A 57,671-nucleotide genomic window follows, 5' to 3' on the forward strand; every position below is an offset into this window, starting at 1 on the left:
TTCTTCCAAATCATATGATCGCTGGATTCTCCCCAGTAATCTTTCAATACATAGCTAGGTTTTCCAAACTTTTTCGTCCATATACTTTGCGCATTTTTATATCCACTATCTAAACAATATTCTGTTATCCCTCTGCTAAGTAATGTAAGAAACATTGTATGTAGTAATAAACTCCCTATTCCCTTTCTCTGATACTCCGGAAGTATGAATACAGTTCCTATTTCATACAAATTTTTAAGTACACCACCTGTACAACTATTAATCAATGTACTTGCTGGACCGATTTCGATTGTTCCAATGATTTTATCGTTACTTGTATCAATTGCTAATAAAAAGTAACGACCTTCTCCGTTACTATCAAAATCACTTTTCAAATACTGCTTTTTTGAGTTAATTTCATTTTCTATGTCATCCAATGATTGTGACAATCCTTCATTTTTGTATGTATTCGTAATAACGATACGGAAAAATAAATATAGTTCATCTACATCATTCAAATTCGGTCTTCTAACTGCAACGTTAGTCATGAATTCAATCTCCAATCCTCATTATGCCATTGTCAATACAACACTTTATATAATCTATTCATCATTATTCTGCAAAAACCTGCATAAATCCAGCAATATAGAAAGCTCAGTATAAATATTAATAAAATAATTTTCATGTCCATAGTTGTATGAACAGTAGGACCAAGTACCGGAAAACGGAAAACATCGAGAACGATCATAATACCTATAAGTAGACACGTTGCTGAAAAAGAAACTATCCAAATTCTCCTCTTAAATTTTAAAAAGGATACTCCTAAGGCTAGACCTAATAAGCCTGTAGTAAAAGGAAAGATAATTAGTTCACTTGGCTCAATAATAAATAATAGAAAAATAGTAAGAATATAAGAAAGTATTCCCTCACGAATAGAATAGAAAATAGCAAAAAAAATCGGTAATGTCGAAAATGGACTAATGAGCAAACCTATACCAGGAACTAGGTTTCCTGCTGCTTGAAACATGGTGGCTAATGTACTCATCAAAGCTGTAAGTACTAACTTATTCGCAAGGGACAATTTTCTTTTATGAACAAAGCTCGTATCATGTTCTATCATCAGTTGATACCAATAACGTACAAACCGATTCATTAAAATCCCCCCTAAAGACACCTCATTCATTACTTTCTATATTATTCGTACACATACGGTTTATGAGTTACTTTCTGCAAGTTAATAGATGCTCATACATTGAAGATTTTTAGGGGGATAAGTTAAGTCGTGCGTTTTGGGAACAGAATGAATTCCTTATATTATATTTTTAGACTGATAATTTGTATCGTATTAAGGGATAATTTCAAAAATGGTACCTTTGTTAAAATCAGTTACTTTCATAGAACCGTAAACTCCTAAATATAATTTAGTTTGATTCAAATTTGTTCCTAAACTCATATAATAAGCTGCTTGCGTACCAAAATCATAATTGGTTTCAATAGCATGAAAGTCAGTATGTTTACCGTCTGTACCTGCTCTAGTATAGGCTAAAACACCTTTAACTGGCGGTCGAGAATCTTCTTTCTTAGCAAGGTCAGTAAACACTACGCTACCTGTTAAATTTGGAATTGCATTTCCCATATATGGCTGAACTCCTGTAAGGGAAGTTCCTCCAAACTTATCGGGTCTGGAATCTTGATGAAAATAACTAAGTAGAGGCAGAATACGCCTCGCTGAAGTTTGTATTGTTTCATCATAATAAGTCATTGTTCTTTCATCCAAAGTCTGATTTTCGGAACAATGCCGTATAAAAGAAGTAGGTAAATCCCCTTCCCATCCTCTCCAACCAAAATTGATAAACCCATCTTGATTGGGAGTGAGCCTCATAAAATGCATTTGAACAAGTTCTGTAACCGGTATAGGTTTATATTGAACAAATGAAAAAATAGACTCTACAATATCTTGTCCGACATTTCCGGCGTATTTGATATATTGATTATAAAACCTTTGAAATGAAATGCCGGTTATATTACGTACTCCTTTTGCAATTACTGTAAGTGTTTCTTGTATAGATAAAGGGAGTTCATTAAAGCGTGTAACTACAGGAGGGTTATTTATAAATGTATTTTTACTTATATCGATTTCAATTATTTTACCTGCTATTTCTAAATCATCTTGGCTTAAATTAAATGGATCATAACCTGATCCGCCATCTCCATTTGTAAAAACAAGTTTTCCAGTCTCAGGTGAAAAGTTTAAACTATTGACTCCGTTATGATTAAAAAATGGTCTTCTTACATTCAGTAATGTTCGTCGGTTTTGAGCTTGACCATTAGATTGTAAAGTCCATTCTTCTACTGTATCAATGTGATCATATTGCGTATTTCTATTAACCCACTTTAAATTTAGCGTTTTAGGGTCACAAGGATTCGGTTTAAATTGCTCAGAAAATGCACCTGGCCCTTGAGTTCCAGCTACTGAATAATGAAGATAAAATAACCCATTTTGATAAAATTGTGGATGGAACGCAAGTCCAAGCAATCCGCGTTCATCATAACCGCTACTAGAAACACCTTCTTCAAATGTACCTAATTTAATAATTAGGTGACGAATATCTAAAAATGTCTTTATAACTCCGTCCCCTATGTAAAAAACCTCTCCTAATTGGGTTGCGATAAATAGTCTTTCGATCGATTCACCTGGAAGTATCGTTGTTTTCAATACGGTTGGTAAATTTACGTTTTGAACAATGGGTCGTAAACTAACTTTAACTTTTGTCAATTAACTGTACACCCCTTTTTCTTCTTTTTTATAGAAGAATATGATTAGAGTAGTTTTGTTAGTATTAAATAAGTCGTATTCCTTTTTATTACAATTTTGTATATAATATAAGAATCAATATATTAGGGGAATCAATTATGCCACTCTTATTACAAATCATCGTACCACTTATATGTGCCATATACTTATTTACTCTCTATCATAACGGGACGTATGGATCAGCTTCATTCCTTTTAGCAGTCATGATAGGAATTTTCGGTTTAGAGAATATCTTTCAATATGCTAGTCTAACAAATCATGCTATTTATCCATATTGGGGCAGTTTGAAGGCTGTTGTTATCGTTTTATCAGTCGTATTTCTATTTAAAAAAGGTGGTTTAACAGGGAAATATTGATTTTTAATGCGTTACATATTTTCTTGTTAAATTGCTTTTATTTTATAAAAGCAGAAATATTTATGTAAAAACACGAAGGGATGTGTTACATATGTCTATAAATATTATTTCAATAGTATCTATCATAATATGGATTTTGTTAATTACAGAACTTATAAAACCTTCAAAAGAACAGAATGGACGAAAAATAGTAACTTTAGTAACTGCTGGTTCCGTATCAACACTTATTTTAACGGTTTCATTTATTCAAAATATCCCGTTTTGGAATTGATAGTGATATAACTAACAAAAATATGTATAAATAAAAAGATTAGGATTCACTCCTAATCTTTTTATATTTTGAGGTAGCACCATATGCCCAGCAAGCTAAGGTCTTGAAGTAGCCCCTAAACAAAATTTTAAATTTTTCTAAAGTTATTTATGCGAATTCAAATCGTTTTCAGGAACATATGTGGTCCTTTTACAATTTGAATTTCTTTTTAAGTTTCTTATATTTTCTGTACGAACGTCTAACAATGTTTAACATAAAATACGGTATTTTAACCGGAAAAGGCAATTTATATATGAAAGGAAAATAAAAGGTGAAATATGCCTTTTCTAGGTCTCTCCACTTACTATCTTCTTTTGTTTTTAAGAAATCAGATACATCGACTACATATCCTCTTCCTTTTTCCATCATCACATTTTTCCCGTGAACATCACAAGGAGTTAACCCTTGTTCCCTCGCATACTCTAAAGCCTCATTAATATCAAGTATTACTTGCTTAGGAATTTTAATCCCCTTATGAATAGCATCGTATAAGGTAATTTCTTTTAAACGTTTCAATACTATGAAATTTTCTCCTTTATATATAAGCTTTGAATAAGAAGGATGATCTCCAATTCTTCGGTATACTTCTGACTCTTTTTCAATTCCTTCTCCTTCTCGCACGTAAACTTTCACTACCCAATCTTTGTATTCTTTGTGCATGAATACTGCGGCATAATTACCTGTTCCTAAACACTTCCAAAGTCTGGGAATATCTTTAACTACTACAGGCTCGAATTCATCCTCACTTCTGATACTTACCTCTTTTAATAATTCGTCATTTATCAATCCCACAAAACTATTTATACTCATCATTCCCACTCCGCTTTTGCTAAAAGGGGGCCCACCCACATTTTAACGAAAATATACACTAAGCGAATTTTAGCATAAAACGAGTCATTTTTCTTCTTAAAATAAAAAGCTAACTCGTTTTATTTAAACTGTTGAATACTTAATATTTATTCCGTTATTTATAGCCAAAAACCGTACGATATAAAAATATTTCTAATTATTTTCATTTTTTCAGAGTCAACTGTATAGGGCTTTTCTTAGTACAAGTTCTCTTCGTTCATTACCCATGCCAAATCTATAAAACATTGTTTAGAAGTGTAGCAAAGGTTTGTTAATGGTTCAATTCTTCTTCCACAACTATTTTTGTTAGCAAAAACTTTTATTGTTTTAATAGTCTTTTGTTTAATTCCCACAATGCTGTTTTGTTGCTATCCCATTTCAAAAGCGTTACTGCTTCCTCAAAGCATAACCATTTATAATTGAAGTGTTCTTTAGATAATGATATGTTTTTTGTAGGGACTTTAACTCCAAAAGAAAATTCTTTTATTACATAAACCTCTTCTCCCCAAAGGAATCCTCCAACTACATCCTCTACTGGTAGCGAAGACACAGAATCTAATTGTATATATGGACATTCTCTTGTAATACCAGCCTCTTCAAACGCTTCCCGTTTTGCTGATTCAATAGGAATCTCACCGTCTTCTCCGCCACCAGCTATTCCTTGCCAATAACCATAATCACTTCGGTTAAAAATGGCATATTGAATAGAATCGGCAGTTTTTATATAAGGAAATATCAATACTTGATATGGCGCTCTCATTACTTAACCTCCTCTCGAAAATAAGTTTTAAATCAATATGAATAAAGAGCCGCCATCACAATTCTACATTATTAATGCAGGTTTATAATGTCGGCCCTCTATTTTTAAATAATTTTATTTTTCATAAACAGGCTTACTCTTAACAGAGGAAAAACTACTTATTCTCTGTCGAATTTGTTTAGCATGGTTTTTCATAAATGTTAGCAGTACTCCATATTATTCAATTGCGCCAGCAACGTCATAATCATTTAAATCTAATTCAATCGGTTGTCCGAGCGCTAGTTTAGCAAGTTCCGCTCCTAAGTATGGACCAGCTGTTAAACCCGAAGCCCCTAATCCATTCGCAACGAGAATTCCTTCAAATTTAGGTAGTGGTCCGATAACAGGTAAGAATCCTGGTGTGAATGGTCTGAATCCAACTCTCGTTTCAAGCATTGTAGCATTTTCTAAGCCAGGTGCAACTGTTAATGCCTTATGAAATACTTCATGTAAACCACCTGCTGTTACACGATGATCGAAACCAGTATCATTCTCATGTGTTGCACCAATTACGACATGCCCATTGTCAAACGTTAAAATATATTGATCGTTCGGTGGCATAACAACTGGCATATTTTCTGTTGCTGTATTCTCGATTTGCAGATGAACAATTTGTCCTTTTTGGAATGTAACTAAGAAATTAATTCCTAATGGTTTCAAGATTTCATTCGCCCATGCGCCTGCAGTTACAATAACCTTTTCCGCTAAAATTGTTTCATCGTTTACTGTAACTCCCGTAATATGATTTCCTTCACGGACTAATATAGCATCGCCTTTTATGAAAGTTGCACCATGTTTTTTCGCAGCACTTATTAATGCATTGCGTAATAATCTTCCATTTACTCGTGCAGCACCACTAATATGAACAGAACTATATTCGTCTGATAATGCTGGGAATAATTTTTTTGTTTCTTCAGCTGATAAGCGAGTTATTTCACCAATCTCCGGGGCATCTTCACGTCGTTTATAAGCTCGCTCTTCCATTTGATCTAACTTTTTCTCGTCAGTATGTAAACTAATTGCACCTACACGATTATATCCTGTGTCAGTTTCACCGTCTTCTTCTAATTGCTGAATTAACGAAGAATAGTAACGTGCACCGCCTTTAACGATTTTATACCATGCTTTATTACGGCGTTGTGATAGCCATGGACATACAATACCTGCTCCTGCATCGGTTGCTTGCCCTAATTGTTGGCGATCCACGATAGTAACATTCGCACCTGCCTTAGCAAGATGATAAGCAGTAGACGCTCCTAAAATTCCTGATCCAACTACAATATACGATTTCATTTCAAACACCTTTTCTCTTTTGCTAATTATATAAATATAAGAACATTCCTTAGTATAATGGAAGGAATGCTTTTTTCAATGTACTCATCACAATTAATTGTTGCAGCATTGTGACTTCCTTAATCATTATTTTTTCTTCTTACGGAATAATTCAATTGTTTTATAGCCTTGTGAAAGGATTTCTATCATTTTCTCTAGACGTTTTTCACGTGTTTTTTCTTGTTTCACAGAAAAAAGATTACGTGCCCAATCTTTTTGGTATCCAGGCGTTAAACTTTGATAAAACTTAAGTTCATTCGGATGATTAGCTAATAATGCTTCAACATCTTTAATTCGATCTACATAATCGGCAACACATTGACTCATAGCAGATGTTTTTGTTGTTTTTTTCTTTTCACGTTTTAAACCAACAACAGTAAAGACTTCATCCATACTTACCATTCGTGCAAATTTAATATCGCTTTCTCCCACATAACCATCTTCTCCAACGTTTAATGCCGGAAACATTTCATCACGGTGAATAAACGTACTATAACGCGCATTACCTTTTTTCGGATATGCGAAGAATACGTAACCTTTTTCAATTAGTAATTCTTCATTACTAATAATAAAATTCGTTTGTTTCACCATTTCATCAAGCGTTTCTACAAATATAAAGATAGCATCGTGTTCTTTTGAGAATGCAGTTTCTTTACCTGTAAAAATGTCATAATCACTTGGTTCGTTAATAATGACCATATTTGTATACTTATTAAGTTTCAATTTATCAATAACTGACATAATAATCTTCCTTTACATTCAAAATTCATTGTACATACTTTTTCGTACTGTTCTAGTGTATTATATGTATTAAGAAAATCAAACTTTAAATCGTATTATTCTGCTGCAAAAGAACATAATTCTTTACTAGATGGGGTGGTTTTATGCCATATGTAATCCGAGATGAAGGGCTAGTTTTACAAGGGGATGATGGAAAAGGACCAATTTTTCATACATATGAAGAAGCTGAGGAAACATTAAAAACATTAACTATACCGCAGTTTCCGAAACATATTAGAAGAAAACCATTTACACCAAAAATAATAAAGATAGCCGCTTCTGAATAAGAACCGGCTATCTTTATTATTCATAACTTAATAGCAAATAAAGTATATAAAAACTCTTTATATTGATCTTCTGTAATTTCACGCTTAGTTTTTTCCCCATGAATAATTTCGGTTAAACTTGTATTCGTTAATGAAATATGGCCAGAGTTCGTCAACTTTACTGCAATTGGTCCTTTATTAAAAATAGACTTCTCATCTTCTATCACTCTTCTTTGAACATCATTTACTACTATCTCATCAATAATATGTTTATAAAAAGCATGACAAACTTTCCATTCTCCAGCAGCATCTATTCTTTCTAAAACATAATTTCCTTTATTCGTATCTTTCCGTCTCACCCGGTACGAACCATTTTTTGAAGAAACCGACTCGCCAGTAAAAGGTACAGGAACAAGAGGTACTAACGAAGCTATACCTACATCAATTAAATACTGTACATTATCATAAGTTAAAATAATTGTTATATGGCCATCCTCAAGTGCCCATGTATTTATATCGTTTTTATACACCGTACCTAATGCCAGTTGTACATCATAGCCACAGTCTCTTAAGAAATAGTAAAAAAGAGTATTTAATTCGTAGCAAAGTCCACCACGGGAACTAGTTAAAATTTTCTCTCGTAAGTTTTCCAGAGAGATTTGATTCGTATTTCGTGCTATAACATCTAAATTCTCAAATGGTATAGTATGCGCAAACGAAAAGAGTATGGTAGGTAATTCTTCAAACGTTACATCATTACGTTTTTTAAGATTTAATCTTGTGAAAAGCTGATCTTGTAAACTTGTCATATTTAGCACCCCTTAAAAATTTATAAGTTTAAATAATATATGCTGATTGTAAATTTTAAGGGGCACTGTAACAATGTACATTTCATTTAACTGTACCGGTACAAAAATTACGATTCACATAGGAGGTGTCATTACACATGTTTTTTGTAATCACTTCTTTTTGGGGCAAATCAAAAGCTACGAATATAAATTTAATAGTTTATCTATAGGAAAATTATTACTATCACTTAAATCAACAAAATATTGAAGTTGCCACGTTTGGCTCTTTTTAGCTTGATTACTAACAGTGGTATCCCAAACAGGATAAATTCTCATTGCCATTTTCCCTGTTTGACTTTGTGTTCTCAATATTTTTTCTTTAAGAAGAATCTCTTTAGGAAAAATAAATTGCCCTAGTTTATTATCAGCAATACAAGTGATTACTAATAAATCAGGAGCAGCTTCATAAGAGAAAGCTCTATTTCGCATATTTTCATCTTTCTCCCAAAAAGAAACAAATTGACCAATTTTATTAGGTGTAACTTTTGATTTTCTAAAACGAATGGTTTTGTTATTTAAGTGGAATAAACATCCGGCATATTCTGCGTTTTGCTTTTCTTCTTTTAGATTCGTAATCATTAAGTTGTTAGGTTTGTAAACTATATTATTTAAATTTTGGATTATATTATTAAAATTGTTCAAAAAAACTCCCCCTTTATTCATCTCTTAGTTTACCACAAACATCAGTTCTTCTATATCGTATATAATTATGAACTAAGTGAAATGGGGGGATTTAGCAGGATATAATTATTACTTTAATGTACTTAGTTTTTCAATTGCTTGTTGTTCAGTTGCTAAGTAAAAAATGTCATTCCCTTTATTACATTCATAAATAAAATCTTTTAAGCTTTTACTAGTATACATAGAGAAATCTCCAACAATAGCAATCTTTACCTTGTAGTTTATAAACTTTTGAAGGATATCGCCCGCAAGCCGTGTTTTTAGGTCAAAGAAATCTTCACTTATTAAAGATTTATGGATAATAATATGTTTCGCATCTACCTCATATTGAACTGTTGCCATAGTATCTAATGCAGACTGAACATCCGATATTAATACCTTATCGTTCCCAATGACCGCAATATTGATTCCATCGATTACTACTTTCTTTATTTCCATAGTCCTCCCCCTTTATAATTTACACAGTATGAGTAAAATTGTTTTACAAAACTTCGTATTAATCATAGATTAAATTAGCCACAGCTATTAAAATGGCCTCTATTTTTTGTTGTAAATATCTATTTTTTCTTACTAATACGGTCAATGAAATTAATGATAGTTTCTCTTTTTTTGTATTTTTGAATATATATATGGAATTACTTTTACTTGTTATAAAAATATTGTGGTGTAACATAACTTAACAAACTATCCAAAGTGTTAATCTCGGCATATGGTTGTATTTTAGTAGTATTCTTGATTTTCTGAGGGTTAAACCACACACCTTTTATATTTGCATTTTGAGGACCAGCAATATCCTTTTCTAAGTCATCCCCAACAAATAAAGTATTTTCCGGTTGTAAATTTAACTTATTTAATGCTAGTTCGAATATACGTTTATTAGGTTTACTAAATCCCACTTCTTCAGAAATAATGATTGTTTCAAAATACTTATTTAAATTCGTGTTAAATATTTTAGCTTTTTGCCTCTGAGTTGAGCCATTTGTTATAATTCCAACTTTAAAGTGCTTCTTTATTTGATTTAAGAAATGAATAGTATTTTTGTCTATTGAAAAACATCTAGGGAAATTATTATTCCAAAAATCTTGAATGTAATTGCGTGGCAATCTATACTTCGGCGTGAATTCATCAAACAATGATTCTAAAACTGTCGTTTTATTACTTATGCCATATTCTCTTTTATCGTATTTTTTAAATTTCTGTAACATGTTGCTTTTAGCCGCACCATCTACATTTTCATAACACTTTTCTAAAACAATTAAAAATAATGCCTCTACTGCTTTATCCCTATCAAGTAATGTATCATCTAAATCAAACAGCATCGCTTTATAACCCATCAAATAATTTCACAACCTTTCTAGCATTATATAAATCTTTCCAAGTTTGTACCTTTAAACTTTTGGTTCAGCAAGAACATTGTTATGTAGTTATTAACGATTAAATAGAAACTAGATGAAAGAAATCCAAAGTTCTCGGCGCACACTCTAGTATTACAGTAGCTTCTTCTATATTGAAATTCCCTTTCCTCTTTTGGTAAAGAAGCAAAAGTATATTTTCACAAATTTTAAGAAGCTACATACAATTCACATTAGTATACATTAGTTTTTCGTAAATATTAATCGTACATCAATTCATACGATAAGTTTTTTAAAGCAATTATTTCTCCATAAAAAAGTAATATAGCTAATAATATTTTTTAGTAGTAAACGTCCTATGAAGTTTACTACTGTATCTCCACATAAACTCCAGATAGTACGGCTATAATGACTACCAGAGGTGATATTATGAAAAACTATCATATTCTCGTGGTAGAGGACGATCAAGAAATTCAGGAATTAATTAAACAATTTTTAATGACACAGCATTATACAGTGGTAGTCGCTTCAGATGGACTAGAGGGTATGACACAATTTAATAAGCAATCATTTGATTTAATTCTTCTAGATGTCATGATGCCCAATCTTAATGGGTTTGAAGTTTCTAAAATGATTCGAAGTCAGTCAAACGTACCAATTATTATGCTAACTGCGTTGGAAGAAGAGGAAGATCAAATGAAAGGATTCGACCTTGGGATCGATGATTATATAACAAAGCCCTTTTCATTTCATGTTTTGATTAGACGAGTCGAAGCTGTACTTAGAAGAAGTTATGATAAAAATGTAAATAATCATTTGATATTTAAAGAAGTGCGTATCGATGTGGATGCATATAGAGTATATGTAAATGACGTTGAAATTATATTAACGACAAAAGAGTTTGAAATTCTACAACTACTATTTCAAAATGAGAGAAAAGTACTTACAAGAGAAAATATCGTAGAGAAGGTTTGGGGGTACGATTATTTTGGAGAAACACGAATAATTGATACACATATTAAAAATCTACGTAAAAAATTAGCTATCCCTTATATTAAAACAATAAAGGGTATTGGTTATAAAATTGATGAATAGTATTGTGAAACTCATGAAGATGAAGCAAATTACTTACAAACTCTTTATGACTACATCTCTCATTTTGTTATCCTTTGCAGTATTGATTTATTTAACTTTATACTTCTTTCTCCCTACGTTTTATGAGCAATATAAAACAGATCAACTTCAAACAGGGATAAACGAAATCATTGATAAATCTAAAAATCTTACGTTTCAAGATGCGATACCACTTTTTGATGAATACGCAAAAAAAAATAATGCGATGCTTTATCTTCAAAATAAAGAAGGAGTAATTATTTACTCTCCTTCATTTTCTTTTATTCAAAGTGGTACGCAAAAAACAGTAGTTACTAAAGCAACACGATTCGAGAATGCAAGTACCCTTAGCAATTCATATAACGCTACGAAACCAATTCAATTTCAAGATGGTAGTTTAACGCTTGTAGTGTTTGCTACATTTCAACCGATTGATGAAGCTTCACAGGTTTTAGTACGCTTTCTCCCCTATATTAGTATCATTGTGCTCGTTATTGGTATAGGGAGTGCTTATTTTTATTCCAGGTTTATTACAAAGCCACTTATTTATATTAATGAAGGTGCACAAAAGATGGCAAATTTAGATTTCTCCGAAAAAATTGAGGTTCGCTCTACAGATGAGTTAGGAGAATTATCTAATAGTTTGAATGACATGTCTATTAACTTGCAAGAAGCTATGTTTGATTTAAAAAAAGCAAATGAACAATTAAAAAATGATATTGAAAAAGAAAGAGAAATAGAAACAAAACGCAGAGAGTTTTTTGCGATTGTAGCACATGAATTAAAGTCCCCTCTTACTGTAATGAAAGGATACTTAGAAGGAATGATATACAATATTGGCCCTTATCAAAATCGCGATCAATATTTAAAGAAGAATCATCAAATTATTGAAAGTATGGAACAATTAGTTCGTGAAATTTTAAGCGTATCGAAATTAGAACAACACACCTTCAAACTAAAAGTAGAGAAAGTTAATCTTTCAAAATTAATAGGGACAATTACAAAAGATCTCGAATTTTTTGCTTCTCAAAAAAACATCGAAATAATAAAAGAAATTGATTTTGGCCTTGCTATTTATACAGATTGTGCCCTTTTAGAAAAAGCATGTAAAAATATTGTCCATAATGCGGTTATGTATTCACCACATAATGAAAAAGTCTATATAAAGTTAAGTGAGGATTCTAAACAAAGTCAAATCGAAATGCAAATTATAAATACAGGTGTCAATATTAAAGATGAAGAGATACAACAAATTTTCAAACCATTTTATCGAATTGAAAAATCAAGGAATCGAAATACTGGAGGAAATGGTTTGGGGCTATATATTGTTAAACAAATTCTTGAAACGCTAGATATAAAGTATTCAATAAAAAATATGGAACATAGTGTACAATTTTGCATGAGTATTCCATTATCTAAACACAAAAACAAACAAACTCTCCTTTAAATAGGACGAGTTTGTTTGTTTTTGTGGTAAGTATAAACTTATTAACAGGTTTTTCGTTTAATGATATATATTGCTTCTTAAATGGTAATTATCATAAGTGGTGACAAACTGTATTCAATTTACATATTTATCTTTTACTATAACAGCAAAAACGAAATTCCGCTTAGCAGCAAATTAGATTCTCTTATTTGAGATGCATTTCATCTATGAAACTGAAAAGGAAGATGAAAAATGCATATTTCCCTCCATTTTTCAGATTAATTTAAAATTCTTTTATGGTAAGCTATATGTAAAGATTAAACATAAAACATAAAGGATGATTCGTATGCAAATAAGGCCACAAGTAAGTGAATATAACTCCTATTATGCAACGTATACCAACTTGGTATCAGACGGAAATATCATACATATTCTAGAACAACAAATGAAGGAAACGAATCTCTTATTAAAGGAAATTTCTGATAGTGAGGGACTTTTCCGGTATGCTCCTACTAAATGGAGTATAAAAGAAGTAATGGGTCATATAGCAGATACAGAACGGATTATGGCGTATCGATTGCTATCTATCGCTCGAGGCGAGACAGCAGAACTTCCAGGCTATAATGATGATATGTATGTTCTTAGAGCTGCTTTTGATAAGCAATCTATGCAAGATCTTCTTGAGAATTTAATAGTTGTTCGCCAATCTACCCTGTATTTACTTAGAAGCTTAGATAAAGAAGCTTGGTCACAAAGAGGAAATGCGAATAATTCTGAAGTTACAGTTCGTGCATTAGCATACATCATTGCTGGTCATGAGCTTCATCATCTTCAAATTATAAAAGAACGTTACCTTGGTTCTGATGTATATCCAGCAACTTAATATTTGAAGAAAAAGAGTCCTATTTATGTAGGGCTCTTTTTCAGAATTTATAACGGATTAGCGCTTAGAACCATGGCAATTAAATGTCTTTATTTATAAAATTCACCACATAATATATATGTTATCCCCTCTTATTCTGTACATAATTTTATTTAGGCTGATATACTATAAACACAATAGTTCTGGAAAGGTGATGATATTATGTATGAACAACAAAATAATAGAGATAGAGATCAAAAAATGATGTTTTCTATGCAAGGAGTTCCCACAAATAAAATTAACATGAATCAATTACCTAAATGGATTAGTATTTTTGGCTATTGTGCCTTTGGTTGGATGATAGTATTTAGTTTAATTATGATTGTAGGTTTGATTCTACAATAACTATACAGATACACAGGTAAATGGGACAGCATTTAGATTATATATCTAGGTATTGTCCCGTTTTTTATGTGTAATTATCCCATGATAGGTAACCAATTATAATAAAAAGAACTTGTAGAATATCCTACAAGTTCTTTTAAAAATATTATTAAAACGGGAACGACAAACTATTTTAACATTCAGTACAGGGAGACCATTTTGATTATGGCTTGATTTTATTATAAATCAAATATAAGCTTTTGAAAGGTCTAGTTTTTGAAAAATATGTGAATTAAACAGCTACGATGTTTATATTAGATTTCATTTATGACTAACTTCTTCTTACTTAAATACACTGCACGATCTGATTTTTTAGCAACCTCCTGTGAGTGAGTCACAACAATAATGCATTTATTCTCTTTATGTGCAAGTTCTTGAAACAGTTCTATTATATCCATTGCGGTTTCCTCGTCGAGGTTTCCTGTCGGCTCATCTGCAATCAGTAAATCAACATTACAAGATAGTGCTCGAGCAATTGCTACACGCTGTTGTTGTCCACCGCTTAGTTGCAATACGTTTCGTTTCGCTTCAAGTTCTGTGAGTCCTACCCTCTTTAATAATTCTAATGCTCTTGCTGTTTTATTTTGCACTTTAACACCTGTAATTTCCATTGCTGTTAAGACATTTTGAAGAGCGGTCATATAGGTAATTAAGTTATAAGATTGGAAAATTACAGATACATTTTGATTACGGTATCGATCCAAACCAATTTTTCTAATATCTTTGCCATTATACAGTACATAACCATTTTTAGGGACATCCAGTCCACAACCTAAGCTCAGAGTTGTGGTTTTACCAGATCCAGATGGTCCTAAAATCGTGTAGAAATGTCCTTTTTGAAAAGAAAAGTTAACATTATCTAGTATCGCTACATTTTTCCCATTACTTTCATAATAATAATCCAAATTTTTAAACTGTAAAATCGTCTCCATATCGAGCCTCCTCATTCATCTTTTAAAAGAATTTGTTTTGGGTTTAAACGTAGAATAGATAATGCTGGAAGAAGCGTTGCTATTATAGCAATACCTAGTCCAATCCCCCCCATTTTCCCTACATCTTCTCCTGTTACACTTACATCAATTTTATCAATTGGATCTTCTTTTTGATTTTGTAGAGTACCACCAGGTCCAGCCATCATTACAGTACCATGTTGCGAGGTATCTGTTTCTTCGCTCGCAGTAGCAATTTCATTCGAAAGTAAATTATCCCCGATATATTGAGAAACTTTAGCTCCTGTTGTTATGGATAATCCAAATGCTAAAATAGCGACACACACTACTTCTACTACGAATTGCGCCATCAGTTTCCACTTTTTCTCTCCAATAGACAATAGAATTCCCATTTCTTTACGACGCCCTTTAATTGATAGCATAATGATTAATCCTAAAATGATCGCACCTGCAATCGATACAATATAAATGATCATTTGAGAAGTCGAAGAGATATTTTCAATAGGACCAATCATTTGCTTGTACAATGAATCATGCGCATCTAATTTATAATAATTAAAATCAATATTAGATTTTTTTGCTTCTTTTTTAAATGCATCAATATATTGTGGATCATTCAAGAAATACACGACTTGAACACTACTTATACCTTGGTCTACTTCTAATTTTTTCATAGTTGAATGCGGCATATATAGTTTATTAGCCGGATCCATAATAGGAGGAGCCTGTTGACCCATTGCTTGCTCATTTGTTTCGTAAATACCAATAATTTCAACCTCAAGGGTTTCCTTCTTATCCCCTGATTGCACTTTAACTTTGTCTCCTACTTTCAAATTGTTTAATTCCGCTAATCGTTTTTCCATTAAAGCTACATTCTGATTCTTCATTTGCTCTGTAATTGGTTTTCCATCAATGATTTTACTTTTTCCGTTTTTAAAGCTTTCTTGTAATGCAGTCTTGCGGACTCCTTCAATCATAAAAGAAGCATTCATATCTATTTCTGTACCAGAGCTTGAACCGCCTCGCACAGCCGCTATTCCCGCTTTACCTTTACCTTCTTCTCCTTCTGAAGCTCCTACTAGTTTAAGTCCATCAGAAATACCGAAAGTGTTAGCTATGTAATTATAGTCTTTTACATACTTGGACTTCGCTAATTGTTCTGTTTCTTTTGTATCGAGCTGCGGCGGACTTGGCATTTCTCCAGTTTCCTTAGCTTTTTGACCTAATTTGTCGAAATCAAGACCTAAAGTAACATCTGCACCAAGTTTTTTTCTCGCAGCATCCGCTGCTTTTTTTGACGCATTTTGGATTGTAAAACCTGAAAGAACCAAATTTGTAACAATCAGAAAAACTGCCATCAAAATTAATGATGTTCCTATCCTTTTTTTCATACTGAGAATTGCTCGTTTCATAAAATTCATTTTTCTTACCTCCTTGATAACTTGTATTCTATATAGGTTATCTAGAGTTTATATGGAGCTAATCGGTAGTTTAACTAGAGATATAAGGAGTTTATGTGTAGTTATTTACCTGTTCCAGAAAAGCTAGAACACAAATTCAAAAACACAGTCGTTTTTAAATTTCGGTAAGGAGTTAGTCAATCTAAGAGACTTATAGAAAAGAGAGGTTAAGCTTGATTTAATGTATGTAACATAAAAAATATATTTATTGTATAATTTCTATACAATAAATATAGAGAACCAATTTGTGAATATCTATATGGGAATTGTAAGTTGTTCTTCATAGAAATTACAGCTTTTAATAAGAAAAGAAGCAAGTTAATATTCTTTTATATGGATAAGAATATTAACTTGCTTCTTAAATTTTAGTATAAATTTTTTATTGTAAGCTTTATAATATAATATACAAATTTATCCTCTATTTTTATAATTCAAGCACCTACTATTTTTTAAACAATATGTATTTTGGAGGAAGTTAATTTGATTTTTTCAAAACTCATTGATCGGTATGCCTTATATGATTTACACAAAAAAAGAAGTGTAGAGTTTCAGTATACTTCCCTTTCTAACACTTCATTAAATATAAAGAATATAGAATCTTTTTATAAAGTAAAACCATCCTATATTCATTTTGACATTAAGCATTCAAAGCAAGAAAATGAATACATAGCTAGGCAATTCAACTATAAAAGTTCGGTTCAATCCGGTGATTCACGCAACGACTCTGTAACTGGGGAATTATTCTTACATAAAAATGAAAATGCACCTCATATTATCTTTGTTCACGGTTGGAGAATGGATTCTAACGAACGTGTAAAAAAAATATTCCACGACCATATGACCAACCTGAAGTGGAATATGTATTATTTCACTCTACCCTATCATTTTGAAAGAAAACCCGATCAATCCTTATTCAGTGGAGAGTATATGGTAAGTGCAAATATTGAACGAACAGTACAAGCAACTAGACAAGCGATAGCTGATTTACGAGCTTTGATTAAATGGATTAAAGCAAATAAAAATGGTCCCCTGATTCTAATAGGGATTAGTTTAGGCGGATTTATTACTAACTTAACCTCTCTTGTTGAAGAAGAAATTGATGTGTTAGCATCCATTTTCTATGCAAATCGACTCTCTTATTCAATTTGGAATACAACTCCAGGTAAATTTATTAGAGAAGACTTGGAACATCATGGTGTAACGTATGATGATTTAATAGATTATTGGAAAATCACTGAACCGAGTCAAGCATTACCAAAAGTAAAAAAAGAAAATATTTTATTAATTTCAGGTAAGCACGATCTATATGTGCATTCTGAGGATACAGACTACTTGTGGAAATCTTGGGAAAGGCCTACACGATATATTTATACATGTGGGCATGCCGGGATAGTTCTTAAACGTAAAAAAATTGCAACTGATACTATTAATTTTATTCAGAATCGATTGAACTCCCCACATTTATCCAATGACAGGTCTTAAATTGTGAGATTACTAAGTAAGGGGTAGTACCAACATTCGTACACTAAGATTCTTTCAACATAAAGATTGTTGATAACTTGTACGTGTCAGTATGCTGGTGTTACTTTAAATACAAAGAGCATGTTTTAAACAAATGATAATAACATGCTCTAAACTTATCTATTTATTTTTATTTCTTACAGATATCTATAGATAATATTGAAACATCCCATGTATTAAAAAGTGTTCCCTGCAGTGCTTTTATGTATCGATCTGCTGACTTCTGAACAGCAAGGTCCACATGCTTTGACACGACTCGACGAAAAGCATTATAAATACGGTTGAATGGTAGCCCTTATACTATATCCGTCAGCTATTTTACTTTACTAGCAGTGGATGTAGATAACTGTACATGAAACTCACTCACTGACAGTTGGCAATCACTTGAAAAATATCACCTGTTAGCAAAATGTCTTAATATAATTTCCACCTTTCTAGTGTAAAACAGTTCTTCCTTTAAAATGACCTCCAAGACGATTTAATGTAATGACATTTGTTAATTCAAAAGACTCACATACTTGTATACTCAAAATCCCTTTGATTTGTTTTTTGATGGTAAAACATGTTTCTCTACTCTTTCATATAGAGTAAGCAACTTCTTGATAGAAGAAAATTTCGGTACTAACCAATACGAAAATAACGCTGAAACACATCCTATTAAAGCCCCTATTGCAACATCAAAAGGATAATGAACTCCTACCCAAATACGAGAGATCGCTACACAAAATGCAAGTATAAGCCATAACCACCCAATCTTTTTACGAACAAGCCAAAATGAAAAACAAATCGAAAAAAAGAGAATCGTATGGTCACTAGGAAATGAATTATCTATAGCATGATTGACAAGTTTATTAACATCAGGCAATACTGCAAACGGTTGATAATTCAAATGAAATTTCCCTGCTATTTTCCCGATTACCTCAGCAATTACAAAAGCAACCAGCGCTTGAATAACCATCATTCTACTTTTTCTGGACCCAGTAAACCAATAAGCTAAAATAATTAAAGCAAAAATATATACCATATATTCTGCCAAAAATACCACAGCTGAGTTTAGGAATGAATATTGTTTACCTAAATCATTAATTGCTCGAAATATATCAATATTAAATTGAGAAAAAGACATTTCAAATCCCTCCTTTTTAGTAAGGTGTTTTACTGATTTCCATATACTTTCATTACATAAATAGTTTTGGTTATTGTATCTATCTAAAAATATCAACCTCTTATGACATCACTTTCTTCTTTTTCACTTTAATAAAAAAAGAAAAAGGAAAACATCGAACTTTCTTACAAACATTCATGCATTCTTACAGTTTTGTCATTTTCTTGTCATTTTGTAAATAGGTTCATCGTCTTGCCTTTTGCTACTTTCAAGAACTCTTATATCTACAATTATGGAAACCCTAATTTCACATGAAAAAGAGAAGAACCTTGGTGAGTTCTTCTCTTTTTGTTTATTGAATTGTAATATAATTACAGTATGTGAAATTATATTATTTTAACTTTAAAACAAATGAACTTAATGCAGGAACTTTAATTTTATTGTCATGGACAACATAAAGTGGTTTACTTCCCGCCTGCTTCCCGTCTACTAGTACTTTCCAAGGCCCTTTCGATGGAAGTGTTATTTCAACCGATTCTCTATTTGCATTGTGAGCCACCGTAAAGTATTCATTTTTATTCCCCTCTATTGTATAAGCTACCGTATTTTTCGGGGCACCTATAAATGAAACTTGTGTTTTTATTTGCGCTGCAGATGTCATTCGAAAAGCTGCGTATTTTTTGCGTAAATCTATTAATCCCTTCATATAATCTACTTCATTATTAAACGTTGCACGGCGCAGCCAATCCATCTGGTTAATTGAATCTGGAGATTTGTAACTATTATGATCACCATATTTCGTACGCATAAACTCTTGCCCTGCATGTAAGAATGGAATACCTTGTGATGTTAATAAAATCGAAGAAGACAATTTGTGCATTTGTTTTCGCACTTCATCGCTGTCACCTGGATTAGTTAACTCAAGTTTATCCCATAATGTATGATTGTCATGTGCTTCCACATAAGTTAGCACCTGCTCTGGATCTTGATAGGTAGACGAATTTGTATCGTAGTCAATACCTGCCGTAATACCTTTTTTAATACGATCTTCCATGTTTTCCTTTCCATTTATAAAACCATTTTCTTTTTCCTCAAATACACTACCTTTTAACCCATCACGTATATTATCGTTAAAATGAGCAATCCCTTTCATTTTCTCTGCATTTTTTTGATTTGCTTTTAGCTCAGCTGCAAGAGGTGTATTTAAATCCCATCCTTCTCCGTGTAGTATAATAGAAGGGTCAATTTGATTAACAGCTTTACGTATTTCATTCATCGTTTCATAATCATGAATACCCATTAAATCAAAACGGAATCCATCTAAATTGTATTCTTTTGCCCAATATGTGACGGAATCTATCATAAATTTCCTCATCATTTTTCTTTCTGAAGCAGTATCATTTCCTACTCCAGTTCCATTTGCAAATGTTCCATCTTCATTGTAACGATAATAATAACCTGGAACTAACTTATGGAAATTAGATTCAGCAGCGTTATACATATGGTTATATACTACATCCATCACCACTCGAAGATTATTATCATGTAGTGTTTGAACCATTTGCTTTAATTCAGTTATTCGCACAGTCGGCTCATAAGGATTTGTAGAATAGGAGCCTTCTGGAACATTGAAATTTTTAGGATCATATCCCCAGTTATATTGCGGTTCATTTAAAGTCTCTTCATTTACAGAAGCATAATCAAATATCGGTAAAAACTGAACGTGAGTAACACCAAGATCCTTTATATGATCAAGTCCTGTTTTTACACCTTCTGGCCCTTTTGTTCCTTTTTCTGTTACACCTAAATACTTCCCTTTCTGTTTAATACCACTTTCAGGTTGAATGGAAAGATCGCGTACATGTAACTCATAAATAATAGCATCTTCCGGATTTTTAAATTTTGGCTTTTTGTTTGCTTTCCATTTTTTCGGATTTGTTTCTTCTAAATTAACGACTGCACCTTTATCCCCATTTACAGAAGCAGCACGCACATATGGATCAACCGCTTCAGTCCACTTATCACCAATTTTGACCTTATACGTATAAAAGAGCCCTTTTTGGTTCCCCTTTAGTTCTGCTGTCCAAGTTCCCTTTTCACCTTGTTGCATGTTTATTTCAGCACCTATTTTATCGTTCCAGTTTTTATATGTAACTAACTTTGCTTCGCTTGCAGTAGGAGCCCATAAACGAAACTTTGTATGTTGCGGAGTATATGTATTTCCTAAATCGTTACCACCATAATAAAATAAATTATCAAATTCTTCGCTACGAATGACTTTACCAATTTCAGTATTCGTATCAGCTAAGTTTTCTATTTTAACTTTGTATGTTTGTTTTAAATCAATTTTCTGTTCCGTAATTATTTTGACCTTATTAGTAATATCTCCACTGTTTATATCATAAGGAGTAATATTCTTAATTTTAATGCCTTCAATTTCAATTTTCTTTTCCTTAATATGAAACGGGACATTAGTCGTTACAGTAATTTCATGGAAACTATCAATAGTTGCTTTTTGAATTGAGAGATCCGATGATGGCTTAGAATTATATACTTTTTCATCACCCGAAAGAATCCATACTTCAGCACGACCGTCCTTTATATTTTCAATCCAACGATCCCCACCATCTTTTTCCCATTCATTTGTTCGAACTATAAATCCTACACGATTATAGTCACCGTCTATTTTTATCTTAGCGTATTTTCCAAATTCATCTTCACCAGTAAATTCATAAGATGTACCATTTGCATTTTCTCCCCATAACCAAAGATTCCAGTCTTTTGTATTTCCAAGCTTTTCTTTGTAATGAATGATAATTTCAGTTGTTTTCGAATTTGAAACTGCCTTCACACTCTGAAAGGAGAAAACAGATGATAACATAACGATTAAAGTAAGTAATAAAACTGTTTTGTTAATTAATCTTTTTATAATTTGCATCACATACACCCTTTTTTCAAATATTACTAACGATTTATTATGCTTACACTGAATAACACTGCTTAAATTAATCTAGAAATCTCTTTTACTTCACCTCCATATCGGCTATTTTCACGTATGTATTTCAATGACCTTTTAATACGAAAACGTTTGCATTAGTACTTAAAAAAATAGATTTGTTTATGCCTTCATATATTTGTAAATACTAAAAGATCAGGGAAAACATTTTAAAGCAATCGTTTGTTATCGCTTTCATTTTATAGACTTTCTATCAAGAGGTCAATATATTATTAATTTTCTGTTTTTATATATTTTAAACCTTATTTATTTGTCACAACTTCTTACAGGTAAAGTGCCTCATTATTGCTTAGTCAGTTTATTTTCAATAATACATTGCTACGTAAAAAACAGCTAATATCCTTAAAATGACATTAGCTGTTTTTCATAATGTATTAATATATGAATGATAACTATATTTCTAAATTACTTAATTTTTGCTGCATCAAATGCTTTTTGAACTGCTTGAACTTCAGCTGTATTCGCACCATATTTATTAGTTGCCACTCGAATACATGCTGATCTCAATTCTTTGAAATTAGAAGTCATGTTTAACTCATCTGTATTTGCATAATAGAAAATATCAAACATTTTATCTTCACCAATTCCTTTAACTGTTACTCCGTTATGAGTTCCGCCTTTTGCAATCAGATACGCAACTTTATTAATAATACTTGAATTAAAATGAACACCGCCTTGATCCCATCCATTAAAATCGTTAAATTCACTGTAATCATCTGGATAAGGCACTCCAAGTGAAGATGGCACAGAAGCTGGGTTTTCCATATCACGGAAAACAGATCCCGTTTGTTCTCCCATTGTCCAGTTAAAGTTTCCATTATTTACGTATTTCTCAATAGATGTTCCCATAATATCAGATAGCGCCTCATTAATCGCACCGGATTCCCCGTAATATTCAAGATTAGATTCGCTAGAAGTAACAGCATGTGTAAATTCATGTCCAGCTACGTCATATGCTTTAACAATAGGATCGCCATATACAAGCATACTTCCATTATTAGCACTTAATGCATTCTGCCAATTTTTCGGATCATTCGTCTCTTCAGAATCCCAAGCGTGTACAACTGAAACTACCTTTTGTCCCTTATTATCAAAGCTATTACGCTTGTATTTATCTTTATAAAAATCAAATACTTTTGTTGCTAAGTAATGAGCACTTACTGCTTTTGGATCGTTAAATGTTGCCGAAGTACTTGTCGCTAATGTACCAGGATAATAGCTTTCTTCTTTAGTAATATCTCTGTAATTCACATCATATGTTTCAATGCCTTGCCCTCTTGTATAATCAGCAAGAGCATATTTGCCATTACTTTGTTTAGAGATACCAAATGAACGATTAATACCTAAATCATCTTTTCCTGTTCCCGTTAATGATGTAAGGCTGCTTTGTTTACTTTTCTTTAAGGCTCCAACTAGTTTTTCACTTGCTTTTAAGTTAGATTCTTTTACCATATTTTTTAACATATCACCATTTTGTGCATTTACTAAATAAGTACCAGAAACATAGTTTGGTGTTGCAGCTTCGAAGGTAACTTGGTATGCATTGCTAGCTTGTCCATTATTTTCATCAACAAAAATAACCTCTTTAACTTCTGGCTCAGAAATAAACTTGATATCGTTCCCGTATTTCGTATAAATATATTGTTTTGCTTCATCTTTTGATAGATTAATAGTTTTTTTCAATTCTTCTTGTTTTAAATTTTGCGCGCTATCGCCTGAAACACTTTTAATAACACCCTTATTATCTACGTGTGCAGTTAATTGATGTCCATATACTTCTTTTCCTTCGTATGTTTGCTGCATACGCACAAGTGTAGTTCCATCATACGAACCACGTTTTTGAAGGACTTTATAATCTACTCCTGCTTCTCCATTGACTTGTTTTTGGGACAGAGCTTGTTCTGTTTTCTCCTTAAGTGCATCCTTTACTACATTTTCTGGTGCCTTTTGTGACGGCTGTGTAAGTTCACCCGAACGGAACGATTCCTCCTGAATTTGAACTTGTAGTTGATCTGTTTCCTCTGCATGACCTACCCCATATGGTGCCACAGCTGTTAAAGCTAATCCTGTTGTTAATGCTACCTTAGTTAATGTCTTTTTGTTTTTCATTATTTCACCTCGTATAATTTTTGAAATAGAAAGCTTGTACAAAGTATACTGTCTATTAATGTCTAAAAAAAGAGAAAATACACAATTTATGTAACATTATGCAAAATTACATAAATTAAGGATGATGCTACAATTAAAGAACAACTCATATAAATGCATTAATTTCAATAAAAAAGAGCTCCCTAAGACGCTCATCCAATTGGTTAGTTATTAATTATCTATATTCATTCTAATAAAAGTATACTTATATCTAAATAACAACATAAAAACCCACTCTTAACTATTTTAAGAGTGGGTTTCATGCTATTAAAATAACAATTACTATAAGAAATTTTATAATTTATATTTTTTCAGTAATCCTACTAAGTTTTTTGTAAAATTCACCTTTTGTCTTTACATGATTAAACTGATTTGGATTAATATTTGCTTTTTGTGAGAGTAATATAATCTCTTCTTTTGAAATTGAGTCTTTCGTATTTATAGATGCTATATTTGTGTATTTTCCGTCTTCTGTTTTTGGAATTTCTAAAATCCCTTTATTCACAAGATCAACTACCGCCTTATGCTCTGAAGAATGTAAATCTACACCAGTAATTTTCCAATTACGCATAACTTTTGGCGTGTATACACCGTTCTTTACCTCTTTTAAATATGTAATAGCAAGGTTACGAATGGTCCCACCTGTTTCTCCAAATGCATTCTCTTGTTTAGATGACCAAATTTGTTCAAACTTACGCCCCTCTAAAGCTCCTCCTTTTGCCTGAAGAGCCTCCATTCTATATGCATTCATTCCCAGCGTCATAGCATCGCTCATTTTGATTGGTTTGTTTGTACGAATAGAGCGTAAATTTGTAATTCTACTTCCATATGGTTTTGTTAAGTCAATTTCGTATTTTACGCCTCCAAAGAAATCGTTCGTACTGTATTTAGAGGCACGGCGGGTTTTATCAAAGCTAACGGTTACATCTCCGGCACGAGATGAGTTAAAATATCCTGCTGCCCATTCCATATAGTCTTTTAAATCTTTTCCAGAAATCTTATATACTGTAATTTCTCCCAAGGCATATTGGTAATTGTACGCAATATCTTTTTTCTTAATAGGACCTATATCTAAACGGGCATAATCATTATCAATTTGATGGGCTACTACATCTGCTTTACTGTAGTAGAGCATGACTTCATGAAAGAAATCTGATAAAGGTGTTTCTTGAATCTGAACACTTGGAATACCCTTTATTTCATTTTCAGGAACAAGATTTCTACCCTTTAATTGAGCGACTACAACATTTGCATCTCCTCTCGCATATTCGTGAAAAGGTGTTAATGTTTCTTCAAGTGTAGGATCAGATAATATCGTTGTTCCATCAGCATTTTTTACAGGTATAGCGGTAGCAGTTTTATTTTTTAAAGCCAACTTCCCATCTTGCTTTGTAAAAGTAAGGTCAATACGTGAAATATGTGTTCCATATTTATCTGGTTCTGTAATAATTACGCCATTTACAACTTCTTTTTTTACAAGTTTATGCATGTGAGCCGCAAAAATAGCGCTTAGTTCCGGACAAGCATTTGCAATATCTTGAACACCAGTACCAGGGATACCATTCTCATTTTCTAATCCCATATGCATAACTCCTACCATTACATCTACTTTACCTTCTAATTCCTTAATTGCCTTTTTCGTCTCTTCTACTGGATTTTTCACCACTAAACCATTTAAGTGATCTGTCCCTTTTTCAAAATCACTAATCATTGGTGTATTCATACCAATAATCCCAACTTTAATTCCACCTTTTTCTACAATTGTATATGCAGGAAGAAAGCGCTCTCCATTTTCCTTATAAATATTTCCTGCTAACGTTTTCCCCTTATATTGCTCACTAACTTTTTTCAATGTATCTAATCCAAAGTTGAATTCATGATTTCCAAATGCCCAGGCGTCATATCCCATTGTATTCATCGCTACCATCATTGGCGATTGTGGCTTATCGTTGAATAATTCTACTGAGTTTCCTTGAATTGTATCCCCGGCATCTACTAATATGGTATTTGGATTTTCTTGACGGACCTTCTTTATAACCGTATAAAGCTGCGTCAAACTTCCACTCATATTTGCTCCATCAAGCGCATAATCCCAAGGCATAAATCTACCATGAATATCTGCAGTACCTAACAATGTGATATTAACTTCAGATTCCTCAGCCTTAGAGATAGATGGTTTGACTATTACTGCCGTTCCAAGCAGTAATAGAATTACAAAGTAACATACATAGTTCTTCCATTTCATTTTTTGCATAATAATAATATTTCTCCCCTTTTTGTACTTTCATAAAGTTGCTTGAACTTTAAAAATGTAACTTATTATTCAGGAAACTTCAACTACAAAAGATAATTTTGAAGGTGGTTCTGTTGCAAAAATAAAGAGAATAAATTGCATACATCCTCTGACAGAATTGTATTTTATCATTTCCTGACAGAATACCCCTTCCTTAAGAGTGTGAAGTGTACTTTCAAAATAAGGACATATCATTTATCATCATAAAAATCATCATTTCAATTTATTAAAACGGGCATATACAATATGTTATGATGATTAATTTTTTGAGTTTCGTTGCTGATTTATCTCCTTCTAAATAAAAACATTTTCAAAAAAATAACCCCGCTCTTCATTTAAGACGGGGTTACACTTATACAGAAAATCGGATAGTTTCATATTTTCTTAAGCTTATTGGTCACTTTCAACTAATTTCATTCTATTTTTGTTTTCTTCTGAATCAATATGAATCAACCGTTTCCCCTGTTTATAATACGTATCAATAAATAGGGAATAATTTTTACTTTTCAATTTCACAAAGCAATTTTATCTCTTTTATTTGTGAAATATGACGCTGTTCATGTAAATAGATCAATTCTATCCACTGATCAAGGGATAATTCTCCAAGAGCTGGATGCATCACTGATTTTTTCGCTAATATAGACTCATCTTCTATTGTACTCAGGAAACGCATCAATTCTTTTCTTGATTCGTTTAGCATATTGAGCATTTGCTCCACTTCAAATGGTTCTATACTTGGTTCAATCATTTCTGGAGCTATAAACTTTTTCGTTCTATCTAATAAAATAGTGTGAATTTCTTTACGCTCATTTTGGGTACTATCTAACTTTTTTAACCCTGAGGAAATAACTGTTATCACTCTCTCATCTAATAAAACTAAATGATGACAAACTTGTGCAATACTCCATTTATCCTTATCTGGTTTCCTATTAAATTGAGCATCACTCAACAAAGTAATTTCCTCAAATAATTGATCTCTCGTTTCATAAAACTTGTCATTTACAAATGTATCCATGTGGATTCTCCTTTCATTGCAACCTACATACTTAAATTTCTACGCTAGAGATATTATCTTCAAAAAAAGTTTTTCTTTCACTACTATTCCAATTTTATTTTAAAGCCACAAATGAACTTATTTGTTTTTTTTATCTTTTTAATTGGCACAAATAAATCAACCTTTAACTTTCCGTCTAGATCTTCAGCAACATTATTTAAGCAAAACTCTAAATTATCTCTATCATAATCTGCATCATACTCACTATTTGGTAGCCACTCTACATACATGTATTGATACGCTTCACTTAATTTATGAGGTTCATCATAGAACTGGTATAGACCATATGTACCTCCATCTAATTTTTTAAATTGCACATCATGATACTTTTCTTTATCGAAGTTTTCAGGAATCGTAACACATGCATCATGCCGGCACTTATGACTTGCAACAAGTTCAGGATTATCCAATGATATTCCGATAAATGATTGCTCTGGTGGATACAGTTTATTTTCAATTGACCAATTCAGTAACTTTCCCCAGTGATCTTGCGGTTCAAAGTAGCTACCAGTTCGTCTTATATACGCTACTTCTAATGGTGGTAATTTTTTTATAACAACTTTCATTTATATCTTCTCCCCTATAAATATGTACACTGTTTAATTAGCTTTCTTTAACATTTATTCCTTCTTAAATAAAAAGAATTCTCTAATCATATAAAGTGAAACTTTAATCAGCGGGAGATGAATTTGAATTGAAATATAATTGATTACTATTACTACTAAAGTAGTATGTACTTTCATACTTTTATTTGATTTTACATTCTTTTTAAATCGATATATTAATTGTAAGAAAATAAAAAGGTGGAGGATTTTAATTGATTAAAGGAATATACGAAGCGCATTTACCAGTGAGTAATTTACAACAATCTATCGAATTTTATGAAAAACTAGGGTTGAAGTTAGCCTGGAGCGATGAATCAACAGCATTCTTTTGGATTGAGGAAGGGAAAAGTTGGCTAGGATTATGGGCGGGCTCTGAATACGAAACAAAATATCATCCTTCTTTACGTCATATTGCATTTAGAGTTTCCTATGAGGATTTAAAAGAATCATTACATTGGTTACACTCACTTCAAATTAAAGCTGTTCCGTTTGGGAGTAATGAATCTATTGAACCCTTTGTCCGTCCACATCAAGGTAATGCATCTGTTTATTTTATTGATCCAGATGGTAATAGCTTAGAACTTATTTGTCATATTGTTATACCTAACGCACTAAAACATATAACTGATAAATTATCCTTTAAAGATTGGGAGACGCTATTAGCTGACACATTTGAATGAATATTAGTTATAAATCATAATGGCTCGCTTTTATTTTTATAACATGTATAACAATCTTGAATAATAATGTCCTATCAATTTATCATTAAATAAATGTAAAAAATGACCCTATTTATTCATTTTTAATGCGTATGTATGTACATTTGTTAATTTATTCGATATATTATGGGTATTGAATGATTACGTAAAGTGTATAGGTCGCTTATATAACACCTTATATTTTTATATCCGTGAAAACTACAAAGTGTATGAAAATCCATTTGTCAAATGAATTTAGTGCGGAAGGAGGTTTGTGGTTACTTCATAGGGTATAATAATCAGTTTTTTACTGATAAAAATATAGGAGGCGACATAATGTTTCGTACGATTTCAAATTTCATGAGAGTAGCTGAGATAAGAAGGAAAATCCTTTTTACACTAGCGATGTTAATCGTTTTTCGAATTGGCACGTTTATTCCAGTTCCTCATACTAACGCAGAGGTATTAAAAGTACAAGATCAAGCTAACGTTCTAGGTATGTTAAACGTATTTGGTGGAGGAGCATTGCAACATTTCTCAATCTTTGCTGTAGGTATTACACCATATATTACAGCTTCCATCATAGTACAATTACTACAAATGGATGTTATACCTAAGTTTTCGGAATGGGCAAAGCAAGGAGAAATGGGCCGTAAGAAATCAGCTCAATTTACTCGATACTTTACAATCATTCTCGCATTCATACAGGCCATCGGAATGTCTTATGGCTTTAATAATATAGCAGGTGGACAATTAATAATAGATCAAAGCTGGACTACATACTTATTTATTGCGACAGTTTTAACTGCAGGTACTGCATTTTTACTTTGGTTAGGCGAACAAATTACCGCTAACGGAGTTGGTAATGGTATTTCGATGATTATCTTCGCAGGTCTCGTTGCCGCGATTCCAAATGTTGCAAATCAAATTTATTTACAACAATTCCAAAATGCTGGCGATCAGCTATTTATGCACATAATAAAAATTGTTTTAATTGGACTCGTAATTTTAGCGATAGTTGTTGGTGTTATTTACATTCAACAAGCTGTACGTAAAATACCGATCCAATATGCAAAAGCTGTTTCAGGAAACAATCAATATCAAGGAGCAAAAAACACTCATTTACCGCTTAAAGTAAATAGTGCTGGTGTTATACCAGTTATCTTTGCTTCTGCATTTTTAATGACGCCGCGTACAATTGCGCAGCTCTTCCCTGATTCAAGCGTATCAAAATGGTTAGTTGCAAATCTTGATTTCGCACATCCAATTGGAATGACACTTTATGTCGGTCTTATCGTTGCTTTCACATACTTCTACGCATTTATTCAAGTAAATCCTGAACAAATGGCTGAGAATTTGAAAAAGCAAAATGGATATGTTCCTGGTATTCGTCCTGGTAAAGCAACTGAACAATATGTAACTAAAATTTTATACCGTTTAACATTTATCGGTGCAATTTTCTTAGGTGCAATTTCTATATTACCGCTCGTATTCACGAAAATTGCTACGTTACCACCTTCTGCTCAAATTGGTGGTACAAGCTTACTTATCATTGTCGGTGTAGCACTAGAAACTATGAAGACGTTAGAAAGCCAGCTTGTAAAACGTCATTATAAAGGCTTTATTAAAAAAGTGAATTAATTATCAAAAACACAGTTGGTTATTTTTCCAACTGTGTTTTTGATTTTATCAGTCCTGTAATATACAGGGCTGTTGCTTTATTAAACTACATCTCCTTCTCTAATAACCGCCCTTTTTTGAAATAAGTCCGTAGTGTTGAACGATTGGCCAAAAATACACCAATCAATATAAGACAAGCCCCCATTCCCATTGTAGGATTTAAAGGTTCTCCTAAAATGATATATCCCACAATTATTGCAATTAATGGTGATACATATAACCACGTCGATGGAAATACTGGATTTGTTTTTGATAAGAGCCAGTAATATAATCCGTGTCCACCAATCGATCCGATAAATATGAGATATAAAATAGGCCATTGCACACTCCATGAAGTTAATACGGTTACATTTGGTTGTTCTACAATAATAGATGCGATGAGTAGTAAAATCCCTCCATAAAACATTTGAATACCGTTAATAAGAAATGGTGATACATTTGATAAATCTGACAGTATTTCTTTCGAACGAATAGAGCCTATTCCGTAAAATAGCTCCCCTATAACTAAAACAATACAAGCAATACTCCATATGAAACTTACTTGTTGATGCATTCCTGGTAAAGAAACAAATATAACACCTATTAGTGCAATAACTAAAGCAACGAGTTGTTCCTTTTGTAATTTCTCCCTATTCCTCTTTGCTTGTATTAATAAAATCATCATTGGTCCCGTAGCAGAAAGAACAGCAGCTAATCCCGAAGAAATATATTGTTCTGACCAATATAAACTTGCGAATGTCATAAATGTTAAACAAAATCCAGCATACATAATACGTTTTGAAAATATATGTGGCATAATTTCTTTTCGCTTTAATTTAAAAAGAATCATAAGGATTATACCCGCTAAAAAGAAACGAATTCCTGCTGAAAACAACGGTGGCGCTCCTGCTTCAATTCCAATTTTAATCGTTAAAAATGTTGTCCCGAAAATAATACATACTAAAATGTAATTAAAAATGACCATTTTACTTCCTCCTTTTTACTCTTAAAATGAGTATAGAGGCTATGGTGTATAACAGTGTATCGGTACATATAACAGTTACTTCAAGTTGTAGTTGATTCCCTATATATTTTTCGTTTTAATTAAATTAAAAAGAAAAATAGGTGAACCTATGAAGATTGTATTGCGTAAAGAATCAAACATACCGTATTACAAGCAAATATATATGCAAATTGTTGAAAGAGTACAAAGTGGTATGCTTTCACATGGTGAATCCCTTCCTTCTTTACGTTGTATGGCCACAGATTTACAAATCAATGTATTAACTGTTCGTAAAGCTTATAAACAGTTAGAAACGAAAGGGTATATACGCATCGAACAAGGAAAAGGTGCTTACATATATAAACGTGTAAAGAAAGATTTCAAACCGATACCGTATAAATGGCAACAATCAAGATCTATTAATGTTATGCGTTCTCAATATGCAATGAATAAACACCGTAAATATTATGATTTTTCACAAGCAATTCTGTATCCCCGTCTGTTACCGAATCCATTTTTGGCAGACGAAATGCATAAATTGCTGGATAAAAATCCGATGTTGTTAGCAACTTATGGGCCAGTTCAAGGCGATTATGAATTGCGAGTTGAAATAGCAAATTACTTAAATGAACACCAGAAATTAGTGACGGACCCATCTCAATTATTAATTACAAGCGGAGCACAACAAGGAATTGATTTAATTGCTCAAACATTATTAAAACCTGGAGATACTGTATTAGTAGAAAGTCCGTGTTACAGTGCCGCGCTTGATGTTTTCATCAATAAAGGTGTTCAAATCATTCCTGTTTTTCTTGATAATCATGGAGTTCGCTCCGACTTAATTGATGATATTTGTCAAAGTAAAAATCCCGTTTTATTGTATACGAATCCGACCTTCCAAAACCCGACAGGTACAGTAATGAGTAAAGAACGAAGAATGGAACTTATAGAACTAGCGGGGCTATATCAATTTTTTATCATTGAAGATGATTCTTTCGGAGAAATATATTTTGAAGATGCTATAATCCCGCCCCCAATCAAAAGTTTTGATAAAGATGGCCACGTAATATATATAAAAGGATTTAGTAAAACGTTAGCACCAGGACTGCGTATCGCGGCACTTATTGCCGATGGTCCTATTTTTGAATGGCTATATGCAGTAAAAGGTTCAATGGATATCGGTAGTCCTTTATTAACACAAAAGGCACTTCTACCGTTTTTACGTGCAGAACGTATGAAAAACCATTTAGAAAAATTACGTACAGCTTTACAAATGAGACGTGATTTAACAATTGATATATTATCGCCATTAAAAGAACTACACTTTGAAATACCAAATGGAGGTTTTAATTTATGGGTGACACTACCTGATTCGATAGATCCCTTTACCTTATTACAAAAAGCAAATGAAGTAGATGTCTCTTTTTTACCAGGAACAGCTTGTCTATTAAACTACGAAACAAATGATAACCAATTAAGAATTAGCTATTCAATGTTAAACGAGAAAGATATGGAAATTGGATTAGAGAAATTACATGATACAATACGAAAAAGTATTTGTTAGAAGCAATATCACATTAGCCAACAATAAATAATACCCGCAAATGAAAATGTATAGTATGGGATATTATCTATTGTTGAGCTTTTTCGTTATTCAAATCTAGTTACTCTATAAGCTGTAATCTTTATTATCATTCCACTTTAACTACAATCTTTCCTCTAACATGTTGTCCTTCACTCAAAATATGAGCTTCTCGAACTCCTGCTTCATTAAATGGCACCACTTTACTTATGATTGGTTTGATTTTTCCGTTTACAATTAAAGCTGATAATTCTTCTAATTGTTTTCCATTTGGTTTTAGCCATAAAAATCCTGATTTTATTCCTTCTACTTTTTGTAGTGGTTCATGAACAATGGAAACTAGAACACCACCAGGTTTAATAATTCGAAAACTTTTTTCTTGCACTTCGCCACCTATTGTATCTAACACAATATCAAAATCTGATACTAGTTCTTCAAATTTATCTTTTTTATAATCAATAACGAGATCCGCTCCTAAAGACTGTAAAAATTCTTTATTTTTACTACTAGCAGTCGTGGCAACAAAAGCTCCAAATGATTTTGCGATTTGGATTGCCAAACTTCCAACGCCACCAGCTCCAGCATGAATGAATACACGGTCATTTTCTTTTATTTTTGCGTAATCTACAAGACTTTGCCACGCTGTAAGTCCTGCAAGAGGAATAGAAGCTGCTTCTTCGTAACTAATATTATTAGGCATATGTGATACTAAATCTAATTGTACTGCAATGAATTCAGCATAAGATCCGCTTCCTATATTTTCAGGTTTCGTAAACACTTTATCTCCTATATTGAAACACTCTACATCTTCTCCAACTTCTTCAATAACTCCAGCTACATCTAATCCTAAAGTGATTGGAAATGAAAAGCGTAACTGTTCTTGTAAGTCCCCTTTTCTTATTTTCCAATCAACTGGATTAACAGATGTTGCATAAATACGTATTAATACCTCATTCTTCTTAACAACCGGTTTTAAAACTTGTCTTTCTTTTAATTCTTCAACACTGCCATATCGATCAATAACGATTGCTTTCATTTCCTCTCCTCCTTGCTGTTTATTTTAATAACATACAATTATTTCTCAAAATTTTTTGCCTTGAATTACCATATACTTATTTTTGGGGGTAATTATGCAAAAAGCATTATAAAGTGAAACTTTAATCATTCCTCACCAATCGGGCTCTTACTGCCCGGCAAATAGCGGGATGAATTTCAAAAAGAATCTTACACACATCTTAGAATTATTCAAAACTGTATTATTAATTAAATTCAAAAGAAATGGGGCTAACTTTATGAGTGAAAAGATATTTAAAATAAACGGTATTGATATATGTACAGAAAGCTTCGGTAACTCTAATGATCCCGCTATTTTATTAATTATGGGAGCTACTTGTTCAATGATATATTGGGATGAAGAATTTTGTGAACAGTTGGCGAACACAGGAAAATTTGTTATTCGCTTTGATAATCGCGATGTTGGACGCTCTGTTACATATGAACCTGGCACTTCAAATTATTCAGTAACAGATATGGCTGAAGATGCAATCGGAGTATTAGACGCTTATCATATTGATAAAGCCCATCTTTTTGGTATGTCATTAGGTGGTATGATTGCTCAAATTGCCGCTGTAAAACATCCCGAAAGAATTTTGACGCTAACTTTACTAGCGACTAGTGTAATAGGATCTGATAATAATACTCGCGATTTACCCCCAATGGATGAAAGGATTTTAACACATCATGTAAAGAGCGCAAGTATAGATTGGACAAATAAAAATGATGTGGCAGAATATTTAGTTTCAGGATCTCGTCTATTATGTGGATCAGAACGAATATTTGATGAAAATAGAGTTTATACACAAGTAAAACAAGAAATAGAACGCGCAAACAATTTATTAAGTATGTTTAATCACGCTTTACTTCAAGGTGATGATGCATATGAAGGTGTACTTCACTCCATACAAGCACCAACATTGGTTATTCACGGAACAGACGATACAGCACTCCCATTTGAACATGGCCTCGCACTAATTGATGAAATTCCAAACTCAGTACTATTAACTCTTAAAGGGGCAGGCCATGAAAACCATCCAGATGACTGGGAAAGCATAATTAACGCTGTTTCTAAACATACATCTAAAATTTAGATAAATAACTAATGGAAGGGGGCACAAATTGTGCCCCCTTCTAGTTACAAACAAAAACCCATCACTGTATTCGTATGTATAGTGATGGGGACTTTTTATATTTTTCTATGTTTAAAAAAATGGACAATCTAATTGATCAACAGATTCCCATAATTTTTTTTTTGCATTTTCGGTGGATGTATTTGTGTCTAGTGTCATGTTTTTAAAAGGGTTTACTTCGACTTTTAATAAGGATGAAGGCTCCACATATAATGAGAAAACATGGCTGCTTGGTAAAGCTTTTGAAACGTCAATATCTCCAACTTGTTTAAATAGTTGCTGCGCAGCAAAAAAGAAGAAATTAGTTGGATTTGATTGTTTATTCAGCCACGCAAGCATTTCAGGTGATACCGATTTATGAATATTGATTTTTACTCGATCACCACGTTTATATCGCCTAGATCGCATACTTCCACCAACTAACTTATCGTTAAGTTTGTAAATCCTAACTCTTTTTGCTTATGCTCTCTATATTTTGGCGAACAAGTATAAACTAATAATCCTCGTGCATTTGTAAATAACGGATTATCTACAAAGATTACATTTTTGAGTCGTCCTTTTTGCTTTAAAATCATTTTTAAACTGTTTTTAATAATTACTGCACCCCCGCCATAAATAAACACGTATGGATCGTCTTTCATATCATCAATTTTATTTATAATATCTGTTGCAACACGTGCTGCTAAACCTAATAGCGCTGGCTGTGATTCCTCAACTAATAAGGTATTTCTCGGATGCTTATCATTTAAATAAATTTGATTGAATTCTGTAATACTATCAATCGTTTTAGTTGGATACTTCCGGTTCCATCTCGTAATGATTTGTAGTAACGTCTCTTTTACACCATAAGATAAACCTTTACTTAGTTGCGGACGGAAATTCACCCCTAATGAAACGACTTCTTCTGTCGTCCCTGCACCAATATCAAAAGAGAGTAGAGTTTTATCTACAAAATCAATTTCAGAAACTTGATTTTGCTCACATTCTATTTTATGTTTCACAACATTTCCTTCTTCATCGTATACAATGCCCCACGTACCAGAAGCGCCCTCAGGCAGGCATTTACAATACTCAATTGAAACATTAATTGTCACATCGCGTCCGTTCGGATAATGGAAAATAACCTTATGATTTCCCATATAACGTTTTGCATTTTCAGCAGCTATTTCTTGTGTAATAAGCTGCATAGGAAGAGCGACAGATAAATCATAACGAATATTAATATGGCTAGAAGTTGGACTTTGACGCATAGCGCTTACCGCCAAACCTGATAGTATTGTAATAACCATTAACTCATCCGTTGACTTATTCGATTTCTTCTCTACCTCAGTACCTTTTAATTGATCTTGAATAACTTTTTCTCCAACGATGTATCGTACATTATTTAGCATTAACGATGGCGAACTTATAGTCACATCAATGTGGTTTTCTAATTCAGATAATGAAACATCTACCTCATCTAAGAGTCCTGTAGGCTCACCTATATATAAAGAATAAATACTCGGAATAAAAATAGGGTCTTGCCCTTTCACCATTAACTTCAAACCGTTGTTTCCTGCATCTGCACCAGCTTTTAAAAGTATAGACATAACTACCCCCTAAATTAATCTGACATCCCTTCCAAATATATGCGAGCCCATTCTTTTACATTCAAATGTATTGTAATTTTTTATTTATCATAAAAACAAAATATTGCATACTTACATATTGTGTGTAAAAAGTATTTGACATGATACTTTTCCAATTTTATACTTATATTTGTAAAGAGTTTTTTACAATCGAGGGGGCAATTATTTATTGAATACTAAAAAAACTATTTTTATAATCATTGTTTTAGCATTAATTGCAATACTAGTACATGGCACATATAAATACATAACTGAAGGTTCTATTTTAGGTGGTACGATTTTTGCTATTTCGTTAATACTTAGTAATTTAATTAATCACATTACTTGGGGAGATCCCCACGGTGTGTCAGAAGAAAGTCAAGATGAGATGGGACAACAAATTACATATAAAAGCTTTAAAATTGCGTATTTTGTGCTTGTAGTTGTAATGTTCCTTTTATTAATCTTCTCCGAAGGATTTTCTATGGGGGCTAATTTAGATGGAGTAAAAAACCTCCCCCTGTTCATCGCAATTTGCTCTTCATTCTTTATTTATCCTATTGTCGAACTCATAGTTGCAAAACAATATAAGTAAAAAGATGAGGTTTTCTACATGTAGAAAACCTCATCTTTTTATATTTACATACTCTCTACAATTGCTTTTAATTTATTCACAGTCCGCCAATTCCTAACTGTAGCTGGTGTATGTAACTTCTGAAACTGGTTCATTAATTTAGAATTTCGAATGCTATTTTTGAAAAATAAATAAACGACCTTCTCATCTATATAGCAATCTTCAAGTTCACTTTTAAATGTAAGCAATTGACTACTCTCTTCTTCAGAAAGTACATTAGCTAAAAAAGCAATATGAACACTTTCTCCTTCTAACAATGAATGAACTTCATATGGACATTGTTTAATAATATTTATAAATTCATCATGTGTTCTTAGCATGACTGGAACATCGAAATCAAATTCTTTTTTTATTTCAGATTGTATTTGGTCCTTTAGAAAGTTTATACCTTCCTCAGATTCGAACACAATATTACCACTTTGTATATATGTTTTCACTTGTTTTAACCCTATTGATTCAAACACTCGTTTTAAATCAGCCATTTTGATTACTTTATGGCCACCGACATTGATTCCTCTTAGTAATGCAATATAAAATGTCATATTATCCCCCCCACAGTAAAATGAACTTATCAATTGAATCGGTTTTCCCACTCATATTTCTCGGATATTTGTTTTAATTCTTCTAACATATCATGAATAGATAATACCTCAAATAAAATAATAGATTCACTTGAAAAATGGTGATGATAATGATTTGGTTTATAATCTTTTAAATCATTTTTATAACTCCAAAATTGCTTGTCTAATTCAGCAATAAGTTTGAAATGTTCCTCATCAATTTCATTACAACGGTTTCTCAATATAGCAATCATAGAATGAATTGTTCGTTGTAATATTTCTCTTTCACTTTGTGACCAGTCACAAGTCTCAATTGATACCCGAGCTAAATTATCTATATGGTAAATGATTTGCTGTAATATATGAAGTTGCTTCTGCATCGTTAAAAAGCTTCTCATTTCCTTCTTTGTATGTTGATGATATTTCCAATCTTTCTGCTCATATTGAACAAATTGTATCGCCTTATGCAATAATAAAGTCAATTTAGATAAATCCTGAGCAGTCTCCTTTTTCACACCTTTTCCTGCAACTAATGCAGTAATCCATTCTTCCATAATATTTGCTGTTTTAGCAAATAGATCCTCTGTACATCCAAAAATCATTTTCGTGTAGTGGGGTGGAAAAATGAAAAAATTCACTAAAGTAGATACTATAATACCAGTAGATGTAGTAGCTAAACGAATTAAAAATGCAGTAAAATAATGATTTGCCGTAATTGGAATCATTGCTACGGCAGTTAAAGTTGCAACTAAAGTTCCCGCATGTAACCTTAGTTTTTGACATGTAACGATCGTAAACATTGCAGCTAATGCATAAGAAATTGCTTGGTGGCCTAGGAAAAATGTGAAAGTCATGGCATATGCCGATCCAATTGTTGAGGCCGGAAAGCGAATAAGTCCTTTTTTTATTGAGTCTGTTGCAGTTGGTTCAATTGTAACAATTGCTGTTATTACAGCAAAAATAGTTGGGATGTTAAAAAAATCACAAACTAACACTGTAAGAAAAACTGCAATCCCAGTTTTAATCACTCTTCCTCCAACGATATTCCATTTTCTATCTTGATTCATTTTTTATATCCTTCATTCCTGTTTCATTTTATATACATATATTATATATTGTTAAAATAAAAAAACCTACTACTTGAATATTCAAGAGTAAGTTTTCTATCTCATTATTTCATTATAGGTAAATGCATTATTATTTGTTGGCCAATTGGTCCCATTCTTCTAAAACCTTTATCTTGGAAACCAACTTTTGCATATAAATTTTGTGCAGGAATATTTCTTTCATTCACAGCAAGTACAACTTCATTTTTTATTGGAAAATAACGTTTTACAAACTCTTCTAATAATAACAATGACTTTTTAGCGAATCCTTTTCTTTGTCTATTGTGATTAATAGAAAATGATGTTAAAAGTAAAGCATCCTCATTATCTGTGAACTCCTTTACTCTATCTCCCGTTTCCAATGCGAAAAGACCCACCGGTACCCCATTGTGATCTAAAATAACAATCACATTTTTTGTATAATCACTTTTTGCTTTCTCCAGTAATGCGCTTGGATCTGATGTAAACTGAACTTGTTCACTTGGTAAAGTAAATGTTTGTATAACTTCTTTATATTTCTCCTTATACGGAGCTAATTGAATTTCCCCTGTGTGTATGTTCATGCTAAACTCTCCCATTTTTCAGCTTATTAACTTATACCTTGCTGTGCTTTTGAATGCACTCTTCCATCTAAAAAGGTAATTTCAACAAATGAATTTGGATCGTTCCCTTTCCAAGCAAAAATTTGTTTAATTTGTGTAGAATGCTCTACCCCTTCTTCTATAAGTAAATCTCCTTCAAAACCAATTAAATCTTTCACTTCTGTATAAGTCATTCCTTCATTTATACTCGAGAAATGATTTATATTGATAGACTCTTTCTGTTGCCTTTCCATCACAGTAGAAGAAGTTGCTGTTTGGTTTTTCACTTCTTTTCTCTGTTCACACGCTGTCATACTGAAACCTAAGCATAAACTAAACAATATACATGCGCTTTTTTTCATCATAACAGTTGTCCCTCCCATGATAATTAAACCATATATTCCCTTAAAAATAAACTGAATATTTAATATTATATTTAAAAACCTCGTACAATTAAGTACGAGGCTAATTTCATTTATTCAAATGATTATTTGATTGATCATCCTGTTCTTTTCTTAACTCTTGTTCTTCATCTTTTGGTAATTGTTTATCACTATCTTTAATTGGATTCGTTTCTCTATTTTCTATCATATCATTTGGAACTTGTGGCATTACTCGGCCCACAATAGCGGCTAATTCATCTAGTATACCTTCACCTGTTTTTCCTTTTTTAATTTGCTTTCCGATTTGTTTGAGGCGTTCATACGTATCAACATCTGCTACAACGACTGCATTAGCACCGTCAGGGTCATTTTTTAAACTTTCTGCAACAGAGTATTTAATTGATTCAACTCGAGTTCGATCAAGTTTTGCTTTTACATCAATACCTACAATAGCATATTTTCCAACAACGACCGCTGTTGCATCATTCACACCTGGCACACTTGCTGCTAAAGATGCTAAATGATCTGCTGCTTTTTCATTTGGCTTATTTGATTTATTCGTATAATTAACATTTTTCATTGAAACATTTTTTTGTTCCGGCTTTTCGTTTGGATTGTCTTTTTTTCCAATACTGCATCCAGTTATAACGAAGCAAAGCATCAATATATATATTAGAGTTTTCATTATTTTCACCACTTCACTATTAAGGTTTAATCATAAATTTTTTCAACAGCTTGCATTTTCTTTACCTTTTCCTCGGCCCCGCTATTAGCATTAATGAATATTTGGTACGTATCTTTTCCTAAAGTGCCTACAAATTCATAGCAAAGCACTTCATTATGCAAATCATTGACTACTAAAGCTTTACGTTCTTCCATGACTTTTACATCCGGATTGATTTTCTTTCTTGCTTCTGCTGCAGTTAGCTTTGCCGATGGAACTGTTCGCTTTTGATGTGACGCTAAATATTCTTTTGCGGAGAACCCAACGATAGAACCATCATCTAAAGCAATTTTCATTTGGATTGCTTCTGGATAAATTCGTACTCCATTTTCATTTACTACATACGTAAATACACCAACATTATCATATTGAGAGCTATCATAAAGCTCCATATTATTAAACTTATGGTCCTTTAAAAATTTCAAACCTTTACTACCTGCATCGTTTAAACTAACTTTCTGTTCTTTAATTTCGCGGTTATTCATAACCCAAATTGGATATCCGCCTTTTCCGGTAATATCCATATAGAACTCATTGTTCGTTGCTTCATCTTTAATTTTCACACTATAGAAGGATTCTTTCGCACCTTTTCCGCTTTTCTCAACATCTACTTTTTCATTTCCTTTTAAATTCAAAAACGATTTGGCAATTTTCGCCGCTTCATCTCTAGAAATTGCCTTTCCTTCCGCTTCAAATCCACCTTTTTTATTTTTTTGCGCACTTGTAAAGGTCGGTCCGAAGTTTGTAGAAGAATATGATGTTACGTTTTTCTCTACAGTTTTCAATCCATCAATAATTGTGTTATCTGCTGGATCGCGATTTGATGCAAGTGCCATTTCTACATCCATCCAGCGTAAATTATTTTTCAAAACAAGATGTTGTACTTTTCTTAGTTCATCTTGTATATTTCCTGCATTTGAATATAAAGTTTGTAGCGTTTTATATTCTTGCTCATTTAACGGCTCTTTTTCTAAATCACGAATGGCTGCACGGTAACTGAAATCACCGATATTCGCTAAAAATTCTTCCGTTTTATTAAATGGCATTAATGTTAAAGGTAGTTGTCCTACATCTGAGCGAGCTTCAGATGTTAAACGCCATACATCCGCTAATGCAGGTGATAAAGATGATCGTGAATTCATCGCAAGTGTTGTGCCAATTTTATCGTGTAATAAATCGACTTCGTATGCTAAATCATGGAATGCACGTTGATAGCTATTTTCCGCTCGAATTAAAACCGCATTTTTCTCTTGGTGCTCTTTATAGCCCCAATAGCCTGTTCCTACTACACCGACTGTTAATAATACAATGATAATACCTCGTAACATTGTCCCACCTCCGCTCTATTTACAGAAAATATGTTTACCGATTTTTTTAATTTGTGGACGAGTCCAAATCCATTTACTAGTCGCAGTATCTGGATTGAAATAATATAAAGCATTTCCTGTTGGATCCCATCCGTTAATCGCATCTAAAACTGCTTTTTTTGCTGTTTCATTTGGTGTTAAATATATTTGTCCATCGGCTACCGCTGTAAATGCTCTAGGTTCAAAGATTACACCTGAAACAGTATTTGGGAATGACGCACTTGTAACACGGTTCAAAATAACAGCAGCTACTGCAACTTGTCCTAAATATGGTTCACCGCGTGATTCTCCGTATACTGCGTTTGCCATAAGCTGAATATCATTTTGAGAATAACCATTCGGAACATTTGTCCCTTTATTTTGAGGTGGTTTATTCTCTTGTGCAGTGCCACCACTATTTCCTTTATTCGTTGTCGTCCCTTTATTAGCAGTTGACTTGTCATACTTCGTTGCTTTCACGAGCATTTGCTTCGTTTTAGCTCCAGCTAAACCATCAACGGGTAATCCAAATTTCTCTTGAAAATTCCGAAGTGCCCAATATGTACCCCATCCGAAAACACCATCTACTTTTCCCGTATAAAATCCGTTATATTTTAAACGAGATTGCAGTTCAATGACATCTTCGCCCGATGCTCCTCTTTGAATGACTTGATTAGAAAATGCTTCTACATTCTTTAGTTGTATACTACTGACCATTAAAGACAGTCCTATGAACGCAAGTAAAACCGCTATTTTAAAAATAGCTTTTTGGCGCATAATTTTCCCTCCTTAATTATGTAAATGATTTCTTGGTTATGTTTTGTAAAAGCCTCGCTTTTATGTAAAGAAGACAAAAAAATCCAAACTAATATCGTAGAAAGAAAATGTAAACAATATAAAAAAAGGATAAAAGGAGTTCATCATGAAGAATTTGTTAAAGCGTGTCGCACTCGTCCTTCTGTTCCTAACAACATGTTCAAATGTATATACAGGCTCATCAATTGTTCATGCGCAGCCGCCGTATGCAAAATGGGGTAAGCTTGCTGTAGAGAAAACGAAAGAAAAGTACCCAAAAGCAGAGATTATTGATTACCTTCATATAGGTAGAAAACCAAAAACCGTTCAAATAACAGTTGAAAAATTCAAATTGTGGCTACGTGAAGACGGAAAAGAATATGGTGTTTTTGTTGATGTGGAATTTGAAACGAAGACGGAGAAATTTATTAAAATGTCGTTTCAGAAGACGAGTAGATAAAATGAAAGAAACCCGGCTATTTAGATTCATAACAGCCGGGTTTCTTTCATTTCTAAAATTCTTTTCTAAAATATCGATTCCCTAAAAATCTTACCAATATACAAATAGTGCCAATTACAACTGCTATCCCTATACTGTATAAAAGTACTCTACCATATCCACCTATTCTCGGATCTAAAAATGGATAAGGATACCAATTCACGATTGGACCACGAATTAAGCTATATACAACGTAAAAAAACGGGAATAAGAGCCAACTTGAAGCTTGTTTCCAAGTGATTTTCTTATTTGGTGGATTTAATATCCAATCTAAAAGCATAGCAATTGGCATGATATAATGTAACACCGTATTTACCCATGGTATTGCCGTTTGAAGTGATTCTTCTAACCCTCTTAATAATAAAAAATAAATGAGTCCAGTCGTAAGTATGTATACCGTTGCTGCACCACGAAGTATACCAAACTGTTCTGATCGACCAAATGTAGCTGTTCCGATACTACTTAAAAGGAGAATACATGCAACTAAAATGTTACTTTCGATCGTGAAGAAACTAAAAAAGTTAACTGGATTGAACGGTTTCACTTGTGCCCGTATTATAAATTGCGTAATGATTGCACTAAATGCTAGAAGGCTTAAACATAGTCTAAATAAAGATAAAATTTTTTCATCTTTCATACATTCCCTCCTTTTCTTATATATAATTAGAATTTCCCTGTACATGCTCAATAAATAAATTTAACGGAACGAGCCCACGTTTTGGCATATGACTACTTATAATAGATACTACTTCTAATTGAGGAATGATAACGATGTATTGTCCGCCGTATCCCATAGCGAAATATATACAATACGGTATGTGAAATCTTTCGTTATGTAATACCCACCAGTGATATCCATATGCGCCGACATGTTCATATGTTTCAAATTGCGCCCTACTTGACTCTTCTAACCATTTCGCTGATACAATTTCTTTTTCATTCCAATATCCATTTTGCAAACATAATTTTCCTAACTTTAATAAATCGGTAGATTTCATTTTCATACCGAAGCCACCTACATATATACCCTGCGGATCTTGTTGCCACTCGTATTCGTTAATTTTTAATGGATCAAATAAATATTTCTTTGCAAACCGCTCTGTCGACATTCCAGTAGCTTCTTGAATAATATAGCTCAGTAAATGAGAAGAACCTGAATTATAATTCATTTTTGTAGCAGGTTCTTCAATTATTGGCTTTTCTAATATGTACTGTACCCAGTTCTCTGATTCTACAAAGTCATTTGGGAATACTACTCCATTCCCAAACTCTTTCCAGTCCTCACCAGTAGTCATTGTTAATAAGTGATATAGCGTTAAATCATGTTTTTCCCCAGGTACATTTTCAATCCACTCTGTAATTGATGTATGTATATCATTTATATAGCCCTTATCAATTGCAATACCAATTAATAAAGATACGATACTTTTTGTAATCGAATTTATTTTATATAAGTTATTTGCACATTCGGGTGTTTTATAATACTCAGTTGTTAATTCCCCTTTTTGATAAACAAGAAATGTATTCACTTTTTTCTTTTCGAATTTATTTTCTAGTTGCTTGAAATCCAAAAACTTTACCTCCATTTAAATAGTTACTCCATTTATTATATCTTGTTTCTTCATTTTAAACATAATTGTGCTCAAATAAAAATAAACCTGTCAGCCATAATGAACTGACAGGTTTATTTTTATAATTTCGTACGAACATTCCAAAGCTCTGGGAAGAATTGTTGATCAAGTACTCGCTTTAAATAAGAAACACCGGAGGATCCACCTGTACCCATTTTATGTCCAATAATTCTTTCTACTGTTTTCATATGACGGAAACGCCATTGTTGTAGCCAGTCTTCAATATCAATCAATTTTTCAGCAAGCTGATATAAATTCCAATATTTTTTCACATCCGCATACACTTCCAACCATGCTGCTTCTACTGTTGCATCTTCTTCATAAGGCTGCGTAATATCACGGTTTAATACATCTTTATGAATAGGGAATCCTTCTTTTACTAATGCTTGAATCGCGACATCATATAGACTTGGTGCATGTAGCGCTTTATGAAGTCGTGCATGTAATTCTGGATCCTTTTCATAAATTTTTAATGCGTGTGGCGTTTTATAGCCAAGTGCATACTCAATCATACGATATTGATACGATTGAAAACCTGAAGCTTGACCGAGTGAATCACGAAACTCAATATATTCTGATGGTGTTAATGTCGCAAGAATATCCCAAGATTGAATAATTTGAGACTGAATTTTTGATACACGTGCTAACATTTTAAAAGCTGGTTGTAATTTATCTTGTTTAATAGATTCAATCGCCGCATTTAGCTCATGTAAAATGAGCTTCATCCAAAGCTCACTTGCTTGGTGAATAACGATAAATAACATTTCATCATGATGGTCCGATAATCTTTTTTGAGAAGATAGTAAACTATCTAATTGTAAATACTCCCCATACGTCATATTCTCTTTAAAATCCGTATGAATCCCTTTTTCCATAATTACTTTTTCATTTTCTTTCATATTAGCCAAACGCCCCTTTTATATGATTCTACTTATATTGGTCTAATAACGGCTCGAACTGGACTTCCATCTGCATCAGTTAATGCAAGTGGTAATGCAATAAGTTCATAATCACCGTCTGCTACATGATCTAGTACGACATTTTCTAAAATATGAATTCCATGTTTAAATAATTGATGATGCGCTGCTAATTCTTTATCATCTAGCGGATCAACTGATGGTACATCTACTCCGATTAAACGAATACCTTTCTCTGAAAGAAACGACGCTATGTTTGCACGTAAATGAGGGATCACCTCTGGAAATTCTTCAGCTTTTCCATGTGAAGATGTACGTAATAATAATCGTTCTACACCTTCTAAATGAAAGCTTTCTAATTCCTTTTTCCCGATGCTTTCAAGATTAGAAACGTCAATAATCCGTGCTGGGCCAACATAAACTTGAACATCTAAATCCAATACTTTCTTTCCATCATTATCAAAATGAAATGGTGCATCAATATGAGTGCCTGTATGAATACTCATCGTTAACTTTCCGACATTTACTGAGCCACTTTCTTCTTTTGACCATGAAACTTCATACGAGAACGGTGTGTCTCCTGGCCACGTTGCAATATTATTATTTAGCGGTTGTGAAATATCAATCCACTCTGATGTTTTCATATTTATGCCACAACCTCTCGCTTATTTTCAAACTGCTTATACTCTTCATTTTTCATAATTTTCTTTAATATTTGTACAGATTTCCACACTTCTTCGTATGTGTTATATAAAGCGACCGGCGCAAGTCTCACCCCATTTGGCGCTCTAAAATCTGGAATTACTCCATTTGCTTTTAGTGCTTTACATATACGTGCTGCTTCTGCATGCTCTAAATAAATGTGCCCGCCTCGTTTTTCATCCTCTAATGGATTTCCAATTGTAAATTCGAAATCTTTTAATTCATGTCCAATTAAATTCAGCATGTATCTCGTAATATGTAAAGATTTCTCACGTAAACGTTCAATACCAGCATCTTTGAAAATTTCAAGTGAACCAATTAATGGTGCTGTACTTAAAACGTGCGGCGTACCAATTTGATAAGCACCTGCATGATCAGCAGCTGTTAATGTATGCTCCATATCAAACTGCTTATCTTTTCTAGAACTAAACCATCCAGACAACCCTGGTAGTCTATTAAAATGTTTATTATTCACATAAATTCCTGCAACGCCACCCGGTCCTGCATTTAAATATTTATAATTGCACCAAACAGCAAAATCGACATCCCAATCTTTGAAATGATGCGGAATAGATCCTATTGAATGGCATAAATCAAATCCGATATGAATGCCGCGTTTATGAGCTTCCGTTGTTAAACGTTTCATATCCAGAATTTGACCACTTCTATATAAAACAGAAGGTAATAAAATTAAAGCGATATCATCTTCCATCGCATAAATAATATCTTCTTCAGAAAGTGTTCTACCATCTCGGCTTTTCACTCTTACTAAATGCTCCTCTGGATCTAATCCTTTTAAACGAATTTGACTTTGAAGTGCATAAATATCTGATGGGAAAGTTAATTCATCCGCAAGTATTTTTGTACGTATTCCTTTTGGTTCGTAAAACGTCGCAATAACTTGATGTATATTTGTAGTTGTAGAACCGGTTACAATAGTTTCTTCCGGTAAAGCACCAATAAGAGGGGCTGTAAGTTTACCTAATTTCTCTGAAAGGAAAAACCACGGGTGCTCACCTTCTGTCCAGCCGTCAATGCCATACTCTTTCCACGAATCTAGCAACGTAAGTAACGATTTCTCTGCTCTTTTTGAAAGTAGCCCTAATGAGTTTCCATCTAAATATATAGTACCTTCGTTTTTATAGAATTCAGTTTGAAAATCTTTCAGTTCATCATGTTTATCACATTCAAGCGCATACTCATAAGTTGGTTGAAATGGCTCTTTATACATGGTGTCACCTTCTCTTAATTTTCTTTTTATTCTAACTAATTGAAATATATCACCTTAATTGATACAACGTCAATGATATTATGTCAGTTGACTTTATATATGAACTTCTTTTACAATACAGTTATATTTTCAGATATTTCAGTATAAAGAGGTGATTCTTTGAAAAATTCTACTCTTTCATCAAGAAAACACCGCTCCTTAGAAACGAAGAAGAAACTATTACACTCTGGTTACACTATTTTTATAAATAATGGATTTCAAAAAACGACAATTACACAAATTATTAAACATGCAGAAACTGGTTATGGAACAGCATATGTATACTTCAAAAACAAAGATGATCTCCTAATTAGTTTAATGGAAGATGTTATGAATCATTTTTATAATATTGCTGAGCGCTCTTTTTCTCCACAAACAAAAGAGGAAGCACGTATAATGATCCAAAATCAAGTTAGAGCATTCCTGCAATTAGCAGATGAAGAACGCGCTATTTTGCAAGTTGTAGAGGAAGCGATAGGATTATCAAGAGAAATACGGCAAAAATGGGATGAGATTCGGAAACGTTTTATAACAAGCATTAAACAGGATATTACTTACTCTCAAGAAAGTGGATTAGCACAACCTAATTTAAATAAAGAGATTGTAGCACGCGGTTGGTTCGCGATGAATGAATCGTTTCTTTGGACTATTACGCAAAATGACAAAAAGATTAACTTAGAGGAAATTGTGTATACGTTAACGGAGATGTATACGACGGGGTTATATAAATAGCACACCTTCAATAAGTAAGGTGTGTTATTTTACATCTATAAAAATATATTATCTGGGTATGGTAGTGCTAAAGTAGGCTTTTCAGAAAATGAGAAATATTGTAGTTTTAAAGATTCACCATCTATCGATTTCAGTTTTCCACTAGTAATTTCACATTCAAACACAACAACAATATATTCTACTTGATCGCCATTCGGATATATATGACGGAACCTTTCCCCTCCAAATACCCCTTTTTGTTTTTTTACTTGCACTTTCAAACCCGTTTCTTCCCACACTTCACGAACTACCGCTTCTTCTGGAGTTTCCCCAGGTTCAATTGCTCCAGCCGGCAAACTCCAATATTCTCCGCCAGGATATTGAAATAAGATTTCTCCCTGCTCGTTTTTAATAACTGCAGCTACACTTGGCATGAATATTAGTTCATGGCCTAATTGCTCCCGGATTTTTTTATAATATAGCGACATCGACATATAATTCTCTCCCACTCCATTAATAAGTAACTGTATTTTCTGACATATATTCTATAATAATACCAATAACAATTTCTATATAGAAAGGATAAGAAAATGACCCAAGTACAACTAGTAAATAGCTTTCTATCATTTTTAGGTACGACAAAACAGCCTACTAGCTTAAAGTTTTTAAATGAGCTTATTAAAGCTCATCAAGAAAAAATAAAATGGGAAACCCTTACTAAAATAATTGACTGGGAAAAGGGTAATGAAACAGGTAATTATTTTCCTTCCATTGAGACATACATAAACCGTATTACAACAAAAGGTCTCGGGGGTACTTGTTGGACGCACTCAATTGGATTCCATTGGTTATTATCAAATCTTGGTTTTAATATTCATTATATGTATATGGATCCCGGACATTTATGCTTACGGGTTAACTTAGACCAACCTTATTATGTTGATGTTGGTTATTGTGCACCTTTATTCCAAGCTTACCCACTTTATGAATCATTTCAAGTAAGTAATGTAAGAGAAACTTTCACTTATGAAGTCTCAAATAATAGGATTAAAATTGCTAGAAATCCAGGTCCAGCAAAAATCTTACATACAGATCCAATACATTTATCAAGTATGAAAGAACTCGTTAAAAAGTCTAACGATTGGCATACATCTCCTGTATTAAAGAAAATTCAGATTTTCGGTTATATCGATGGTATTCCAACTTCTATTAATGATAATGTTTTAAAACGATATTTCCAAGGTAAGAAAAGAGAACAAATCATTACATCTTCTGAACTTAATTATTGGATAACAGAAAGATTTTGTGTTGATAAAGAAATATATGAAAGAGCTATTGAGATTTTCAATGAAAAATCTTCAAACAGTAAAAGCGTTACTCATGAGATTGAGTAACGCTTTTACCTTAATATATTTTAATATTAATCTTCTTTATGATAAGCAGCTTCTACACATTCTGCTAGACGTTCCATTTGTTCCATAGTTAAACCTCGTGAAATCCAACCTGTTAACTTATACATCATTTTATAATAAAAATTACTAGGTTCATATTCTGAAATTAATGTTAGTGCTGTACCTTCCTCATCTTCTTCTAACATATAAGTCATTGCTGAATATCCTTGCTTCATTTCACTACCAAGTGAAATAATATGCGGTGTATCGTATTCAAGAATTTCTACTTCTGCCTCGAATATTTTCTTACCGACTTTTTGAACAGTAATATATTTATCTCCTACACGTGGATTCTCTTTATCCATATTTGAAGGATAGCGATTTTCTATTATAAACGTATTCCATTCTTTTATTTTTTCATCTTCTATTATATAGTCACATACAATATCCATTGGTGCTTTTATTACTATTTCAATTGCAAAACTCATTATACTGCCCCTCTCAAATACCCTATCCATTTCTATTTAACTAAATCATTATGCCATATTTTATATAGTGAAATACAAGTGGAATTTTAACTTTTATTGCGAGAATGTTTTTCGTAATAAGAAAATCATGAATAAATAATTTAAATACTTATTCATGCAAAATGTTTTACTAACAATACAACAATTCAATATAATGCAACGAGTAGTCAAGCGATGTCCATACTTTTATTTTCTTTTTTTTAAAAATTTTGCACTCCTAAACTAACTAACATAATCCCTATAAGCGTTTGTAAAATTAGCATACTCTGTTCCGAAACAGCATTCCAACTATAAATGGAATACCCCATTACAATAATTGTAAGTACAATCGTTAAGATCCTATTCATATGAAAATCCTTCCTATAAAAAAAGAAGCCACTAAGTTTCCTTAGTGGTTTTATTAACAATTTATATTTAGTAAAATTACTTTTTATGAGTTTGATATAAGTCAATAGAATTTCCTGGCCAATATAACTATGTATGTTAGCACACTTTTTCTTTATTCAGTCTACTTACAATTCCAACTATAAATTTATATTCAATCCTCTTCTTCTTAATCTTTTTAAATCCTTCTTTCGTATCAAAAATTAAACACGTTTTCCGAAACCACATTCGTACATATAGTGACTCAAAATAAATAGGTTTTATAATTCCTCGTTCTTCAAATTCAGTTCCATCTTTATTTTCGGTTTCTGTTCGAACGAACCACCTATTCCCGATTCCAATTTCAATGTACTTCACACACTAACCCCCATTAGGAAATTTTCCTTCTAACAATTCTATTATTTCCCCGGTAAGCGCACATTCCGACAGAACATGAGCCCACAAAGAAAAAGTAGATTACAAAAATCTACTTTATAACTTATATTTTTGCATTCGTTTATAAAATGTACTACGGGGTACATCTAATAGTTTTGCAGCTAATGAAACATTTCCGTTTGTCTTTTGTAATGCTTCAATCATGCTATCACGCTGTATTTTTTCGCGAAAATTCAATGTATGTTCGGTTTTATTTTCAACTTGTAACTCAAGTTGTTGTTGATTTCCCATCATTGTTTGTATCAAAAAAGCGACTTGTTTTTCGCATATTTCCCGTCCTTGCGACAAAATGTAAATGCGTTCTAATGCATTTACTAGTTCTCGAATATTTCCGGGCCATGTATGTTGTAAAAATTGATTGCAAATACTCTTCGGAAATACAATATTCCAATTCTTCTGTTCGCAAAAGTGTTGTATAAAATATGGGATATCCTCTTTTCTTTCTATTAACGATGGAACATATAACGGATAAACGTGCAAACGATAATATAAATCTTGACGGAATTTCCCTTCTTCTACTAACCGTAGTAAATCTTTATGTGTGGCAGTAATAATACGAATATTTACTGGTACCTCTTTTGAACTTCCTATTGGAGTTATTGTGCGTTCTTGTAAAACACGCAATAAGGCTACTTGCATCTCTGGTGGTACTTCGCCAATTTCATCTAAAAACAGTGTTCCTCCATTCGCTTGTTCAAATTTCCCTTTATATCCTTGACGTCGCGCACCTGTAAACGCACCTTCAGCATAACCGAACAATTCACTTTCCATTAATTCTTTAGGCAAAGAACCGCAGTTAACAGCTATAAAGGGCCCGTCTTTTCTTGGACTATTTTCATGAATCGCTCTCGCGACATATTCCTTCCCTACTCCTGTCTCACCACATACATACACACTAGCATCAGTCGGTGAAACAAGCTTAATTTCTTCTAGTGTGTGTTGAAATGCTTTGCTTGTCCCGGTAACTCCTGGAAAAGTAATTCCTTTTATAAATGTGAAAGCAGAATATGTATTCATTTGTTTGTTTTCCTTTAAATACATACATTTCCCGATCATTCTTTCATTACTATATACCGGTATCTCTAATTTAGTTTCCAATCCATGGTGCACTAAATCTTCAAGTTTCATTCTTGACCAATTAGTTACTCGTTCCCGAACGCTCTTACTCGCAGAAACGATAACATCACGATGATTACAAATAACTACTTGTTCATCACTATCAATGACATCTAAAAAACGATGGATTAAGTGTAATTCATTTTGATGAACTCTTATGCTACATTCACGTTCAATCGCATGTGCAATTGAAGTTAGCATACCGAGCATATATGGATGCGAAAATTCAATTGGACAGGAGAAATCTAGAACACCAATTAATTTCCCATCATCATTATGAATGGGAGCAGCCGCACAACTCCAGCTATGAGATGCCACGGAGTAATGTTCAGTACCACTTATCATAATAGCTTCTTCAATTTCTAGCGCTGTTCCTATTGCGTTTGTCCCCACAGCTGCTTCTGTCCATTTTACACCTTCAATAAAATTAATATGTTTCGCTCGCTTTAACGTTTGTTTATTTCCACTTAAGGATAGAACATAACCATCTGGATCGATTAATAATGCCATCATTTGTAGTTCATCAATGGTTTTTCTCATATTTTGTATTTGGGGTAATGCTATATCAAGGAAAATTTCACTCTTTTTCTTTTGTTCTTGAAAAATATTAGAAGACAAAACTTTCTGACCTTTATTCATGTGAGGATTAACATTAGCCTGTTTACATCGATGCCATGACTCTGAAATTCTTTCATTTATACGGTTCGAATCAAGGACTCCTTCATCAATAAACTTTTTCCATGTATGTAAGTAAAACGGTGAAGCTAACATTGTATCATCTCCCTTTTAATTGTTTTGGAGATTTATAAAACATACTTTTATTATAAAACTGAATAAAAGCGTTTTCAATACAACTAGCAATACGACACAAATATGTTAATAATTTGAATATCCTAATACACTTCTTTATTCTTTTTTAGTAGCACTATATTTTGTATAATGGACGCAAAGAAAATACATAACCAAAACCACTTTTGTGGATTACCATTTATAAAGAAAACAATCACGGCTATTGCAAATAAAATAGCGGATGCTAAACTAAAATATAATTTTGTTTTCATTCCTATTATCCCTCACCCCTCTGTTACTTTACAGTACATACTAACTCTTCATTTTTCATCTCTACTATGTACTCCTGTAAAACATATTCTTTCCCGCCATGGTTTTCATACCATTCATGTATTCCTTTAATATGCCTCTCGTCACTTCTAATTTTCGATTCTATTTCTTTATACTGTTCATAACTATCATATTCCCATATGGCAAATACTTCAGACGTACCATTCTTATTATCTTTCATCCAGCGTCCTATTAGCTTAGAACCATGCTTTAATTGATTAGGTAAGTTCGTGTTATTGAAATGATCATTAAATACTTCTATGAATTCATTTTTCACTACATAGTACTTCCTTCTGTAAAACATACTTCTTCACCTCTTTTATGAAAAGTATTAGTAAATCTTCCCATCAATACCGTATTATAATACTTTCCATCCGATAGTCTTTTGTCATTTTTCAAAATGCCTTCTACTTCAAAACCTAATTTTTTATAAAGATGAATAGCTTTCTCGTTTGTCTCTAATACTTGTAAAGATATTTTATTTACTGCATTTTCGTCAGCCCATTTAATAGATTGTTGTAATAGGCTCTTACCCATTTTATATCCCCAAAACTCTTTTAAAATGCAAACGCCAAACTCCACTTTATGAGATAATCTCTTAAAATTTGATCCTTCACACCTTGAAAATCCAACGATTCGATTGTGCACTTCTGCAACTAAAAAGAGATTCTTCGTCTCTTCACTATCTGTTTTTATTATTTTTTGAAATCCTAGATTATCTATAAATCCCTCTCCAGCATCTCTATCCATATTTTCAGTTTCCCCATCAATCTGAACTCTAATTTTCGATAACTGGTCAGCATCTTTCTCAGCTGCAGAACGAATTGTATAAGTTAATCCATTTATATGAAACTCTTGCTCTTTTACAATCATGTCAAACTCCTTTCAAATGAATATAATGGCGCTATTACAACTTGTTTACCTTGTTTCTCAAAGTCCTGAACAGTTTCTTTACTAGCCTCTTCGTCAGTTATAATAATGTCAATTTTTTTTAGAGACTCTCCTCTTATAAAACAATCTATTCCAAGTTTATTATGCGGAACTAAACAAATATTTCTTCTAGCAATTTCACTTACTCTTTTACTAAAATAAGCAACTTCAGGTGTTGCGGTACTAATACCTTGTAATGAAATGCCTCCACCTGTAGAGAAATACAGATCAATAGAAAATCTACTTATCAATTCAGAGGCAAGTGTATCAGTAATATTCCCTGAAGGTTTTACTTTTCCGCCAATTAAATACGTATCAATATTCTTATATTCTCGTAGATAACCAGCTATTTCTATAGAATTCGTAATAACCGTAAATGATACTTCCGGTAAATATTTCAGCATCGCATTATGAACGGGAGCCCCACCAATAAAAATTGAATCACCTTCTTGTATATAAGATACCGCAACTCTTGCAATTGTGTCCTCATATATTGAGCTATCACTATAACGTTTAGTTGGTTCCGCAGCTAAGTTTCTCACTCGCGTAAGTTCAATTGCACCTCCGTGCGTTCTTTTTAATAAACCATCCTTTTCCATAATAGACAAATCTCTTCTTATAGAATCAATAGACATATCAAATCTTTCCGCAAGATCCTTTGCTATTACTCTTCCATCTGTATTAAGTAGTTCTAAAATTTTCTCTCGACGTTCTTCAGTAAACATGTTATCACCACCGTTATTGAAGGTTCAGAAACTTAAACTTTATTTTAATTATATGCATGCCTCTTCCGTTTTACAATATTTTCAATTCTTATTTATTCCGTTTTATACAGTCTTCTCCCTCTTTCTATCCTGTTAACTTGACAACCAAATAAATGTATATCTGTATATTACGCAAAAATACTTCCATTTACCTTCCTATTGATGTGAAATTATTCCTATGTTTTACTTTTTAATACAGAAAGGGATTACTATGAAATCATTAATCAAAACGACATGTACAGCATTATTATTTACTGGAATATTAACAGGATGTAATAGCAATACTACATCAAAACAAGAAAAGAGCGCTCTCGAAAAGAATGCAATGCACTATGGAGAAATAGTTAAAAATGAATACTATAGAGCGACAGTTGAGAATGCAAAGTTTGAAAAAATAGATAAAGAGCGGCGCCTTACTACTCGTGTTATGATTAATAATGTTCGAGACGATGGACAAACTATTGATCTTTCGGAAATAAAATATTTCATACAAGATGAAAAAACTGGTGAGAAATATGAAGGTGAAGCTCATCCGATAGATGACGAGCACTATAAAAATGTTCCACACGAATTCTCTTTAACTACTGACGTTGTATTTGAACTGAAAACTTCACCAAAAGATTTAAATAATATGTATTTATACATAGATAGCAAAGCTGCGCCGTTAACAAATACATATTGGAAGCTTGATAATTTAGTATCTAAATAGAAAGACGAGTCTTATACGACTGGTCTTTTTACATTCATACATTTAACACTTTCATTAACACTTATATTAATTTTCTAATAACAACTTGAATAACATCAGCTAAACCAGTGTGCCCTTTCCCTTCAATTCGCTCTTGTTCGCCATTAAAGAAATGAATAACCTTATGTTCTTCACACCAAGTAAGGATATCAATTGGATCATACAGCATATCAACATCTTTTGGTCCACCAGTACCATAGTTTATTTGTTTTTTTGAGTAAACTTCAAACATAATTAAACCACCAGGCTTTATCGTTTGTATCATTTTACCTAATATCATTTTTTTATAATCATCATGAAAATGTCCAAATACCATAATTGCTGCATCATATTCATTTTCTGGCAAACTATCAGCTAATAAATCTACTTTTTTTGTATGCACGTTTACGTTATGCTTCTCTGCCAATTTTTTTGTCTTCTCTAATCCATCTTCCGAATAATCAATAGCTGTTACTTCGTTCCCTTGTCTTGCTAGAAATACAGCATTTCTACCTTCTCCCTCCGCGAAAGCTATTACTTTATTGTGATTTGCTAAACGAAATGCTTGTTCTTTAATAAATGTATTAGGTTCTTCCCCGTAAAAATATTCATCTGATTTATATCGATCATTCCAAAATTTAGTCATCATCTTCTCTCCTTCTTCATATCATTTTCTAACTACAATTAAAGATATCAAAGAGTCTTTTTATCCTTAATTAATTTAAAAATAAAAGCAGATTAAAAATCCACTTTTATTTTTTTCGCAAGATCTACGATTTTTTGATTTCGTAACTCTTCTTCCATTTTCTCTTCTGCTGCAAGCATTACTTCATTAATTAAACATCCCGGTTTGTCATGTAAACAACATTCAAACAATGATGTTTTACCTTCAATTGCATGTATAATATCTAAAAATGAAATATCTTCCCAATTCTTACTAAGCGAGTAACCGCCCTTTGGACCAGATGATGAATGTATCATCCCTTCCTTCGTCAACTTAGTTAGTATTTTAGACAAGTACGTTGGTGAAACATTTTGCATTTCTGCTAATTGGTGAACACTAACTAACTTATTTGGTGTAGCCTTTGCCAGAAAAAGTATTGTATGAAGAGCATAATTTGTAGCTTTAGAATATTTCATAGTACAGCCCCTATTGTAGACTTCATGTATCTACAATAACTTTATTTTTTTATTATGTCAAACGTTTGTAATGCTCCATAAAAAATTATTTATTCACAAGTAATACATCTGTCGCACAAATCGTCACTTCTCTAAATGGACAGTCAAATAAAACACCTAGTTCAAAACCATCTTCAGTAA

Annotated in this window: 62 protein-coding genes and 1 pseudogene (2 of these 63 cut by a window edge); 17 read left to right on the plus strand and 46 right to left on the minus strand. The window is 32.6% G+C overall.

Translation table 11 applies throughout. The annotated features are described in order from the left end of the window. The 3 genes from ACTFN4_RS21415 to ACTFN4_RS21425 all read right to left on the minus strand — a co-directional run. Positions 1-527, minus strand: partial view of a GNAT family N-acetyltransferase gene (locus tag ACTFN4_RS21415; protein ID WP_000185966.1) — the 5' portion only. The gene continues 37 nt to the left of window position 1, outside the view; 527 of the gene's 564 nt are visible here — the first part of the coding sequence; it begins with the start codon at positions 525-527; its stop codon lies off the left edge, out of view. 32 nt (positions 528-559) lie between these two features. Continuing rightward, on the minus strand, positions 560-1,132 hold the full coding sequence (locus ACTFN4_RS21420; protein ID WP_439962762.1) for a hypothetical protein: 573 nt from the start codon (positions 1,130-1,132) through the stop codon (positions 560-562). A 192-nt stretch (positions 1,133-1,324) separates the two neighbouring features. Further along, positions 1,325-2,755, minus strand: a complete 1,431-nt coding sequence (locus ACTFN4_RS21425; RefSeq protein WP_439962763.1) for a PQQ-dependent sugar dehydrogenase — start codon at positions 2,753-2,755, stop codon at positions 1,325-1,327. A gap of 137 nt (positions 2,756-2,892) precedes the next feature. Here ACTFN4_RS21425 and ACTFN4_RS21430 point away from each other — a divergent pair, with 137 nt between their 5' ends. Both ACTFN4_RS21430 and ACTFN4_RS21435 read left to right on the plus strand, forming a co-directional pair. Continuing rightward, positions 2,893-3,150, plus strand: a complete 258-nt coding sequence (locus ACTFN4_RS21430) for a hypothetical protein (RefSeq protein WP_439962764.1) — start codon at positions 2,893-2,895, stop codon at positions 3,148-3,150. Positions 3,151-3,241: 91 nt separating this feature from the next. Then, entirely contained in the window at positions 3,242-3,421 is a 180-nt protein-coding gene (locus ACTFN4_RS21435) for a hypothetical protein (RefSeq protein ID WP_000026315.1), read from the plus strand. A 189-nt stretch (positions 3,422-3,610) separates the two neighbouring features. On the opposite strand, the gene ACTFN4_RS21440 is transcribed toward ACTFN4_RS21435, so the two are convergent. From ACTFN4_RS21440 to ACTFN4_RS21455, 4 genes are all read right to left on the minus strand, one after another. Beyond that, complete coding sequence (locus ACTFN4_RS21440; RefSeq protein ID WP_074047543.1) at positions 3,611-4,270, minus strand: serine/threonine protein kinase; 660 nt, start codon at positions 4,268-4,270, stop codon at positions 3,611-3,613. Positions 4,271-4,628: 358 nt separating this feature from the next. Further along, positions 4,629-5,069 carry an NUDIX hydrolase gene (locus ACTFN4_RS21445; RefSeq protein WP_001202586.1) on the minus strand — a complete coding sequence of 147 codons (441 nt, stop codon included), beginning with the start codon at positions 5,067-5,069 and terminating at the stop codon, positions 4,629-4,631. Between the two features lie 216 nt (positions 5,070-5,285). Then, positions 5,286-6,401, minus strand: a complete 1,116-nt coding sequence (locus tag ACTFN4_RS21450) for an NAD(P)/FAD-dependent oxidoreductase (protein ID WP_074555115.1) — start codon at positions 6,399-6,401, stop codon at positions 5,286-5,288. Positions 6,402-6,527: 126 nt separating this feature from the next. Continuing rightward, positions 6,528-7,181, minus strand: coding sequence for a YdeI/OmpD-associated family protein (locus ACTFN4_RS21455; protein ID WP_439962766.1), 654 nt, complete (start codon positions 7,179-7,181; stop codon positions 6,528-6,530). Positions 7,182-7,324: 143 nt separating this feature from the next. On the opposite strand from ACTFN4_RS21455, the gene ACTFN4_RS21460 reads away from it, so the two are divergent. Beyond that, on the plus strand, positions 7,325-7,507 hold the full coding sequence (locus tag ACTFN4_RS21460; protein ID WP_439962767.1) for a hypothetical protein: 183 nt from the start codon (positions 7,325-7,327) through the stop codon (positions 7,505-7,507). Positions 7,508-7,527: 20 nt separating this feature from the next. Here ACTFN4_RS21460 and ACTFN4_RS21465 read toward each other — a convergent pair whose 3' ends face one another. The 4 genes from ACTFN4_RS21465 to ACTFN4_RS21480 form a co-directional block, all read right to left on the minus strand. Next, on the minus strand, positions 7,528-8,295 hold the full coding sequence (locus ACTFN4_RS21465) for an arylamine N-acetyltransferase family protein (RefSeq protein WP_242278194.1): 768 nt from the start codon (positions 8,293-8,295) through the stop codon (positions 7,528-7,530). Between the two features lie 177 nt (positions 8,296-8,472). Then, on the minus strand, positions 8,473-8,997 hold the full coding sequence (locus ACTFN4_RS21470; RefSeq protein ID WP_075677096.1) for a MepB family protein: 525 nt from the start codon (positions 8,995-8,997) through the stop codon (positions 8,473-8,475). An 87-nt stretch (positions 8,998-9,084) separates the two neighbouring features. Then, entirely contained in the window at positions 9,085-9,453 is a 369-nt protein-coding gene (locus tag ACTFN4_RS21475; RefSeq protein WP_075677098.1) for a DUF4180 domain-containing protein, read from the minus strand. A 203-nt stretch (positions 9,454-9,656) separates the two neighbouring features. Further along, positions 9,657-10,349 carry an HAD-IA family hydrolase gene (locus ACTFN4_RS21480; RefSeq protein ID WP_439962813.1) on the minus strand — a complete coding sequence of 231 codons (693 nt, stop codon included), beginning with the start codon at positions 10,347-10,349 and terminating at the stop codon, positions 9,657-9,659. A 447-nt stretch (positions 10,350-10,796) separates the two neighbouring features. Between ACTFN4_RS21480 and ACTFN4_RS21485 the strand changes: the two genes are divergently transcribed. The 4 genes from ACTFN4_RS21485 to ACTFN4_RS21500 all read left to right on the plus strand — a co-directional run bounded on the left by ACTFN4_RS21485 (position 10,797) and on the right by ACTFN4_RS21500 (position 14,173). Beyond that, entirely contained in the window at positions 10,797-11,462 is a 666-nt protein-coding gene (locus ACTFN4_RS21485; RefSeq protein ID WP_000800727.1) for a response regulator transcription factor, read from the plus strand. 13 nt (positions 11,463-11,475) lie between these two features. After that, complete coding sequence (locus tag ACTFN4_RS21490) at positions 11,476-12,927, plus strand: ATP-binding protein (RefSeq protein WP_439962815.1); 1,452 nt, start codon at positions 11,476-11,478, stop codon at positions 12,925-12,927. 325 nt (positions 12,928-13,252) lie between these two features. After that, complete coding sequence (locus ACTFN4_RS21495) at positions 13,253-13,789, plus strand: DinB family protein (RefSeq protein ID WP_001167132.1); 537 nt, start codon at positions 13,253-13,255, stop codon at positions 13,787-13,789. A 201-nt stretch (positions 13,790-13,990) separates the two neighbouring features. After that, positions 13,991-14,173 (plus strand): hypothetical protein, encoded by a 183-nt coding sequence (locus tag ACTFN4_RS21500; RefSeq protein ID WP_000273239.1) that lies wholly within the window; start codon positions 13,991-13,993, stop codon positions 14,171-14,173. Between the two features lie 293 nt (positions 14,174-14,466). Here the strand turns inward: ACTFN4_RS21500 and ACTFN4_RS21505 are convergent, their stop codons facing one another. Both ACTFN4_RS21505 and ACTFN4_RS21510 read right to left on the minus strand, forming a co-directional pair. Beyond that, a complete protein-coding gene (locus tag ACTFN4_RS21505; RefSeq protein WP_000447856.1) occupies positions 14,467-15,144 on the minus strand; it encodes an ABC transporter ATP-binding protein in 678 nt (225 codons plus the stop codon). Positions 15,145-15,155: 11 nt separating this feature from the next. After that, complete coding sequence (locus ACTFN4_RS21510) at positions 15,156-16,583, minus strand: ABC transporter permease (protein WP_001010221.1); 1,428 nt, start codon at positions 16,581-16,583, stop codon at positions 15,156-15,158. A gap of 519 nt (positions 16,584-17,102) precedes the next feature. Here ACTFN4_RS21510 and ACTFN4_RS21515 point away from each other — a divergent pair. Then, positions 17,103-18,104 (plus strand): alpha/beta hydrolase, encoded by a 1,002-nt coding sequence (locus tag ACTFN4_RS21515; RefSeq protein WP_439962769.1) that lies wholly within the window; start codon positions 17,103-17,105, stop codon positions 18,102-18,104. Positions 18,105-18,669: 565 nt separating this feature from the next. On the opposite strand, the gene ACTFN4_RS21520 is transcribed toward ACTFN4_RS21515, so the two are convergent. The 6 genes from ACTFN4_RS21520 to ACTFN4_RS21545 all read right to left on the minus strand — a co-directional run bounded on the left by ACTFN4_RS21520 (position 18,670) and on the right by ACTFN4_RS21545 (position 28,325). After that, positions 18,670-19,269 carry an undecaprenyl-diphosphatase gene (locus tag ACTFN4_RS21520; protein WP_000010592.1) on the minus strand — a complete coding sequence of 200 codons (600 nt, stop codon included), beginning with the start codon at positions 19,267-19,269 and terminating at the stop codon, positions 18,670-18,672. Positions 19,270-19,639: 370 nt separating this feature from the next. Beyond that, positions 19,640-22,186, minus strand: a complete 2,547-nt coding sequence (gene pulA, locus ACTFN4_RS21525; protein ID WP_439962770.1) for a type I pullulanase — start codon at positions 22,184-22,186, stop codon at positions 19,640-19,642. A 483-nt stretch (positions 22,187-22,669) separates the two neighbouring features. Further along, entirely contained in the window at positions 22,670-24,373 is a 1,704-nt protein-coding gene (locus ACTFN4_RS21530; protein WP_000791448.1) for a M4 family metallopeptidase, read from the minus strand. Between the two features lie 340 nt (positions 24,374-24,713). Then, positions 24,714-26,666, minus strand: a complete 1,953-nt coding sequence (locus tag ACTFN4_RS21535) for a bifunctional metallophosphatase/5'-nucleotidase (protein ID WP_439962772.1) — start codon at positions 26,664-26,666, stop codon at positions 24,714-24,716. Positions 26,667-27,204: 538 nt separating this feature from the next. Further along, entirely contained in the window at positions 27,205-27,720 is a 516-nt protein-coding gene (locus tag ACTFN4_RS21540; RefSeq protein ID WP_000379366.1) for a DinB family protein, read from the minus strand. A gap of 83 nt (positions 27,721-27,803) precedes the next feature. Beyond that, a complete protein-coding gene (locus ACTFN4_RS21545; protein WP_098772117.1) occupies positions 27,804-28,325 on the minus strand; it encodes an AraC family transcriptional regulator in 522 nt (173 codons plus the stop codon). A gap of 251 nt (positions 28,326-28,576) precedes the next feature. On the opposite strand from ACTFN4_RS21545, the gene ACTFN4_RS21550 reads away from it, so the two are divergent. Together ACTFN4_RS21550 and secY are read left to right on the plus strand one after the other, a co-directional pair. Next, positions 28,577-29,044, plus strand: a complete 468-nt coding sequence (locus ACTFN4_RS21550) for a VOC family protein (protein ID WP_439962773.1) — start codon at positions 28,577-28,579, stop codon at positions 29,042-29,044. Positions 29,045-29,398: 354 nt separating this feature from the next. Continuing rightward, entirely contained in the window at positions 29,399-30,703 is a 1,305-nt protein-coding gene (gene secY / locus ACTFN4_RS21555; RefSeq protein WP_439962775.1) for a preprotein translocase subunit SecY, read from the plus strand. A gap of 85 nt (positions 30,704-30,788) precedes the next feature. Here the strand turns inward: secY and ACTFN4_RS21560 are convergent, their stop codons facing one another. Then, a complete protein-coding gene (locus tag ACTFN4_RS21560) occupies positions 30,789-31,706 on the minus strand; it encodes a DMT family transporter (RefSeq protein WP_000234340.1) in 918 nt (305 codons plus the stop codon). A 148-nt stretch (positions 31,707-31,854) separates the two neighbouring features. Between ACTFN4_RS21560 and pdxR the strand changes: the two genes are divergently transcribed. Further along, the gene (gene pdxR / locus ACTFN4_RS21565) at positions 31,855-33,288 is read left to right on the plus strand and encodes a MocR-like pyridoxine biosynthesis transcription factor PdxR (protein WP_229175403.1); all 1,434 of its coding nucleotides are present in this window, start codon (positions 31,855-31,857) and stop codon (positions 33,286-33,288) included. 127 nt (positions 33,289-33,415) lie between these two features. On the opposite strand, the gene ACTFN4_RS21570 is transcribed toward pdxR, so the two are convergent. Beyond that, the gene (locus ACTFN4_RS21570; RefSeq protein ID WP_439962776.1) at positions 33,416-34,342 is read right to left on the minus strand and encodes an NADP-dependent oxidoreductase; all 927 of its coding nucleotides are present in this window, start codon (positions 34,340-34,342) and stop codon (positions 33,416-33,418) included. Positions 34,343-34,598: 256 nt separating this feature from the next. On the opposite strand from ACTFN4_RS21570, the gene ACTFN4_RS21575 reads away from it, so the two are divergent. Then, positions 34,599-35,453 carry an alpha/beta fold hydrolase gene (locus ACTFN4_RS21575; protein WP_001290785.1) on the plus strand — a complete coding sequence of 285 codons (855 nt, stop codon included), beginning with the start codon at positions 34,599-34,601 and terminating at the stop codon, positions 35,451-35,453. Between the two features lie 111 nt (positions 35,454-35,564). Here ACTFN4_RS21575 and ACTFN4_RS21580 read toward each other — a convergent pair whose 3' ends face one another. Next, positions 35,565-35,900: a hypothetical protein gene (locus ACTFN4_RS21580; protein WP_001257760.1), complete on the minus strand. Its 336-nt coding sequence runs from the start codon at positions 35,898-35,900 to the stop codon at positions 35,565-35,567. 11 nt (positions 35,901-35,911) lie between these two features. Beyond that, positions 35,912-37,081 (minus strand): ParM/StbA family protein, encoded by a 1,170-nt coding sequence (locus ACTFN4_RS21585; RefSeq protein WP_000025622.1) that lies wholly within the window; start codon positions 37,079-37,081, stop codon positions 35,912-35,914. A gap of 208 nt (positions 37,082-37,289) precedes the next feature. Here ACTFN4_RS21585 and ACTFN4_RS21590 point away from each other — a divergent pair, with 208 nt between their 5' ends. Next, entirely contained in the window at positions 37,290-37,694 is a 405-nt protein-coding gene (locus ACTFN4_RS21590; protein WP_001093141.1) for a hypothetical protein, read from the plus strand. 44 nt (positions 37,695-37,738) lie between these two features. Here ACTFN4_RS21590 and ACTFN4_RS21595 read toward each other — a convergent pair whose 3' ends face one another. From ACTFN4_RS21595 to sleB, 7 genes are all read right to left on the minus strand, one after another. Continuing rightward, the gene (locus ACTFN4_RS21595) at positions 37,739-38,275 is read right to left on the minus strand and encodes a DUF1697 domain-containing protein (RefSeq protein WP_000145145.1); all 537 of its coding nucleotides are present in this window, start codon (positions 38,273-38,275) and stop codon (positions 37,739-37,741) included. Between the two features lie 29 nt (positions 38,276-38,304). Beyond that, complete coding sequence (locus ACTFN4_RS21600; protein WP_439962777.1) at positions 38,305-39,360, minus strand: aromatic acid exporter family protein; 1,056 nt, start codon at positions 39,358-39,360, stop codon at positions 38,305-38,307. 104 nt (positions 39,361-39,464) lie between these two features. After that, positions 39,465-39,977 carry a GNAT family N-acetyltransferase gene (locus ACTFN4_RS21605; protein ID WP_002025890.1) on the minus strand — a complete coding sequence of 171 codons (513 nt, stop codon included), beginning with the start codon at positions 39,975-39,977 and terminating at the stop codon, positions 39,465-39,467. A gap of 11 nt (positions 39,978-39,988) precedes the next feature. Then, positions 39,989-40,345, minus strand: coding sequence for a hypothetical protein (locus tag ACTFN4_RS21610; protein ID WP_000976446.1), 357 nt, complete (start codon positions 40,343-40,345; stop codon positions 39,989-39,991). Positions 40,346-40,451: 106 nt separating this feature from the next. Continuing rightward, on the minus strand, positions 40,452-41,048 hold the full coding sequence (locus ACTFN4_RS21615) for a YhcN/YlaJ family sporulation lipoprotein (RefSeq protein ID WP_439962778.1): 597 nt from the start codon (positions 41,046-41,048) through the stop codon (positions 40,452-40,454). Positions 41,049-41,074: 26 nt separating this feature from the next. Beyond that, positions 41,075-42,415 (minus strand): germination protein YpeB, encoded by a 1,341-nt coding sequence (gene ypeB, locus ACTFN4_RS21620; protein WP_000943732.1) that lies wholly within the window; start codon positions 42,413-42,415, stop codon positions 41,075-41,077. 15 nt (positions 42,416-42,430) lie between these two features. Further along, a complete protein-coding gene (gene sleB / locus ACTFN4_RS21625) occupies positions 42,431-43,210 on the minus strand; it encodes a spore cortex-lytic enzyme (protein WP_001249053.1) in 780 nt (259 codons plus the stop codon). A gap of 145 nt (positions 43,211-43,355) precedes the next feature. Between sleB and ACTFN4_RS21630 the strand changes: the two genes are divergently transcribed. Further along, positions 43,356-43,688 carry a YqzG/YhdC family protein gene (locus ACTFN4_RS21630; protein WP_000793371.1) on the plus strand — a complete coding sequence of 111 codons (333 nt, stop codon included), beginning with the start codon at positions 43,356-43,358 and terminating at the stop codon, positions 43,686-43,688. 52 nt (positions 43,689-43,740) lie between these two features. Here ACTFN4_RS21630 and ACTFN4_RS21635 read toward each other — a convergent pair whose 3' ends face one another. From ACTFN4_RS21635 to kynU, 5 genes are all read right to left on the minus strand, one after another. Then, positions 43,741-44,364: a Pr6Pr family membrane protein gene (locus tag ACTFN4_RS21635; RefSeq protein ID WP_000650955.1), complete on the minus strand. Its 624-nt coding sequence runs from the start codon at positions 44,362-44,364 to the stop codon at positions 43,741-43,743. A gap of 16 nt (positions 44,365-44,380) precedes the next feature. Continuing rightward, positions 44,381-45,298, minus strand: a complete 918-nt coding sequence (locus ACTFN4_RS21640; protein ID WP_000346250.1) for a serine hydrolase domain-containing protein — start codon at positions 45,296-45,298, stop codon at positions 44,381-44,383. Positions 45,299-45,417: 119 nt separating this feature from the next. After that, positions 45,418-46,257, minus strand: coding sequence for a tryptophan 2,3-dioxygenase (kynA, locus tag ACTFN4_RS21645; RefSeq protein ID WP_000661957.1), 840 nt, complete (start codon positions 46,255-46,257; stop codon positions 45,418-45,420). 32 nt (positions 46,258-46,289) lie between these two features. After that, positions 46,290-46,919, minus strand: a complete 630-nt coding sequence (kynB, locus tag ACTFN4_RS21650) for an arylformamidase (RefSeq protein WP_439962779.1) — start codon at positions 46,917-46,919, stop codon at positions 46,290-46,292. A 2-nt stretch (positions 46,920-46,921) separates the two neighbouring features. Continuing rightward, positions 46,922-48,208: a kynureninase gene (kynU, locus tag ACTFN4_RS21655; RefSeq protein ID WP_000276307.1), complete on the minus strand. Its 1,287-nt coding sequence runs from the start codon at positions 48,206-48,208 to the stop codon at positions 46,922-46,924. A 159-nt stretch (positions 48,209-48,367) separates the two neighbouring features. Between kynU and ACTFN4_RS21660 the strand changes: the two genes are divergently transcribed. Beyond that, complete coding sequence (locus ACTFN4_RS21660) at positions 48,368-48,979, plus strand: TetR/AcrR family transcriptional regulator (protein WP_439962780.1); 612 nt, start codon at positions 48,368-48,370, stop codon at positions 48,977-48,979. A gap of 35 nt (positions 48,980-49,014) precedes the next feature. On the opposite strand, the gene ACTFN4_RS21665 is transcribed toward ACTFN4_RS21660, so the two are convergent. Continuing rightward, entirely contained in the window at positions 49,015-49,452 is a 438-nt protein-coding gene (locus tag ACTFN4_RS21665; protein WP_065212641.1) for an NUDIX hydrolase, read from the minus strand. 96 nt (positions 49,453-49,548) lie between these two features. Here ACTFN4_RS21665 and ACTFN4_RS21670 point away from each other — a divergent pair, with 96 nt between their 5' ends. Then, positions 49,549-50,352 (plus strand): arylamine N-acetyltransferase, encoded by an 804-nt coding sequence (locus tag ACTFN4_RS21670; protein WP_119683511.1) that lies wholly within the window; start codon positions 49,549-49,551, stop codon positions 50,350-50,352. Positions 50,353-50,378: 26 nt separating this feature from the next. Here the strand turns inward: ACTFN4_RS21670 and ACTFN4_RS21675 are convergent, their stop codons facing one another. From ACTFN4_RS21675 to ACTFN4_RS21705, 7 genes and pseudogenes are all read right to left on the minus strand, one after another. Beyond that, positions 50,379-50,837: an SRPBCC family protein gene (locus ACTFN4_RS21675; protein ID WP_119683512.1), complete on the minus strand. Its 459-nt coding sequence runs from the start codon at positions 50,835-50,837 to the stop codon at positions 50,379-50,381. 206 nt (positions 50,838-51,043) lie between these two features. Then, positions 51,044-51,223, minus strand: a pseudogene (locus tag ACTFN4_RS21680) (DUF3953 domain-containing protein). Positions 51,224-51,359: 136 nt separating this feature from the next. Continuing rightward, on the minus strand, positions 51,360-51,617 hold the full coding sequence (locus ACTFN4_RS21685) for a DUF3977 family protein (protein ID WP_000873847.1): 258 nt from the start codon (positions 51,615-51,617) through the stop codon (positions 51,360-51,362). Between the two features lie 114 nt (positions 51,618-51,731). Then, positions 51,732-53,582 (minus strand): sigma-54-dependent Fis family transcriptional regulator, encoded by a 1,851-nt coding sequence (locus ACTFN4_RS21690; protein ID WP_439962781.1) that lies wholly within the window; start codon positions 53,580-53,582, stop codon positions 51,732-51,734. Positions 53,583-53,895: 313 nt separating this feature from the next. Further along, entirely contained in the window at positions 53,896-54,234 is a 339-nt protein-coding gene (locus tag ACTFN4_RS21695; protein WP_063536560.1) for an NIPSNAP family protein, read from the minus strand. After that, positions 54,207-54,803 (minus strand): GNAT family N-acetyltransferase, encoded by a 597-nt coding sequence (locus ACTFN4_RS21700; protein ID WP_367149030.1) that lies wholly within the window; start codon positions 54,801-54,803, stop codon positions 54,207-54,209. Before ACTFN4_RS21700 ends, ACTFN4_RS21695 begins: the two co-directional genes overlap by 28 nt. Then, entirely contained in the window at positions 54,800-55,585 is a 786-nt protein-coding gene (locus tag ACTFN4_RS21705) for a DeoR/GlpR family DNA-binding transcription regulator (protein ID WP_410989523.1), read from the minus strand. Before ACTFN4_RS21705 ends, ACTFN4_RS21700 begins: the two co-directional genes overlap by 4 nt. Positions 55,586-55,835: 250 nt before the next feature. On the opposite strand from ACTFN4_RS21705, the gene ACTFN4_RS21710 reads away from it, so the two are divergent. Beyond that, entirely contained in the window at positions 55,836-56,333 is a 498-nt protein-coding gene (locus tag ACTFN4_RS21710; protein ID WP_053564253.1) for a hypothetical protein, read from the plus strand. Positions 56,334-56,394: 61 nt separating this feature from the next. Here ACTFN4_RS21710 and ACTFN4_RS21715 read toward each other — a convergent pair whose 3' ends face one another. The 3 genes from ACTFN4_RS21715 to ACTFN4_RS21725 form a co-directional block, all read right to left on the minus strand. Then, entirely contained in the window at positions 56,395-57,000 is a 606-nt protein-coding gene (locus ACTFN4_RS21715; protein ID WP_063536564.1) for a class I SAM-dependent methyltransferase, read from the minus strand. Between the two features lie 89 nt (positions 57,001-57,089). Further along, complete coding sequence (locus ACTFN4_RS21720) at positions 57,090-57,491, minus strand: Rrf2 family transcriptional regulator (RefSeq protein WP_000877642.1); 402 nt, start codon at positions 57,489-57,491, stop codon at positions 57,090-57,092. An 85-nt stretch (positions 57,492-57,576) separates the two neighbouring features. Next, positions 57,577-57,671: the 3' portion of a DUF4085 domain-containing protein gene (locus tag ACTFN4_RS21725; protein WP_000873453.1), read on the minus strand. Its footprint extends 529 nt past the window's final position; 95 of the gene's 624 nt are visible here — the last part of the coding sequence; its start codon lies beyond the right edge, outside the window — the gene reads right to left on this strand; it ends in the stop codon at positions 57,577-57,579.

The organism is Bacillus cereus group sp. MYBK95-2 (assembly GCF_051915225.1).
Lineage (GTDB): Bacteria > Bacillota > Bacilli > Bacillales > Bacillaceae_G > Bacillus_A > Bacillus_A cereus.

Bases quoted from the DNA above. Each gene is read 5' to 3' on its own strand.
- ACTFN4_RS21505 (WP_000447856.1), bottom strand. From the start codon at position 15,144: ATGGAGACGATTTTACAGTTTAAAAATTTGGATTATTATTATGAAAGT.
- ACTFN4_RS21530 (WP_000791448.1), bottom strand. From the start codon at position 24,373: ATGAAAAACAAAAAGACATTAACTAAGGTAGCATTAACAACAGGATTA.
- ACTFN4_RS21610 (WP_000976446.1), bottom strand. From the start codon at position 40,345: ATGATGAAAAAAAGCGCATGTATATTGTTTAGTTTATGCTTAGGTTTC.
- ACTFN4_RS21520 (WP_000010592.1), bottom strand. From the start codon at position 19,269: ATGTCTTTTTCTCAATTTAATATTGATATATTTCGAGCAATTAATGAT.
- ACTFN4_RS21675 (WP_119683512.1), bottom strand. From the start codon at position 50,837: ATGAGTTTTGCAATTGAAATAGTAATAAAAGCACCAATGGATATTGTA.
- ACTFN4_RS21500 (WP_000273239.1), top strand. From the start codon at position 13,991: ATGTATGAACAACAAAATAATAGAGATAGAGATCAAAAAATGATGTTT.
- ACTFN4_RS21480 (WP_439962813.1), bottom strand. From the start codon at position 10,349: ATGGGTTATAAAGCGATGCTGTTTGATTTAGATGATACATTACTTGAT.
- ACTFN4_RS21535 (WP_439962772.1), bottom strand. From the start codon at position 26,666: ATGCAAAAAATGAAATGGAAGAACTATGTATGTTACTTTGTAATTCTA.
- ACTFN4_RS21635 (WP_000650955.1), bottom strand. From the start codon at position 44,364: ATGAAAGATGAAAAAATTTTATCTTTATTTAGACTATGTTTAAGCCTT.
- ACTFN4_RS21485 (WP_000800727.1), top strand. From the start codon at position 10,797: ATGAAAAACTATCATATTCTCGTGGTAGAGGACGATCAAGAAATTCAG.
- pulA (WP_439962770.1), bottom strand. From the start codon at position 22,186: ATGCAAATTATAAAAAGATTAATTAACAAAACAGTTTTATTACTTACT.
- ACTFN4_RS21690 (WP_439962781.1), bottom strand. From the start codon at position 53,582: ATGTTAGCTTCACCGTTTTACTTACATACATGGAAAAAGTTTATTGAT.
- ACTFN4_RS21605 (WP_002025890.1), bottom strand. From the start codon at position 39,977: ATGGGAGAGTTTAGCATGAACATACACACAGGGGAAATTCAATTAGCT.
- ACTFN4_RS21470 (WP_075677096.1), bottom strand. From the start codon at position 8,997: ATGAATAAAGGGGGAGTTTTTTTGAACAATTTTAATAATATAATCCAA.
- ACTFN4_RS21540 (WP_000379366.1), bottom strand. From the start codon at position 27,720: ATGGATACATTTGTAAATGACAAGTTTTATGAAACGAGAGATCAATTA.
- ACTFN4_RS21575 (WP_001290785.1), top strand. From the start codon at position 34,599: ATGAGTGAAAAGATATTTAAAATAAACGGTATTGATATATGTACAGAA.
- ACTFN4_RS21580 (WP_001257760.1), bottom strand. From the start codon at position 35,900: ATGCGATCTAGGCGATATAAACGTGGTGATCGAGTAAAAATCAATATT.
- ACTFN4_RS21665 (WP_065212641.1), bottom strand. From the start codon at position 49,452: ATGTCGATGTCGCTATATTATAAAAAAATCCGGGAGCAATTAGGCCAT.
- ACTFN4_RS21630 (WP_000793371.1), top strand. From the start codon at position 43,356: ATGAAGAATTTGTTAAAGCGTGTCGCACTCGTCCTTCTGTTCCTAACA.
- ACTFN4_RS21460 (WP_439962767.1), top strand. From the start codon at position 7,325: ATGCCATATGTAATCCGAGATGAAGGGCTAGTTTTACAAGGGGATGAT.
- ACTFN4_RS21420 (WP_439962762.1), bottom strand. From the start codon at position 1,132: ATGAATCGGTTTGTACGTTATTGGTATCAACTGATGATAGAACATGAT.
- ACTFN4_RS21445 (WP_001202586.1), bottom strand. From the start codon at position 5,069: ATGAGAGCGCCATATCAAGTATTGATATTTCCTTATATAAAAACTGCC.
- ACTFN4_RS21715 (WP_063536564.1), bottom strand. From the start codon at position 57,000: ATGATGACTAAATTTTGGAATGATCGATATAAATCAGATGAATATTTT.
- ACTFN4_RS21570 (WP_439962776.1), bottom strand. From the start codon at position 34,342: ATGAAAGCAATCGTTATTGATCGATATGGCAGTGTTGAAGAATTAAAA.
- ACTFN4_RS21670 (WP_119683511.1), top strand. From the start codon at position 49,549: ATGACCCAAGTACAACTAGTAAATAGCTTTCTATCATTTTTAGGTACG.
- ACTFN4_RS21600 (WP_439962777.1), bottom strand. From the start codon at position 39,360: ATGAATCAAGATAGAAAATGGAATATCGTTGGAGGAAGAGTGATTAAA.
- ACTFN4_RS21465 (WP_242278194.1), bottom strand. From the start codon at position 8,295: ATGACAAGTTTACAAGATCAGCTTTTCACAAGATTAAATCTTAAAAAA.
- ACTFN4_RS21510 (WP_001010221.1), bottom strand. From the start codon at position 16,583: ATGAATTTTATGAAACGAGCAATTCTCAGTATGAAAAAAAGGATAGGA.
- ACTFN4_RS21560 (WP_000234340.1), bottom strand. From the start codon at position 31,706: ATGGTCATTTTTAATTACATTTTAGTATGTATTATTTTCGGGACAACA.
- ACTFN4_RS21695 (WP_063536560.1), bottom strand. From the start codon at position 54,234: ATGTTTTACAGAAGGAAGTACTATGTAGTGAAAAATGAATTCATAGAA.
- sleB (WP_001249053.1), bottom strand. From the start codon at position 43,210: ATGCGCCAAAAAGCTATTTTTAAAATAGCGGTTTTACTTGCGTTCATA.
- ACTFN4_RS21435 (WP_000026315.1), top strand. From the start codon at position 3,242: ATGTCTATAAATATTATTTCAATAGTATCTATCATAATATGGATTTTG.
- ACTFN4_RS21545 (WP_098772117.1), bottom strand. From the start codon at position 28,325: ATGAAAGTTGTTATAAAAAAATTACCACCATTAGAAGTAGCGTATATA.
- ACTFN4_RS21450 (WP_074555115.1), bottom strand. From the start codon at position 6,401: ATGAAATCGTATATTGTAGTTGGATCAGGAATTTTAGGAGCGTCTACT.
- ACTFN4_RS21595 (WP_000145145.1), bottom strand. From the start codon at position 38,275: ATGACATTTTATATTGCATTACTAAGAGGAATCAATGTCGGTGGCCAT.
- ACTFN4_RS21720 (WP_000877642.1), bottom strand. From the start codon at position 57,491: ATGAAATATTCTAAAGCTACAAATTATGCTCTTCATACAATACTTTTT.
- ACTFN4_RS21490 (WP_439962815.1), top strand. From the start codon at position 11,476: ATGAAGATGAAGCAAATTACTTACAAACTCTTTATGACTACATCTCTC.
- kynU (WP_000276307.1), bottom strand. From the start codon at position 48,208: ATGTATAAAGAGCCATTTCAACCAACTTATGAGTATGCGCTTGAATGT.
- ACTFN4_RS21615 (WP_439962778.1), bottom strand. From the start codon at position 41,048: ATGAAAACTCTAATATATATATTGATGCTTTGCTTCGTTATAACTGGA.
- pdxR (WP_229175403.1), top strand. From the start codon at position 31,855: ATGAAGATTGTATTGCGTAAAGAATCAAACATACCGTATTACAAGCAA.
- kynB (WP_439962779.1), bottom strand. From the start codon at position 46,919: ATGAAAACATCAGAGTGGATTGATATTTCACAACCGCTAAATAATAAT.
- ACTFN4_RS21705 (WP_410989523.1), bottom strand. From the start codon at position 55,585: ATGTTTACTGAAGAACGTCGAGAGAAAATTTTAGAACTACTTAATACA.
- ACTFN4_RS21430 (WP_439962764.1), top strand. From the start codon at position 2,893: ATGCCACTCTTATTACAAATCATCGTACCACTTATATGTGCCATATAC.
- secY (WP_439962775.1), top strand. From the start codon at position 29,399: ATGTTTCGTACGATTTCAAATTTCATGAGAGTAGCTGAGATAAGAAGG.
- ACTFN4_RS21495 (WP_001167132.1), top strand. From the start codon at position 13,253: ATGCAAATAAGGCCACAAGTAAGTGAATATAACTCCTATTATGCAACG.
- ACTFN4_RS21710 (WP_053564253.1), top strand. From the start codon at position 55,836: ATGAAATCATTAATCAAAACGACATGTACAGCATTATTATTTACTGGA.
- ACTFN4_RS21455 (WP_439962766.1), bottom strand. From the start codon at position 7,181: ATGTCAGTTATTGATAAATTGAAACTTAATAAGTATACAAATATGGTC.
- ACTFN4_RS21585 (WP_000025622.1), bottom strand. From the start codon at position 37,081: ATGTCTATACTTTTAAAAGCTGGTGCAGATGCAGGAAACAACGGTTTG.
- ACTFN4_RS21440 (WP_074047543.1), bottom strand. From the start codon at position 4,270: ATGAGTATAAATAGTTTTGTGGGATTGATAAATGACGAATTATTAAAA.
- ACTFN4_RS21475 (WP_075677098.1), bottom strand. From the start codon at position 9,453: ATGGAAATAAAGAAAGTAGTAATCGATGGAATCAATATTGCGGTCATT.
- ACTFN4_RS21700 (WP_367149030.1), bottom strand. From the start codon at position 54,803: ATGATTGTAAAAGAGCAAGAGTTTCATATAAATGGATTAACTTATACA.
- ypeB (WP_000943732.1), bottom strand. From the start codon at position 42,415: ATGTTACGAGGTATTATCATTGTATTATTAACAGTCGGTGTAGTAGGA.
- kynA (WP_000661957.1), bottom strand. From the start codon at position 46,257: ATGAAAGAAAATGAAAAAGTAATTATGGAAAAAGGGATTCATACGGAT.